This window comes from Pseudomonas sp. KCJK9058 (genome assembly GCF_046230975.1).
In the GTDB taxonomy this organism is placed as follows: Bacteria; Pseudomonadota; Gammaproteobacteria; order Pseudomonadales; family Pseudomonadaceae; genus Aquipseudomonas; species Aquipseudomonas alloputida.
In genome coordinates this window covers 57147-112183 of record NZ_JBJJLR010000002.1, presented here as the reverse complement: position 1 = coordinate 112183, position 55037 = coordinate 57147, and the positions used below count along the sequence as shown (strand labels likewise).

Genomic DNA, 55037 nt, shown 5'->3' with positions numbered 1-55037 from the left:
AGCGCTTCGCCCAGGCGGTGGATGAGTTCGTGATGGGCCAGCTGGGCCAGTCGGATATCAGCAACTCGGTGCTGGGCCGCCTGGTTCTGGCTGCGCGGTGCAAGGTGACCAGCGATGCAGCAGCTGCAGCCGACGAGATCCTGAGCGTGGCCAACCCTGAGTCGGCGCTGGAAGAGATCGCTCGCCAGCTGCTCACCCCTTTTGCCAAGGAAGGAGTAATGGCCCGGGCCGAGGGGGCGGAATGAGCCCTCACAGCATCGCGGTCAGCGCGATCGAAGCGGCCATTGAAACGATGCTTCTGCCGGGCTCTGGCCTGGTGGAGGACGCCAAGGCCGAAACCCTGGTGGTCGCCTACTTCTCCCTCCTCGCCATCGATGCCGAGGAGTTCAAACACTACTGCGAGCGCATCCGGCGTATTGCCGTTCGGCGCAAGGAGGCTGCATGACTACGCCATTGATCACCACGCTCATCGACGAGCAGATCGCCGAACTGCCCGAGGCTCAGGCCATGCCGGCTGACCGGGTGCTGATGCTGTTCAAGGGCCCGACGTTCGCGGCAGCGATGAATGAGGCGGCGCTGGCCAGCATCGAGAACACGCAGGCCTGGAAGTGCCGGGCCTGTATCTGCGGAGAATGGACGGTCGGCTACGAGGTTCGGGCGTGACCTCCTACCAGCGGGCCCGCCGCATCGCAGCTTGGCGCGGCTCCTTCTCCATGCTCTTCGCCTGCACCTTCTTCATGCTCGCCAGCGCACTGGCTGGCAGCATCACCCAATAACCAACTTGTCAGCGCCTACCGCATGGATGGCGCGGGAGATTCGCATGCCCGAACAGAAGCACACGCCAGGCCCCTGGTTGATTGGTTGCCGTCTAAGCACCCAAGAAACAAAGATCTGCACCATTGTTGGTGGTGATGCCGTGCACGGTAGTGCTAGCGCCGTTACGGACTGGAAGGCAGATGCGGTACTCATATCTGCCGCCCCTGAGCTGCTAGCTGACTTAATAGACGCGGCAGCCACTCTACGCAGCTATGAAGCCCTGCATCGAGCCAAGAACACCGACGACAGCCTGAAGAAGGCTGAGGTCAACGCCGAATTGGCGTCGCACTTCGAGCGCACCATCGCCAAAGCCACTTCCTGAATCACGTAGCCGAGCACGGCGGCCCTTCGGGATAACCGTAACCCATGCGGGAGCGTAAGCGGCGAGAGCGCGCAACCATCCACCGCAGCCAGGGCCTGGAGCGTACCTCCGTGCCTGGGTGACCTGGCATTTCCCTATTCCAACTGACGGCGCCAGCCTGGCGCGAGGTTTTCTAATGTCCACTACCAACATGAGCATCTGGGAGAAGGTCCAAACGACCGACACCCGCTTCACCAAGGACGCCAAGGTCGGCGGCCAGCAGATCACTAGCCTGAACGGCACCGCTATGATCATGAAGGCCACCGAGGTTTTCGGTCCGGCTGGCATCGGCTTTGGCTGGAACGTGGTTGAAGAGCGCTTCGACAAGGGCGCCGAGATGTTCAGCGGCGAAGGCGATAAGCGCATCAGCCTCGGCTTCGAACTGAACCACACGATCAAGATCAAGTTCTGGTTCGTTCTGGATGGCCAGCGCGGCGAGATCGAGCAGTACGGCTGCACGCAGTATCTCTACAAGTCGAAGTACGGCACCACCACCGACGGCGAGGCGCCGAAGAAGTCGCTGACCGATGCCATCAAGAAGGCCCTGTCCATGCTCGGCTTCAGCGCTGACGTGTTCCTGGGCATGTTCGACGATGTGAACTACGTGCAGCAGCTGCAGGCCGAGCAGGCGATTGAGCAGGCCGAAGACCGCCAGGCCGAGATTGAACGCCAGCAACAGGAGCGCCTGGACTTCATTAAGGAAACGATCGAGACCATGCAGAAGGCGGTAACGCCGCATGAACGCAAGAAAATCCACGACCATGCCGTGCGCAAGCTCATCGGCCGCAAGGACGAGAAAGGAGCCGCACGGATCTCGCTTGAACTGAAGAAACTCGAAGCAGGGAATCCGCAGGAGGCTGCAGCATGACTCAACTCTACGCACTCACCGGCCAGATGGCCGAACTGGCAGCCATGTGCGACACCGACGACGAAGGCCTCAAGCAGGCCATTCAGGACACCATGGCCGGCATCCAGGGTGAATTCGAGGTAAAGGCCGACAACATCGTCATGCTGCGTCGGAACATCGAGGGTGACATCGGTGCGATCGACGCTGAAATCGAGCGCCTGAGCGAGCTAAAGCGCATCAAGGCCAACAGCGTGACCGCGATCACCGACTACCTGCGGCGCAATATGGATGCAGCCAACATCAAGTCGATCAAGCGCCCGCTGTTCACCATCAGTCTGGTCGCCGGCAAGGAGCGGGTCATCGTCGACAACGAGCAGGCGGTGCCGGACGACCTGACATCAGTGCAGACCAAGATCGCGCCGGACAAGAACGCCATCGCCGCAAAGCTCAAGGCTGATCGCGAGCACAACGAAGCCGTCCGCAAGCGCATGGCCGCCGGCGAAGACTGCGAACACGAACTGATACCTGAGCCAGCCTGGGCGCATTTGGAGCGCGCCGAGAGTTCAATCCGCATCAAGTGAGGTCAGCATGAACCCATCAATCGACCTGGAGGCCGCCAAAGCGGCCTTCTTCGCGTCTGGCGGGCAGATCATTGTGCTTGAGGGGTTCCAGTACGTGCCCTTCCGGCAGCGCCATCACCCTGAGCCGACGCCAAAGCGGGTCAAGCCAGTCAAGCAGGAGCGCGGCGGCGAGCGTAAAAGCCGCGCCAATGCACGCACAGCTCAGGTAGAAGAGCTCGCCAAGACCATGACCTGTGGCGAGGTTGCAAAGCTCCTGGGCGAAACCAAGACCGCTCTCTGGGGCGTAGCGGCGCGGGGAGGATTCAGGTTCTTCAGCCCGCCGAAGCCGGCCACACCGGCGAAGGCAAAGGCCGAACCGAGCCAGGAGGATCGTGAACTCGCCGACAAGATCATTGCCCTGCGTGATGCCGGCAAGTCCCGGTGAGGCGTGACTTTGGAGCTGGGCATCGGTAACTGCAGGTTCGCGCGCATCATTGCCGAGTTCGACATTGACTTCCCGCTCCAGCGGAATCGGGGGTAGGCCATGATCGCCACCATGTCTCAGCCTGTGCCCGCCGTGAAGTACGCGGCGGCCATGGCCAGATCCACTGGTCAGCCTTGGGGCGTATACCGAGTAAACAAGCGTCTACTGGTGGTTATGCCGTCTGGCTCGACGAAGAAAACGCCCATTGAGGTGTGCCACCCATGAGACGCATCCAGAAGCTCACGCAGCAGCGTCGCCGCCAGCTGCACATACACATGCCGCCCAGCGGAATCATGGAGGTGCCGTATGGCGATGTCACCCAAGGAGCGCGACGAGAAGCGCCGCGCCAAAGCCGCCCGGTTGCAGGAAGAAGACCTGCGTTTGAAGGTTCGACCAGGGACTAAACAGGCCCTGCTGGAACTGATGGAGTGGGCCGGGATCGAGGAACAGGGCGAGGCGATGACTGTAATGATCCATCGCCTGCATGAGCTTACCCGCGATGAAGCGGTCAAACTTCTTACTCCTCCGCGCCACAAAATCGAACTAAGCGGAATCGTGGCGCGCAAGCTCGACCGGTTCCGCTTGAGTCGTGAGCTACGCGCACCAGGTCTGGAGCTTGGCGGTGACCCGGACGATACCGGCGTGTTACTGATCGCAGAACGGGCCAGAGTCGACATCAAACCTCAATCGGAAGAGGATCTGATTAAGGTTTTAGAACCTTAACGAGAAAGACCACGATCGAGAAGAGGACGAAGCCAACGATCAGTACGATCGCGCCGAGCTTCTCCAGAAACTCTTTGTCAGCTGCATCTTGATGCCGACTTCCTTCGCTCGTATGCCATCTTTCCAGCTATGACTCTTCTCGGGTTTTTGAGTTCGTCAGGCTTGCTTGAACGCCCCATCGCTTCTCCTAGATCCGGCCCCATGCCGGCGAGACGTAATACCCCATCCAAAACCAAATTGCCACCATGCAATCATCCTTTCGGCACGGCGGAGGCAGAGCTAGAGCTAGAGCTAGAGCTAGAGCTAGAGCTAGGCTGAACATGAACAACAGCATTGACACCACGACTATATGAAATCACTGAATGGACCCCAATAGTTAGCAAAACAAACAACATAACTACGCAAATCCAGATCGACCATTTCTTTGTACTTTTATAAGCTGGCTCACCGAGTTTAACCGTCTCCCACTCGGACTTCAGTATCCCCCTAGAGATAGCGGTCATTTCGTCAGCAGCAGAATGAATTTTTTCCTTTAACTGAAGCCTCTTATCCTTATCGTCAAGGGTGTTTAGCTCCGCCAACAGCGCCATACATGTATCGAACTTATTTTCAAATCTTACAAAAGTTGGCTCGTCCGGCTTAAAGTGGAGGCGAACGTAAGCGTAGCCTTGGTAGATTTGCTGATTTAGCTCTCGAACAGCCGCAATTCCTTCGCTCCACTTATCCTGGGCAATTTTTATTGCTTCTTTTTTTGTATCGATGGCTAACTGACTTTGTTCCTTTTCTGGCTTTTCTTTCTTCCAATCCACGAACGTGTCGAACATATGCAAATTCATCACCGACAAAGTTGCGCGCGCATTTATATTTCCTATCAAATCCGAAAGCGCTTTACGCACCGAGTCAGTCCACAACTGCCTGTATTCGGAAGTTTTGCTTTCCTTCTCATTAACAAGTTTCACAATACTAAGTGCGGCGGTTATGAATCCCGCAAGCGCCGTCAAAAAAGCAGTTAATAAAATCTTATCCATCATTGGTGCTCCGATAAGCGTCATCCTTAGAGGCTGCATATGAGACACCAAGACAAACCAAATTGCCACCATGCCGCATCCGGCCACGGAGGGCGGCGCATGCACGGAGCATTCACAATGCAGACTAAACGCGAAGGTAATCTCTCATTCGGCGACGCCCGCCTGGCCATCTGGGAAGAAGGCATCTCCGCTGCTCGCGACGCCGGTGGTGTACGCGGCGCAGATGCTTGGGAGAAACAGTTCAAGCGCGAGGTTTTCAAGCGCATCATCCAGACCCTCAATCGCCTGGGCTGGACTGTTGGCCCCAACCTCGATGCCGAGAAGAACTACAAATGCATCGCCCACGGTATGCGGTGGTGCAGCAAAGGCGACTTGAAGGCGGACCTTCAGGTTAGCGGCCGGTCGATCATCTTCGAGATGTTCCAGAACGTGAACGCCCCAGATCGACCTGACCATGGCGGACGGCATCAGTCGAACAAAGAGTTCCACATGCCATACGTCATGCGCCTGGAGATGGAGCGTACCCGCCGCAAGATTCGCGACTACCTGTGCGCCGTTTTCACCGACTACAAGTTCACTCCCGCCGAGCCACGCGGCATGGGCCCTGGAATCTGCACAGCCATGGAGAAGATTGAGCGCCACCATGCGTCGCATCGGAATCAAGGGCGCCTGGCTGATTTTGTCGTACCGCAGCACAACTACAAGTCGAAAGACGGCGATCTTCTGCAGCACGGGCAGAAGGTCTGGATTTGCGATCGCAAAGGCCGTGTGCTGCCTGGCACCGCCTACTACAACAGTGGCCAGATGTGGTGGGTGGTCACATCCCGCTACGGTTACACCAACGTTGCCAATTGGGAGATCTGGACCGTGAACCCTGGCGACCTGCGCCGCAAACGCAATGAATGGGTGCGCCGAAAACGGCTGGAAGCACTGATGTCGGCAGCAGCTGCACGGATGGACTTCAAGAAGGCTGAAACCTTGAAGAACATCCTGTTCCCGCCGCAGGAGTCGCTCTACATGATCTGGACCGATCGTCACGGCGGGGCCTACTTCGAGCCGAACTACAGCGGCTACACCAGCGACACTACCCAGGCTGGCAAGTACACCCGCGCCGAGCTGAAGCCTTACCTGGGCGATGCCGACGAGAAGGACCACCTGCGCGCCGTTCCAGTTCGAAAAGCCGCCTGACCCTCCGGCGCTGCCCGCCAGCGACTAATCTGCTCCGGCATTGGCCTATCTGATCTCAGTTCCGTTTATCGTCATCCGTTGGAGGGCTGTACATCCCTCTATCCTGGCTGAGTCGGTGAAAAGGCGACCGCTTCAGCCGAGGGATTGCGAAATGGTAAACAATCAACAGCGTTGCCCATCCAGCAAGGCAGAAAATCGAACGCTCGCTTGTGCTCAATGACAGGACGAAAGAGATTGCCACTATCGCAAACATGATGCTGACGAAGAAGAATCCAGTCGCCAGGGCATTGACGAGGAAATTAAGCCTGTGCCAACGATCTGGGATCAGTTCGAGGGGGCCTGTGGCGATCAGAGCAATTCCAAACGGCACGGAATAGCTGATCAACGACGCAGATGGCTTTCCCAACCAAAGAAACGCTATCCAAATAGCGAGCCCTATGAATGATGCCGTTCGGGTCTTCATCGCGGCAGCTCCTGATCTTGGCGATCTTCCTCGATCTCGCAACCCCATTACCACCATCCTTGTTTGGTGAGCGGCGAAGCATATCACTCGGCGCTGCCCGCCAGCGCCTTCCCCTATTCAACGATAACGCCTCCCCGGCGAGGGCGGCGCCTGCACGCAGGGTCCGCCGTAGAATTAGCTCATGCACTGAGGAAGGGATGTTTTTCGGCATAGTATGTTGGTTGAGGCTCGTCCTCATCCTGGTAACTTACAACAGAAAAAGATTGTCTTCCAAGGCGGCCGATCCGGCTCCTGTACTCAACTGATAAGACAAAGTCCTCCCATTCGTTCATCCCACTTCTCTGGAGAGTTACACAGTCGCCCGAAAACATCGTTCCTATTCGTTTACTTGGATATTCTCTGCCTCCGAGCTCAGCGACAACTCTAATATCTTCGCAATACTCCCCGAGGTTATGCAAGTTAAAAGCAAAGTAGAAATCCCCGTCATCATCCCAGCCGCTACCAGATGCCACCACCCTGAAAAGAGGCTCAAGAGAATTCTCGTGATTTCGGAGAGCAACCTCATTCGCCGAAGCCATTTTCGCCTGTTCGGTCACAGCATTATTTAACTCAGTCGCCTGAAGTCTGAGAGCTTCTGTACCCTGCCTCAACTCGTCGCCTTGTTGAAAATACCCAAACACTAGCCAAGCTAACGCCAACGGCCCGAAGGCACCAGCAAGATAATCACCTAGCTCATTAAGTCCCAAATCTTTCAAGTCATCGAATCGACACACGCAAATCAATGCGAATCCACCGATATAAATAACCGAAAATATTACAGCCAATTTTGTCCTTAAGCTCACCCCTATCCCTTCCCTACATTTTAAGGCCAGCATAGTAATGGCCAGGAGGCGCCATGCTCAATCGAATCGTTTGCCAGTTCAGTTGCGGAGCTGCTTCGGCTGTGGCCACCAAGCTAGCCCTGGCCGAGTACAGCAGCACGCATGACGTTCAAATCGTCAACGCCTTCCTTGCCAACGAGGAGTCCGACAACCGCCGGTTCGCCCAGGACTGCGAAGCCTGGTTCGGTCAACCGATCACCGTCCTGCGGGACGAGAAGTACGGGGCCGACGCTCATGAAGTGTTCCGCCGCGAGCGCTATATGAAAGGCCGGACCGGAGCCCCGTGCACGAAGATTCTAAAACGTCGCCTACTCGACACGTGGAAAAAGCCTGGTGATGTGATGGTGTTCGGCTACACCGCTGATGAGGCAGACCGCCTGGAGGACTTCCGGGAGCGCAACCCGGACCGGCCAGTGATCGCGCCGCTAATCGACCGAGGTCTGGGCAAGGATGACTGCAAGGCGATTCTGCTGCGCGCCGGCATCGAGCTGCCGCTGATGTACCGGATGGGCTACGACAACGCCAACTGCATTGGCTGCGTGAAGGGTGGCGAAGGCTACTTCCGAGCCATCCGCCAGGACTTCCCGGATCAGTTCGAAGCGCTCTGCGCCATTCAGGACGATCTGGGAGAAGGTTCGTACCTGTTCCGCAATCGCACTACCAACGTCCGCTTTTCCCTGCGCGATCTTGGCGATGGCCCCGTACGGCGTAACGAGAGGATTCCCTCTTGCTCATTCTTCTGCGAGTTGGCGGAGGCTGACCTCGCGGGTACCGGTACAGAATAGTGCTACCTGACCATGGTGCTATTGATCCGTTTCATGACTTCGTCCTCAATCGACGGTGCTCTATTCGATGGCAGTTCGCACAAAGACAGCGAAGGTCTTCGAGAGTTGTTTTGTGGTTATCACCCATTTCGGCAACATGAATTGCATGGTGATGAACCTCAATGCACGCCTCGCCAAGCTCTCCATAAATCTCAGCAGGATCGACGTGGCAATTCTCGCAAAACAACTTTCCGTGATTACGACGAAACTCTGCTTTTTTGGCATTGGAAAGACCAGTGGCCCGCTCTCTTCGAAGGTGATGCACCAGACCACGATAGCCCTCTGCCCACACCCGCTCTTCGCTATCGGGAGGTAGATCCTCTAGCTTAATATCGACCCCTTTCGGCACCACTCTATAACCAGCTCCCTCTAAGAGGTCGAAGCAAACGGTCCCAACACCCCCGATGAAGTGTTCTGGTCTGACGGTGAATCCCAGAGCGGCGGTTGCCGCGAGTCCAAACACCTGTTTAGGGGCGAGGCGAACCCCCTCGTCCACTAGAAGATCGTAATCGGTTGAAGGCCCAAAATTTTCAGCTGCCCCTCCCTCAAGTAGTACCTGTACGGCTTGCCAGATATGTTCCGAGGTAACCTTACGTAACTGATCAGTTGGCAACCTTCCTGCGATGGGACTTGGAGTGCCCAGTAAAGAGTTCGATAGCCGTTGCGTGGCTTCGACTTCAGGATTGGTGACGGATAGCAGACTCAAAATTTTTCTAGCAAGCATTGGGGAGACACTCGCTAGATACGACCCCTGGTTCGCATCTCCATTTTCTTGTACAGGCGAATACTTCCTCGGAAGAAATTCAATCAAACCGCTCATATGCGGTTTGAGCACAAGTGGGTGATCTAAAGCAAACCACTCGATCGGTACCATCCAGCCGAGATCGTCCCAGTACTCGGCAGCTTGACAATGGCTATCTGGGATCGGTTCTTCCCGGTGTTCTCCAGATGCAATACCAATCGCTTTAATCTCCTGCCTAGCAAAAGAAATCACAACATCTCCAGCCCTCACACGTGTAAGGCTGTCATAACCCAGATTGTATATATTTCTTTTCTTCGTTTTTGGGGACCAGATATACCCGCCGACGTGCTCATCTTTGTAAGTTTGCTTGTGATTCACCCACCAAAATCGGCGCGGCACCTCACCGTTGATCACATATCGCACAATGTCCCTGGACGTCGAGGAACGATTACTACTCTTACCGTCGGGAAGCAGGCAGCGGATTGACACTCCTAGCAATGCCTGCTCGACTAAATCCTCATGGCTATAAATCTTTAGATCGAACGCCTTCTCATTTCCTCCATCTGGATAGGCTCGATAGGAACGCTCACCAGTCGCAGCATCTAGTTGAAAAATTGGACGAATCGGTCGCCCTTCCCAATCTTCGAAATAGAAATCGGATGAGACAAGCATTGACTGACCTACAGCCATTGTTTTGGGATCAGACATCCTTGCAACTCCATGGACATGAATGGCACAAAGATATCATCCGACTTCGTTAGCGCGAAACCGAGTGCGCTTCTGACCAAACAACGCCGCGCCTTTTCCAGGCTGGAGTACATCCGTACTCTTTCACTGAAACCACTCTCCCCTCTATTCACTGCCGCGATATGGCGGCCAAGGAATCCCCGTGTCCGAAAAAATTGAGTTGGACCTCGATGCGATCGAAGCAGCGGCCAAAGCTGCCACACCGCAGGACTTTGACAGCGCCCAGGTCGCCAGCAGTGAAGACGGCTGGATCGAATGCCAGACCTGCGGCGGCGAAGGCTCGGTGGAGCTGACCGCCGACTACCTGAACTACGACGGCCAAGCGCTGGGCGTCCAGTTCTACGGGATCGGTGAGCCGCACGTTCACGCAGAGGCGCACTACCGCGCCGCCCGGCCTGCCGTGGTGCTGGCCATGGTGGAAGAGATCCGCAGCCTGCGCCAGCAGGTTGAGCAACAGATGAACACCAGCCGCACCATCACGCTGGCGGGGTGCGAATACACAGAAGATGACCTGGTCTGCACTGCGGTCCGGTGCGTCAGCGGAACCAGCAGGCAGAAGACCCCGCGCTGGGTGCTCATGATGGACGCCTTTGTCTGCGGCTCAGGCGTAGCCCAAGCGCTGTGCAGGCGTTACGGGCTGGACCCGGACGAGGTCCTGCGCAAATGACCCGCCTCGCCCTCTGCCTCCTGCTGCTGGCCACCGGCGCCAGCGCGGGGGATCTGCAAGCCAATGTTCGCTCCTTCGAAGACAAGCCGCGCGGCGTCGTCTGTTACGAACTGAACGGCCTGGCCATCAGCTGCGTGAAGGTCTGGATGCCGCAAGTTGCCGACCAGCAGCGCCAGCTCTCCCCGCACGAAACACAACCCGAACCTACACCCGCACTGGCGCCTGGGCGCTGGATTGATGAGAGGTATCAGCTGTGACGACGTTCATCATGGAATACCGCGTGATCGGCTACTCGCTGGCCCACGCTTTCTCGACCAACCCCAAGGCGGGCAAGCGGATTTTCAACGTCAGCTCGGATGACATCGGGTCAACGGACATCCTCGCTGTAATGGATGCCGCGCGCTCACCAGAGAACACGCCGGACGGATACAAGCTGTTTTCCGTAACAGATCGTGATGCGGCAAAGGTAATGCGACCATGACCGACCTGATCGAAGTGAAGACGGCCGACCTGGCCGGCGAGGCGCTGAGCTGGGCTGTCGGTAAAGCTGAAGGCCTCGACGTACTCATCGCCCCACCCATCTACGGTAACCCGTAGCGGGTGTTCGTCCGCTACACCGGCGAGGTCACCATCCGCGAGGTGCGCTACAACCCGTGGGAAGACTGGGCGGTGGGCGGACCGCTGATCCAGAAGCACAACGTCAGCCTGCACTGCCCGCAGGAAGAGTGGGATTACTGGGCAGCCTGGATAACCGATAACGGCAAGGACGTTGCTCAGGGTGCTGATCTGCCGTTGCCGGCAGCATGCCGCGCCATAGTCGCCCACAAGCTCGGCGATACCGTCCAAGTGCCGAAGGAGCTGATTTCGTGACGATCGATAAAGAAAAGCTGAAAGCCTTGGCCGATCGTGTTGTGACCGATCGGCGGTTTTGCGCTGATGATCACCACCGCGAGCTGGCGGCCGGAGTTACAGCCCTGCTGGCCGAGATCGAGGACCTGAAAGGCCTTCGCCCTGCAGGGCCGCCGCGGCCTCCCAATGGCGAAGGTCTTCCTCGCTACGGTCTCCGCTGGAACGGTCCGCAACAGCCTTTGGCCGTACCTATGGTAGATGGCTATTGGACGCCATGGCCTGCTCGAAGCCGGTGCACACCTGCTGTAACACCTCCCCCTACAACTCACGTCCGCCGACGGGTCGTCCAGAAGTGCGTCACGGCCAGCAATACACCTGGTATCGCCATGCCAAGGCCACTGTAGATGAAGCCAGGCTGGTCAGACAGCAGCCCGCCCATAACGAACCCGATGCCCGTGGGTATGAGCGTGACCGCTACATAGCCAAACGGCTTCCTGACTTCCTTTGCCATTTCAATGCTCCTTGTTTTGGGGGCACTATTTAAACATGCGTGCCCGCCGCTGTGCGCGGGCGAGGAACCTCTATGTCTGAACGCAAAACGATGTGCATCTACCATGGCAACTGCGCTGACGGCTTCGGCGGCGCCTGGGTCGTCCGCAAGGCCTTAGGCGAGCAGGTTGAGTTCGTTGCCGGCGTGCATGGTCAGGAGCCACCTGATGTCACCGACAAAGATGTGATCATCGTCGACTTCAGTTACAAGTACGAAGTCATGGCCAGGCTGAGCTGGAAGGCCAACAGCATCATCATCCTGGACCACCACAAATCGGCGGCCGAGGACCTTGGCAAGTTCCCGCCCTTCCACGCCGGCGTTCGGGTGGATGGTCGGCACCCCGACGGGTCGGTCGCACTGGGCTGGGAAAGCGCCCACATCTCCATGAATTCGCAGAACTCCCCCGCTATCGCCTGCTGCTTCGACATGAACCGCAGCGGCGCCATGCTCGCCTGGGACCACTTCTTCCCCGGGCAGGAGCCGCCAATGCTACTGCGCCATATCGAGGACCGGGACCTGTGGCTGTTCCAGCTGGATGGCACCCGCGAGATTCAGGCCAACCTCTTCAGCTACCCCTACGACTTCGAAGTCTGGGACACGCTCATGGCGACTGATGTGCAGTCCCTCCGCTCGGACGGCGCCGCGATTGAGCGAAAGCACCAGAAGGACGTTGCCGAGCTGGTGGCCGTGACCAAGCGCCGCCTGGTCATCGGCGGTCACGATGTGCCGGTGGCCAGCCTGCCATACACGCTCACCAGCGATGCGGGTCACCTCATGGCCCAGGGCGAACCTTTCGCCGCCTGCTACTGGGATACCCCTGATGGCCGCGTATTCAGCCTGCGCAGCACAGACGATGGCATGGATGTGTCGGAGATCGCCAAGCAATACGGCGGTGGTGGCCACCGCAACGCTTCCGGCTTCCGCGTGCCGTTCGGCCACGAACTGACCAAGTAACTCCCCTCTTCCACTCAAGGCCGGCGGCAATGGCTGTCGGTCGAGGATCACCTATGTCCGCAATAAACCGTTTCCACGAAGTAGCCAACGATGCCCTGGTGCAGATCAGCGACCATCTGGTGCCAGGAGCCAAGCTCACCTTAGTGATCTACGTACCAGGCGAACCTGAGCAAGACATCGTCCTGATGGGCCGCGGTGTCGCTACTGATGAGGTCGTGAATACCCTACGCCGGCGTGCTGCGCTGAGCCTTGATGGCGACAACGCCTACAAGTCCGGGGTATGCGATGTAGCCGTAGGGGCAATGGCGGCCGGGAAACAGAATAATAACCAGCCGCCCGAGGGGCACTGGGGCCAGCGGTTTTGGGATATCGGCCGGGCCGAGGGAGAGCTGCAGGAAGAACTGGTTCAGGCACTCCGCCTGGCTCGCAAAGAGCTGGACGCCTGCCAGCGGGTGATCCACTACGCCGGCGGCTTCGATCCAGCTTACGTCGATGATGCCCAGGCCGCGATCAAGATCACCGACGCAGTGTTGGCCAAGACCCCAGCCTGACCACCAACCTGCCGCCACCGGCGGCGTGGAGACCATACCATGGAAACCGAAAGTACCGGTGACGTCGACAAGGTCACAGAACAGAAAATGGCTGACCTGCTCGGCTGCACCAAGCGCGCCCTGGAAGGCCGGCGCCTCCGCGGAGCGATACCTGAAGGCGTCTGGATGAAGCACGGCGGACGCATCATCTACAGCAAAAAGAGGTATGACGAATGGCTGGAAAGCCAATGGATTTACCCCCTGGAATCGACGTCCACTATGGCTCGCTCCGGCTCAGGTTCATGTGGGAAGGTACTCGCCGAAGTGAGACCCTTCCCTACCCCCCGACACAAAAAGGCATCAAGGCTGCATCCCAGCTTCGCGATAAAGTAAACAGCCTGATCAAGCTCAACCTCCTCGACCACGACAAGTACGCGGAGTTGTTCCCCAGTTCCGCCGCGGTTGTGGGCGGCGTTCCAACATTCGGTGAGTACGCCCAGTTGTGGCTGGACAGTCGTGAGATCGCAGCTGGTACCAGGCTGAACTATAAGGGCACCCTGAACCTGTACTGGGTGCCCAACCTCGCCTTGGTGCGTATTGATCTGATTACGTCGACGCTCCTGAGGCGAATCGTCGCCTCCATCACCTGGACTTCACCGTCGGTCAAACGCAACGCAATGGTGAAGCTGTCGACCATCCTGCGCTCAGCGGTACTGGACGGGCTGATCACGAGGAACCCGGCTGAAGCCATACAGCTGCCAGCACGCTCGAGGAAAGAGGTCGATCCCTTTACCTTGGACGAGGCGAATCTGATCATTGCCGAGCTGTACAAGCACCCTCATTGGCCTAGCCAGATCTATGCGGCTTTCTTCGAGTTCATGTTTTTCACTGGCCTACGCCTGTCCGAAGGCCTGGCACTGAGATGGGATGCGGTAGATACGACCAAGAAGACAGCTCACGTGCGGCGAACGATCGCGCTCGGGGTAGTTGAGGAAAGGACGAAGACAGGGAGGGACAGGTTTGTGCTGCTCAACGACAGGGCCTTGCACGCCCTGGAGTTCGCCAAGCAGTACGCAGAGCGCCGCAGGCTGGGCAAAGGGCAATTCACCGAATCGCCGTTCGTCTTTCCGCCTGGGAAGAATGGGGAGCACGTCAAGCAGACGTCGGACCTGCACCATCAGTGGCGCCCGATCCTTAAAGGCTTGGGGATCAGATACCGCCCCCCGTATAACTGCCGCCACACCTATGCGACAATATGCTTAATGTCTGGTCTCAACCCCGCATTTATCGCCCAACAGCTCGGGCATAGCGTGCAGATGCTCTTATCGACTTATGCGCGCTGGATTAACTCGTCCAACGACTGGCAGGAGCTGGAAAAGCTCCAAATTGGTCCGAAATTGGTCCGTAGCTGCGAAGAAGCCACGTAAGTTATTGATAGGTAAGCTCCTTGATCTCCACCGCTAACATCACCATGCAGTTCGGCTCCAAGCCGCTGTTCGAAAACGTTTCCGTCAAATTCAACAACGGCAACCGCTACGGCCTGATCGGCGCCAACGGTTGCGGCAAGTCGACCTTCATGAAAATCCTCGGCGGTGACCTGGAGCCGTCCGCAGGCCAGGTCATGCTTGAGCCGAACACCCGCCTGGGCAAACTGCGCCAGGACCAGTTCGCCTACGAGGAATTCACCGTGATCGACACGGTGATCATGGGCCACGGCCAGCTGTGGAAAGTCAAAGCCGAGCGTGACCGTATCTACTCGCTGCCGGAAATGACCGAAGAAGACGGCATGGCCGTCGCCGAGCTGGAAACCGAATTCGCCGAAATGGACGGCTACACCGCTGAGTCGCGCGCCGGTGAACTGCTGCTGGGCCTGGGTATTCCGCTGGACCAGCACTTCGGCCCGATGAGCGAAGTGGCACCGGGCTGGAAGCTGCGTGTCCTCCTGGCCCAGGCGCTGTTCTCGGACCCGGACGTGCTGCTGCTCGACGAACCGACCAACCACCTGGACATCAACACCATCCGCTGGCTGGAAACGATCCTCACGGCGCGTAACAGCACCATGATCATCATTTCCCACGACCGGCACTTCCTCAACAGCGTCTGCACCCACATGGCTGACCTGGATTACGGTGAGCTGCGCCTGTTCCCGGGCAACTATGACGAGTACATGACCGCAGCCACCCAGTCGCGTGAGCAGCTGCTGTCGGACAACGCCAAGAAGAAAGCCCAGATCGCCGAGCTGCAGACCTTTGTCAGCCGCTTCTCGGCCAACGCCTCCAAAGCCAAGCAGGCTACTTCTCGTGCCAAGCAGATCGACAAGATCCAGCTGGCCGAGGTCAAACCGTCCAGCCGCGTCAGCCCGTTCATTCGCTTCGAACAGACGAAAAAACTGCACCGCCAGGCCGTGGTCGTCGAAAAAATGGCCAAAGCCTTCGACGACAAGGTGCTGTTCAAGAACTTCGACATCACCGTCGAAGCGGGCGAGCGCGTTGCGATCATCGGCCCCAACGGTATTGGCAAGACCACCCTGCTGCGCACCCTGGTCGGCGAGATGACCCCGGATGCCGGCTCGGTAAAGTGGACCGACAGCGCCGAAGTGGGCTACTACGCCCAGGACCACGCCCACGACTTCGAAGACGACATGAGCCTGTTCGACTGGATGGGCCAGTGGACCTCTGGCGAGCAGGTGATCCGCGGCACCCTGGGGCGCATGCTGTTCTCCAACGACGAAATCCTCAAGTCGGTGAAGGTGATTTCCGGTGGTGAACAAGGTCGCATGCTGTTCGGCAAGCTGATCCTGCAGAAACCGAACGTGCTGGTGATGGACGAGCCGACCAACCACCTGGACATGGAATCGATCGAAGCGCTGAACCTGGCGCTGGAAAACTACCCGGGCACCCTGCTGTTCGTCAGCCACGACCGCGAGTTCGTGTCGTCGCTGGCCACGCGCATCATCGAGCTGTCGGCCGATGGTGTGGTGGACTTCAGCGGTACTTACGATGACTACCTGCGTAGCCAGGGTGTGCTGGTCTGATTGAAGGCCAAGGCCTGGCTACCTTGTGTGGCTGGGCCTCTTCGCGGGCTTGCCCGCGAAGCCCCCCTCCCACCGACTGACACTGCCCGACGAATAATTCGTTAGCCTGCTTTCTTTTCCTTTGCGCAACGGCCATGATGGGACCACGCCCAACCGCCCGCCCGCGAAAGAGCCCATGACCGCGCAACAACCTGCCCCCGCCAGTCACACGCTGCACATCACCCTGCAGATCCTGTCGATCGTTTTCTATACCTTCATTGCCTTCCTCTGCATCGGCCTGCCGATTGCGGTGCTGCCCAGCTATGTGCACGACCAGCTCGGCTTTGGCGCAGTGATCGCCGGTGTAACCATTGGCCTGCAGTACCTGGCCACGCTGCTGAGCCGCCCGTTTGCAGGCAAGGTGGCGGACACCTTGGGAGGGAAACAGGCCATCCGCTTTGGCTTGCTGGGGATTGCCGGTTGCGGGGTGTTGACGTTGCTGTCAGCCTGGACCCTCACCTTACCGCTGCTGGGCCTGGCACTGCTGCTCGGTGGACGTTTGCTGCTGGGCATCGCCCAAGGGCTGATCGGTGTGGCCACTTTGAGCTGGGGCATCAGCCAGGTCGGCCCCGAACACACTGCCAGGGTGATCTCGTGGAACGGCATCGCCTCCTATGGCGCGATTGCCATCGGTGCGCCGATCGGCGTGCTGGCCGTGGACGGGCTGGACTTCAGCGTACTGGGGCCGGCTTTGCTGGTGCTGGCAACCCTTGCCCTGCTGGTGCTTCGCAAGCGCCCCGACGTGGTCGTGGTGCGCGGCGAGCGCCTGCCCTTCTGGTCGGCGTTCGGCCGGGTTGCCCCGTGTGGCCTGGGTTTGACCCTGGCCTCGATCGGCTACGGCACCTTGACCACCTTCGTCACCCTGTACTACCTCGAGCGCGGCTGGGCCGGTGCGGCCTGGTGCCTGAGTGCGTTTGGTGTGTGCTTCATCATTTCGCGGCTGCTGTTCGTCAACGCGGTCAACCGCTTTGGTGGCTACAACGTGGCGGTCGCCTGCATGGCCACCGAAGTGCTGGGCCTGGGCCTTCTGTGGCTGGCGCCCTCGCCGCCCTGGGCGCTGGTTGGTGCCGGGCTGACCGGTTTCGGGCTGTCGCTGGTGTACCCGGCATTGGGCGTGGAGGCGATCAAGCACGTCCCCAGCAGCAGCCGCGGCGCAGGGCTGGGTGCCTATGCTGTGTTCTTCGACATGGCCTTGGCCATTGCCGGCCCGGTGATGGGCGCCGTGGCGGTACACCTGGGGTATGCCTCGATCTTCTGCGTGGCGGCCCTGCTCGCCTTGGCCGGCGTCGGCCTAACGTTGTGGCTGGCGCGGCGCGCCCGCCGTAGCTGAACGCTCAGCCGGCGCTGGCGCGCCCAGCGCCTGGCTGAAGAACGCTGCCGTTTCTCGCTGCAGCGAATGATGGATATGCCGGCGGTCGACGCCGTCGGCGTCCTTGCACAGCGCCGGCATTCGCGCGTACTGCTCGGCATCGCAGTGGGCCATGAACACGAAATGCCCGGCACCGGCCAACAGGCGGTAGTCCGGTGTGACCGGCAGTTTGCGGGCCAGGGCCTCAGCATTACGGTCTACGGCCACAAGCTGATCGCTGTCGCCACTGTAGATCAGTGCGGGAACCTGCACCCCGGTCAGCGCATGGCGCCCGAACAACAGGCTCAGCGGCGCCATCAACATGACCGCCCCCACTCGCGGGTCGGTCTCGGGCGCCAGTTCGCTACGGTCGGCAATCAGGATGCCGTGGGTCTTGCAGGCGTCTGTGTCATGCGGGCGCTCCAGGCAGTACTGACGCAGACGGTCCAGGTCGGGGCGTGCGCCAGACAGGATCAACGCAGTTTCTCCGCCGGCCGAGTAGCCAATCACGCCCACCTTGCCTTCATTCAGATAAGGCCCGACCACTGCATCATCACGCGCTGCGGTGATCGCCGCGCTGACTTGCAGCGGCCGCCCATAAAGATTGCTCAGGGTGCCAAGGCGACTGTGGTCGCGCACGTTGTCCCCCGGGTGCACCACCGCCACCACCACGAACCCTTGCCGCGCCAGCGACGTGGCCAGGTAATGCAAGGCCAATGGGCTGCCCGTATTGCCGTGAGACAGCACCAGCAACGGGAATCGCCCCATGGCGACGGGCGCCTCTTCGGCCACGTCTACGGGATACCCGTCTATACGGCTGATACGGGTTTTGCCAACGGCCGGGTAGAACGCCAGCGCTTGCATCGGGCGGCTATCGACCGGGTCGGTCAAGGTCATAAGGTGCAGGCCGGCAACCCACGGCGCGGCCTCGGCGCGGGCCAACAGGCCGCCGAGCAGGACCAGCGCCAACACGCAGCGTGCAAGGGTCATCGGCCAGCGGTTCCTTGCAGGACGAAGGGATAACCCAGCATAAAACCGGCCGGCGTTGTGCCGGATGAAAACTGGATGAAACCGCCGTCATGCAAGCTGCGCCTGCACCCTGTGCATTTGCGCATTGCGTCGAACCCATGGCATAGATGCAGGTCAACGTTTTCACGTGACCGTTTTCGCGCCTTTGAAGGAGATTCATGCATGAGCAAGCCTGCCTACGTGCCACCCAAAGTCTGGCGCAACGACGCAGCCTCCGGCGGCCAGTTCGCCAGCATCAACCGCCCGGTCGCCGGCCCGACTCACGACAAGGACCTGCCGCTGGGCAAACACCCGCTGCAGCTGTATTCCCTGGCTACGCCCAACGGCGTCAAGGTCACCATTGCCCTTGAAGAGCTGCTTGCCCTGGGCCACGCCGGTGCCGAATACGATGCCTGGCTGATCCGCATCGGCGAGGGTGATCAGTTTTCCAGTGGCTTCGTCCAGGTCAACCCCAACTCGAAGATCCCTGCCCTGCTCGACCGCAGCGTGGAGCCGCCGGTGCGGGTGTTCGAATCAGGTTCGATCCTGTTGTACCTGGCAGAAAAGTTTGGAGCATTGCTGCCAAAATCGCCGGCTGCGCGCACCGAATGCCTGAACTGGTTGTTCTGGCAGATGGGTGCGGCGCCTTACCTGGGCGGTGGTTTTGGCCACTTCTACGTGTATGCACCGGAAAAGTTCGAGTACGCCATCAACCGCTTCACCATGGAGGCCAAGCGTCAGCTGGACGTACTTGATCGTCGCTTGGCCGAAAGCCGTTATCTGGGGGGCGAGGCATACAGTATTGCTGATATTGCCGTGTGGCCGTGGTATGGCCAGCTGGTACGCGGCAACCTGTATGACGCGGCGCAGTTCCTGGCGGTTGACGAGTACCCGAACGTACAGCGCTGGGCCGAGGACATCGCCCAGCGCCCTGCTGTGCAGCGCGGTACACGCGTGAACCGTACCTGGGGAGATGAACACAGCCAGGTGCCGGAGCGCCATAGCGCCGCCGACCTGGCAGGTTGACGCAAACCGTGTGGAGCAACTGTCTTGCTCAATTTCCATAAGCTGGCGCGATCCGTGTGGGAGCGGCCTTGTGTCGCGAAAGGGCCGCGAAGCGGCCCCAGCATTATTTGCATCGACGCTGAAATCCCGGGGCTGCTGTGCAGCCCTTTCGCGACACAAGGCCGCTCCCACAGGGACTGCGCCAGGCTTTAGATGTGGACGACGACTTTCAGGACTTCCAGCGCCGGTTCGACCTTGATGCCCAGCACTGCCCCCAGGTCCATTACCCGTGCCAGTTCCTGCTGCCCTACCATGACCATCTGCAGTTCATACCTGTGGGAAACAACGGCGACCCCGGGGTTGTGGGTGGGTTTGCGGTGATGATGTTTCTCGATATCGCGCAGGGCTGAGGCTGAGCACCAGCCTGTGGGCGGCCCTTGGGTGACTGAAAGGCCGCCCCCACAATGGGCCGGGTAATGCCTGTGAATGCCCCCGACAATGCCCCCCTGCATAAAACCATTTGCCCCTGCGCAAACCTGCGTCCGCCAAGCCCTTCTTGTACACTCCTCGCATTAGCCCCCACCTGCACATTTTTTTGGTGAACGCATGATCGAGGTAACCGAGGTTTCCATTGCCGAGCTGCGCGACGCGCTCGAGTCGGGCCGCACGACAGCGGTCGAGCTGGTCAAGGCCTACCTGGCGCGCATCGACGCCTACGATGGCGCCGACACGGCCACAGCCCTTAACGCCGTAGTGGTACGCAACCCGGAGGCGCTCAAAGAGGCCGAGGCCTCCGATGCCCGTCGTGCCAAGGGCCAGGTGCTTAGCCCGCTGGACGGCATCCCCTACACCGCCAAGGACAGCTACCTGGTCAAAGGCTTGACTGCCGCCTCCGGCAGCCCTGCCTTCAAGGACCTGGTCGCCCAGCGCGATGCCTTCACCATCGAGCGCCTGCGCGCCGCCGGTGCCGTGTGCCTGGGCAAGACCAACATGCCGCCCATGGCTAACGGTGGCATGCAGCGCGGCGTCTATGGCCGCGCCGAAAGCCCGTACAACGCCAACTACCTGACCGCGCCCTTCGCCTCGGGCTCGTCCAACGGTGCCGGTACCGCCACCGCCGCCAGCTTCAGCGCCTTTGGCCTGGCCGAAGAAACCTGGTCCAGCGGCCGTGGCCCGGCGTCCAACAACGGCCTGTGCGCCTACACCCCGTCGCGCGGGGTGATTTCGGTGCGTGGCAACTGGCCGCTGACGCCGACCATGGACGTGGTGGTGCCCTACGCCCGCACCATGGCCGACCTGCTGGAAATCCTCGACGTGGTGGTCGCCGATGACGCCGACAAGCGCGGCGACCTGTGGCGCCTGCAGCCGTGGGTGCCAATCCCCGCTGCCTCGACGGTACGTCCGGCGTCGTACCTTGAACTGGCGGTAGATGCCAGCGCGCTCAAGGGCAAGCGCTTTGGCGTACCACGCATGTATATAAATGCCGATCCCGAAGCGGGCACCGCCGAGAAGCCAGGCATCGGCGGGCCGACCGGCCAACGCATCAACACCCGCGCCACGGTGATCGACCTGTGGCAACAAGCACGCCAGGCCCTGGAAGCGGCGGGTGCCGAAGTGCTGGAAGTGGACTTCCCGTTGGTGTCCAACTGCGAAGGCGACCGCCCAGGCGCGCCGACCGTGTACAACCGTGGCATCGTCAGCAAGGCATTCCTGCATGACGAACTGTGGGAACTGTCGGGCTGGGCCTTTGACGACTTCCTGCGCGCCAACGATGACCCCAAGCTTAACCGCCTGGCCGATGTCGACGGGCTGAAGATCTTCCCCCACGACCCGGGCACCTTGCCCAACCGTGAAGATGACCTGGCTGCCGGCATGGACGAGTACGTCAACATGGCCAAACGTGGCCTGAAGACCTGGGACCAGATCGAGACCCTGCCCGACGGCCTGCGCGGGCTGGAGCAGACCCGCAAGCTGGACCTGGAAGACTGGATGGACAAGCTGGGCCTGGACGCGGTGCTGTTCCCCACCGTAGCCGACGTTGGCCCGGCCGATGCCGATATCAACCCGGTATCGGCGGACATCGCCTGGAGCAACGGTGTCTGGGTAGCCAACGGCAACCTGGCAATCCGTCACCTGGGCGTGCCGACCGTGACCGTGCCGATGGGCGTGATGGCCGATATCGGTATGCCGGTGGGGCTGACCTTTGCCGGGAAGGCTTATAGCGACAACGCGCTGCTGAGTTTTGCTGCCGCGTTCGAGGCCACCGGCTCGCGCCGGATGATTCCGCCGCGCACGCCGGCGCTTGGCTGAGTCTTACAGGGCCCCTAAAAGCAGATCGCGAATTTCAACCATATGTGTAAAAATACACAAACAGTTGATTTTGCGATCTGCCATGCCTATCACCCACAGCGAAGAACGCCAACTCACCCTCACCGTGCTCAAGGCCGCCATCCAGGCCCTGGGCAGCGTTGCCGCGCGCAACATGGAAATACTCCTGCACGACCTTGACCACCCCGAACACTCGGTGGTGGCGATCGTCAACGGTCATCTTTCCGGCCGCAGCGTGGGCAGCCCGATCCTCGCCGCACCGGAGCAGGACCAGGGTTTCAAGGCACTGATGCAGGCCTCGGCCGACCAGCACGGCTGTGAGCCGGTGGTGCTGCCCGATTACCCCACTACGCTCAAAGGCCGCACGCTACGGAGTGCCACGGCAATCTTCCGTGACAGCAGCGGCCACCCCTTCGCCAGCCTGTGCGTCAACACCGACGTCACCGGCCTGGATGCTGCCATGAGCTTTCTCCAGCAGTTGCAGCCGCTGGGGGCCATACCGGCGGTCAACGAACCGGCCGACATGGAGCTGCTGATGAGCGAGATCATCCAGGCTGCCCTGCAGCGCAGCGGCCAGGGGCGGATGAACAAACAGGCCAAGGTCGAGGCCGTGCGCGTCATGCAGGAGCGCGGCCTGTTCATCGTCAAGGGCGGCGTGGAGAAGGCTGCCAGCGCCCTCGGCGTGACGCGCTACACCATTTACAACTACCTCGAGCAACTACGCGGAGCCAGCCAATGACCTTGCACATTCATACCCCCCTGATCGAGTCGCGCCCGCTGTCGTTGGCGGCCGGTCGTAATATCTGGCTCAAGCTCGACGCCCTGCAACCCTGCGGTTCGTTCAAACTGCGCGGTGTAGGCTACGCCTGCGAGGTACACCACGCGCGTGGCGCCCGGCACTTTGTGTCCTCGTCAGGTGGCAATGCCGGTTTGGCAGTCGCCTACGCTGGACGCAAGCTGGGGGTGCCGGTGACCGTGGTGGTACCCGAAACCACCACCGAACGGGCCAAGCAGCTGCTGCACCTGGAAGACGCCAAGGTGGTGGTGCACGGCAGTTCCTGGCAAGAGGCCAACGCCCTGGCACAGACACTGATAGGCCCGAACGATGCTTTCATCCACCCATTCGACGACCCACTGCTGTGGGCCGGGCATGCCAGCCTGGTGGATGAGGTGGCCGAAGCCGGCCTGAAGCCGGACGCGGTGGTGTTGTCAGTCGGCGGGGGCGGCTTGCTCAGTGGCGTGGTAGAGGGGCTCAAGCGCAATGGCTGGGGCGATGTGCCGGTGCTGGCAGTAGAAACCGAGGGCGCGGCGTCGCTGCATGCGGCCATGCAGGCTGGGCATTCGGTGGAGCTGGAGCGCATCGCCTCGGTGGCCACGTCGCTGGGGGCCAAGCGTGTGGCTGATCAGGCGCTGAGGTGCGTGCAGCAGCATCCGGTGCACAGCCATCTGGTCAGCGATCGCGCAGCGCTGGAGGCCTGTGAGCGGTTCTTGCTGGACCACCGTGTACTGGTCGAGCCCGCGTGCGGGGCGGCGTTGGCAGTGGCCTATGATGCCAAGGCACTGGGCGCCTTGCGCAATGTACTGGTGGTGGTCTGTGGCGGCGCTACCGCAACACTGGAGCAGATCCAGGCCTGGCTGCAGCAGGCAGACTAAAGCTGCCATCTGTCGGGGGTGATTACGACAGTCACATGCACCTGATCTACTAGGCTCGCCGCAACCGAAAAAGCCCTCGCAATAGCGTCAACCCTGACGAAATGCGTATCCCGCCCTTTCGGTCTGCGGCAAGTGAAGGCACAATGCGTGTCCTTTTTTTGGCCGGCCTGGCCGGGGGCCTTTAAATGATCAAGACGCCGTATTACCTCATCGATAAAACCAAGCTGCTCAGCAACATGGAGAAGATCGCCTACGTGCGCGAACACTCCGGTGCCAAGGCGCTGCTCGCCCTCAAATGCTTCGCCACCTGGTCGGTGTTCGACCTGATGCAGCAGTACATGGACGGTACCACCTCGTCCTCCCTGTTCGAGCTCAAGCTCGGCCGCCAGAAGTTCGCCGGCGAAACCCATGCTTATAGCGTGGCCTGGGCCGACGACGAGGTCGAGGAGATGCTTGAGAACTGCGACAAGATCATCTTCAACTCGATCGGCCAGCTGCAACGCTTTGCCGAACAGTCCGAAGGCAAGGTGCGTGGTCTGCGCGTCAACCCGCAGGTCAGCAGCTCCGACTACCTGCTGGCCGACCCGGCCCGCCCGTTCAGCCGCCTGGGCGAATGGGACCCGGCCAAGATCGAGCAGGTGATCGAACAGATCTCCGGTTTCATGTTCCACAACAACTGCGAGAACGGTGACTTCGGCCTGTTCGACAAGATGCTCACGCACATCGAAGAGCGATTCGGCCACCTGCTGCACAAGGTCGAGTGGGTCAGCCTGGGTGGCGGCATTCACTTCACCGGTGAAGACTATGCAGTAGACGCCTTCTGCGCGCGCTTGAAGGCGTTCTCGGAAAAATACGGCGTGCAGGTTTACCTGGAGCCGGGCGAAGCCGCCATCACCAACAGCGCCTCGCTGGAAGTGACCGTGCTCGATACCCTGTACAACGGCAAGCACCTGGCCGTGGTCGACAGCTCGATCGAAGCGCACCTGCTCGACCTGCTGATCTACCGCCTCAACGCCAAGATGGCCCCCAATGACGGCGAGCATACCTACATGGTCTGCGGCAAGTCATGCCTGGCCGGTGACATCTTCGGCGAGTACCAATTCGACCGTCCGCTGGCCATTGGCGATCGCCTGTCGTTCATCGACACGGCGGGTTACACCATGGTCAAGAAAAACTGGTTCAACGGGCTGAAGATGCCTTCCATCGTGGTCAAGCAGCTCGACGGCAGCGTCGAAGTCGTCCGCGAGTTCGGTTTCGAAGACTACGTTTCCAGCCTGTCGTAAGACCGGCTTTCAAGTAAGGAGCAAAGGGTAAATTGAAGAAGAACGTTCTTATCATTGGTGCAGGAGGTGTCGCCAAGGTGGTGGCCCACAAGTGCGCGCAGCATAACGACGAACTGGGTCGTATCGCCATCGCGTCACGGAACATCTCCAAATGCCAGGCCATCATCGACAGCGTCAAGGCCAAGGGTAGCCTCAAGGTACCCGCCGACATCCAGGCCTTCTCGCTCAATGCCCTCGATGTCGAGGCAACCAAGGCGCTGATCCGCGAAACCGAATCGCAGATCGTGATCAATGTGGGTTCCGCCTTCCTCAACATGTCGGTGCTGCGTGCATGCATCGATACGGGTGTCGCCTATCTGGACACCGCCATCCACGAAGAGCCGGGCAAGATCTGCGAGACCCCACCGTGGTACGGCAACTACGAGTGGAAACACCTCGAAGAGTGCCAGGCAAAGAACATTACCGCCATTCTCGGCGTCGGTTTCGACCCGGGTGTGGTGAACAGCTACGCCAAGCTGGCGCAGCAACAGTATTTCGACAGCATTGATTCGATCGATATTCTCGACGTCAATGCCGGTTCACATGGCAAGTACTTTGCCACCAACTTCGACCCGGAAATCAACTTCCGCGAGTTCACCGGACAAGTGTGGAGCTGGCAGAACAGCCAGTGGACCAGCAACACCATGTTCGAGGTCAAGCGTACCGACGACCTGCCAGTGGTAGGCTCGCAAAACCTGTACCTGACCGGCCACGATGAAGTTCACTCGATTTCGAAGAACCTCAACGTCCCGAACGTGCGCTTCTGGATGAGCTTCGGCGAGCACTACATCAACGTGTTCACGGTACTGAAAAACCTGGGCCTGCTCAGCGAGCAACCGGTGAAAACCGCCGAAGGCCTGGAAGTGGTACCGCTGAAAGTAGTCAAGGCTGTACTGCCAGACCCGGCCTCGCTGGCCCCTGGCTACACCGGCAAGACCTGCATCGGCGACCTGGTCAAAGGCACCAAGGATGGCCAGCCGCGCGAAGTGTTCATCTACAACGTGGCCGACCACGAAGAAGCCTACGCCGAGACCGACAGCCAGGGCATTTCCTACACCGCCGGCGTACCGCCAGTGGCTGCCGCCCTGCTGGTAGCCCGTGGCGAGTGGGATGCCAAGCGCATGGTCAACGTCGAGGAGCTGCCAGCCGAGCCGTTCCTCAAGGCGCTGGACGTGATGGGCCTGCCGACCCGCGTCAAAGATGAAAAAGGCGATCGTCCTTGGGACGCTGAAGCCTAAGCAACAAACAGAAGGGGCGCCACATGGCGCCCCTTCTGCTTTCCAGGCCCAGCCACTTCGCGGGCAGCTCAGGCGCTCCACAGGCCTGAAACAAGCACGTAACCTGTGTGGGCGAGCCCGCGAAGAGGCCGCTGCAGGATCACGCTCTACTTGCGGGCCTCCAGAATCAGGTTGAACGGCGTCTGCGTCGCCCGCCGGAACCTGCTGAACCCTGCCTCCTCGAAGACCGCCCGCAATCGCGCCTCCCCGGCCTGCGCACCCAACCCCAGCCCCACTTCCTGCGACAACGAATTGGGCGTGCAGATAAACGTCGACGCCGCATAGAACAAGCGCCCGACCGGTGTCAGGTTACCCTCCAGCGAGTCCTCGGCATAAGGCTCCACCAGCATGACCGTGCCATCCGCTTTCAAAGCATGGTAGGCATGCCTGGCTGCCCCGACCGGGTCACCCATGTCGTGCAGGCAATCGAAGAAGCACACCAGGTCATGGTCATGCCCCGGGTACTCCTTGGCGCTGGCCTGCTGGAAGCTCACCCGCGACTCCAACCCCGCTTCACGCGCACGCGCGTTGGCGGTGACGATCGAAGGCTGATGATAGTCGTACCCCACGAAGGTCGACGCCGGAAACGCCTGCGCCATCACCAGCGTCGAGGCACCATGACCGCACCCCACATCCGCCACCTTGGCGCCCGCCTGCAGCTTGGCCACCACACCCTCCAGTGCCGGCAGCCAATCCGCTACCAGGAAGGTGCGATACCCCGGCCGGAAAAACCGCTCGGTACCGCTGAACATGCACGGGTGGTGATCGCCCCAGGCCAACCCGCCATCGCCACGCATGGCAGCTACCAGCTTGTCCTTGTCATGGAACAGCGCCGCCACCACGGACGCGCCGCCGGCCATGTAGGCCGGAGAATCCTCCAGCGCCAGGGCCATGGCCTGTTCTTCAGGCAGCACAAAACGGCCCTTGTCATGGACCATGTAGCCCGATGCCGCCTGGGCATTCAACCATTCTCGCACCAGCCGCGGGTGGCAGCCGGTCTTTTCCGCCAGTTGCTCAGGGGTGACCGCCTGGCTGTCGGCCATGGCCCGGTACAGCCCCAGTTCATCGCCGAGAATGACATTGGCCAGCGTCGCCGCCGCGCCCATGTCGCCCACCAGCTTGCCCATAAAATCGTGAAGCCTTGCCTCGTCCATGACCTGCCCTCCTCTGCAAGAAGGCCATCGCCAACGAGGGACATCCGCTCCGGGAAGGCGGTGGTCGGTTCAAGGGTTTTCGTTCGCGGTACAACGCGCTAACGCGAGCTGTCATTAAGTTTAGATGCTCTGCCTGGGCGAAGTGGAATAAAGGCCTCATGGCCCACGAAAACATCCGTCAGGTAACAATTCCTAAACAAGGATGTGACATTTTTTTTCAGCTTTCCTATCAAGGAGCTGTCAAATGAAGGTCACGGTTTTCGGAACCGGCTATGTCGGCCTGACCCAGGCGGTGTGCCTGGCCCAGGTGGGCCATTCGGTGTTGTGCATGGATGTCGATGCCGATCGGGTGGCCAGCCTGAGTGAAGGCCATTGCCCGATCTTCGAGCCCGGCCTTGCGCCGCTGCTGGAGAAGAACCTCGCCTGCGGTCGGCTGCGCTTCACCACGGATGCCGCAGTCGCTGCCAACTATGCCAGGTTGCAGTTCATTGCCGTCGGTACTCCGCCGCAAGCCGATGGTAGCGCCGACCTGAAACACGTTTTCGCCGTGGTCGACAGCATCCTCGAACACGCTGACGGGCCCAAAGTAATCGTCAACAAGTCCACCGTGCCGGTGGGTACGGTACACCGCATCAAGGCACGCATCGCCCAGGCCGTGGCCGATACCAGCCGCTTCCAGGTGATCAGCAACCCGGAGTTTCTCAAGGAAGGCTCAGCGGTGGATGACTGCATGCGCCCCGAGCGCATCATCATCGGCGGCGCAGATGCGGCCGAAGTGGAGTTGCTACGCGAGCTTTACCTGCCGTTCAGCCGCAACCGCGAGAAGCTTATGGTCATGGATGCGCGCAGCGCCGAGCTGACCAAGTACGCGGCCAACTGCATGCTGGCAACCAAGATTTCCTTCATCAACGAAATCGCCAACCTGGCCGAGCACCTGGGGGCCGACATCGAAATGGTGCGCCGTGGCATCGGCTCGGACCCGCGCATCGGTTATGACTTCATCTACGCCGGCTGCGGTTTTGGCGGCTCGTGCTTCCCCAAAGACCTGCAAGCCCTGCGCCACAGTGCCGAGTCGGAAGGCTTCGAGACACAGTTGCTGCGCGCAGTAGAGTCGGTCAACGAGCAGCAGAAGGGCCGGCTGTTCAGCAAGATCCAGCGCCACTACCCCGGCGGCCTGCGGGGCAAGGTGTTTGCCCTGTGGGGGTTGTCGTTCAAGCCCAATACCAATGATATCCGCGAAGCCTCCAGCCGGGTCCTGCTGGAAGCACTGTGGGCCGCGGGCGCGCGGGTGCAGGCTCACGACCCTCAGGCCATGGAAGAAATCCGGCGCCACTACGGCCCGCGTGCCGACTTGCAACTGGTGCCCTGCAAGGACGATGCATTAAAGGGCGCAGATGCCTTGGTGATCGTCACCGAGTGGCAGGACTACCGCGTACTCAATCTGGACAAGGTGCCGCAGCAGTTGACCGACCGGGTGGTGTTCGACGGGCGCAACCTGTTCGAGCCTGAGCACATGGCCGCCGCCGGCCTGACTTATTACGGGATCGGCCGTGGCCAGGTGCAGCCAGTATGCCCGTACTGATTACCGGTGTGGCAGGTTTCATTGGCTACCACGTGGCGCGGCGCCTGTGCGAGGCCGGCATCGAAGTGGTCGGTATCGACAACCTTAATGCCTACTACAGCGTCGAACTCAAGCGGGCGCGCCTGCAGGCGTTGTTCGGTTTTTCCAGCTTCCACTTCTATACCCTCGACATCGCCAACCCTGCCGATTTGCAACCGCTGTTCGCCAGGCAGGCGTTCAGCGAGGTGATCCACCTGGCGGCCCAGGCCGGCGTGCGCTATTCACTGGACAACCCGGGTGCCTACGGCCAGGCCAACCTGGTTGGTTTCCTCAATGTTCTCGAGGCCTGCAGAGCGCAGCCACCCCGCCACTTGATCTACGCCTCCAGCAGCTCCGTGTACGGGGCCAATGCCAAGCTGCCGTTCAGCATCGACGACCCGGTCGACCAGCCCGTGTCGCTCTATGCCGCCAGCAAGCGCGCCAATGAACTGATGGCGCACAGCTACGCCCACCTGTACCGCCTGCCGACCACCGGCCTGCGCTTTTTCACGGTCTACGGCCCCTGGGGCCGCCCTGACATGGCGCTGTTCAAATTCACCCGCGCCATGCTCGAGGGCCGGCCAATAGCGCTTTACAACAACGGCCTGATGGGCCGCGACTTCACCTACATCGACGACATCGTCGAAAGCATCGTGCGCCTGCGCCTGAAACCGCCCCGGCCAGCCGAGGGGAAACCACCCTGCCAACTGTTCAATATTGGCCGCGGTCAGCCGGTAAGGCTGCTGCATTTTGTCGAATGCCTGGAGGACGCCTTGGGTATCAAGGCCCAACGCGACTACCTGCCGCTGCAAGCGGGGGACGTGCTGGAAACCTGGGCCGACGTCAGCTCACTGGCACGCTGGATCGACTTCTCCCCAGGCACATCGCTGGAACATGGCGTCAACGCCTTCATTGGCTGGTACCGGGATTTCTACCGGGTTTGATCCACGCAATCACAACACGATCACAGGTAGCCTCATGAGCGATCCACTTGACCTCTCGGTACTGATCCCCGCCAAGAACGAGGTCGACAACCTGCCATCACTGCTGATGGAGATACGCACTGCACTCACGGCCGAACACTACGAAGTGCTGGTGGTCGACGACGGCAGCAGCGACGGCACCCTGAGCGTACTGCAACACCTGAAAAGCCAGGGCTACAGGCAATTGCGCATCCTACGTCACGACCGTTCGCTGGGCCAGAGCACCTCGCTGTGGCATGCCGCCCAGGCGGCCCGCGGCCACTGGCTGGCGACCTTGGATGGCGATGGCCAGAACGACCCGGCAGACATCCCCGGCATGCTAGCCCTGGTGCGCGCCAACCAGAACCTGGCCGGCGGCGTCAAGCTGGTGGCCGGGCACCGGGTCAACCGACGTGACAGCGCCAGCAAGCGCTGGGCCTCGCGCGTAGCCAACGGCCTGCGCAGCCGCCTGCTCAAGGATGCCACGCCCGACACCGGCTGCGGGCTGAAGCTGATCGAGCGGGCAGCCTTCCTGCACCTGCCCTACTTCGACCACATGCACCGCTACATTCCGGCACTGATCCTGCGCCACAACGGCCGCATGCTGGTGCACCCGGTCAACCACCGGCCACGCCACGCCGGTGTCTCCAAGTATGGCAACCTGGACCGCGCCCTGGTCGGCATCCTCGACTTGTTCGGGGTGTGGTGGCTAATCCGCCGCACCCGCCTGCACAGCCGCCCGCAGGAGCTTGAAGGATGACCCGCGAAACCCTCTGGTTGATCATCGGCTTCGCGGGTCAGGCCGTTTTCACCGGGCGCTTCGTGCTGCAGTGGCTGTACAGCGAACTCAAGCGCCGCAGCGTGATCCCGGTAGGCTTCTGGTACCTGAGCATGCTCGGCAGCACGCTACTGCTGACTTACGCCATCTACCGCCAGGACCCGGTCTTCATTATCGGCCAAAGCTTCGGCTTTCTGGTCTACCTGCGCAACCTGCAACTGATTGCCCGCCACCAGCAACTGAAGGAATAGCCCTTTGCCTAAGTTCAAGACAATCGGGGCCGAACGCCTGGCCCTGATCGCCCTCGCCGTGTTGCTGGTGGGCGCGGGAATCGGCTGGCGTCAGCCGATGAATGTCGATGAAGAACGCTTTCTCGGCGTGGCCCTGGAAATGCTGCAGAGCGGCAACTGGTTCATCCCACACCGTGCAGCAGAGATCTATGGCGACAAGCCACCGTTGTTCATGTGGACCGTGGCGCTGTTCAGCTACCTGACCGGCGCGCCCAACGTTGCCCTGTACCTGCCCGGGCTGCTGTCGGCGGCGACCATCACCTGGGTGCTGCATGACCTCGGGCGGCGCCTGTGGAACCGGCGCACCGGCGTGATCGCGGCCTTGTTGTTCCTGGCCACCTACCAGACCTACAGCATCCTGCGCACCGGGCAGATCGACAGTTTCCTGTGCCTTTGGGTTGCGCTGGGCCTCTACGGCATGCTGCGCCACCTGCTACTGGGGCCCGCCTGGGGCTGGTTCTACCTGGCTTGCGCATCCATGGGCCTGGGCATTATCAGCAAGGGGGTGGGTTTTGTTCCGGCGCTGATATTGCTGCCTTATGCCTGGGCGGTGCGCCATCGCTGGCGCGGCGTAGTCGCCATGCCCGGCCAGGGATGGCGCTGGAGCCTGGGGCTACTGTGGTTACTCGCCGGTTGCGCCGTGTGGCTGCTGCCGCTGCTGGTGTCGATCGCCCATGGCGGCGGCGCGGCAGAGCTGGCCTACCTGAAGGAAATCCTGCTGCGCCAGACCGCCAGCCGCTACGCCAATGCCTGGGACCATCGCGAGCCGTTCTGGTACTTCTTCGTCAAGGTCATCCCCAAGTACTGGCTACCTCTGATCCTGGCCCTGCCCTGGCTGATACCGGCCTGGCGCCGGCAACTGCAAAAGCACGATGGCCGCTTCCTGCTGCTGCTAGGCTGGGTGGCATTGGTGCTGCTGTTCTTCAGCCTGAGCAGCGGCAAGCGCAAGCTGTATATTTTCCCGGCGCTGCCAGGCCTGATTCTGGCCATGGCGCCGCTGGTGCCGTGGCTGCTCAAGCGCTGGTGGCAGCGTCGGCCGGGCTGGCACAAGGCATTCACCACAGCAGCCCTGGTATGGTTCGCCCTGTGGTTCGCGCGTGGTTTCGTCGAACCCGTGAAGGAGGGCCGCAACCCGCATGAGACGCTGATGAGCGACGCCGCACAGGCCACTGCCGGTGCCGAACTGGTGCTGGTCAACTGGCGCGAGGGGCATTGGCTGTTTGCCCGGCAACCCATCGTGCACTTCGGTTTCACCAGCCAATCCAAAGTGGATGCAGCGGTCTACTGGCTGCGCCAGCACCCCACCGCCTTCGCCCTGGTTCCAGCCACCGAACTGGGCCAGTGCTTCAACGTCGACAAGGCACGCAAGCTGGGTGAAACCTCGCGGGCCGAATGGTATGTCGTCGGTGCAGATGCCGACAACGGTCAGTGCCAGGCCAGTGCCCCCAACGACGTCTACCACTTCGCCTGGGCCGATACCTGGCGCAACCCGCTGGTCGTTGAGGAACACGCAGGGAAATGACCCACCAGACCCTGCCGGTCCGGTGGGCGCTTAGGAGAATGCCCGCCGAACTGCAGCGCCTGCCCGATCAGGTACTGCTCCAGGTCAAACTCGCGCTCCCCTATCCATATCGCTTGCAATCCATCAAATCTCAAAATACTGTATGAATATTCAGTATAGCGAGACCGCGCCATGCAACTCATCGCCAAACTCGGCATCCTGGCCGATGCCGCCAAGTACGACGCATCTTGCGCCAGCAGCGGCGCGCCCAAGCGTAACTCGCGCGGCGCTGATGGCCTGGGTGCTACCAATGGCATGGGTATCTGTCACAGCTACACCCCCGACGGCCGCTGCGTATCACTGCTCAAGGTGCTGCTGACCAACTTCTGCCTGTATGACTGCCAGTACTGCGTCAACCGCCGCTCCAGCAACGTGCCACGCGCGCGCTTCAGCCCCGAGGAAGTGGTACGCCTGACCCTGGACTTCTACCGGCGCAACTGCATCAGCGGCCTGTTCCTCAGCTCCGGCATCATCCGCTCGGCGGACTACACCATGGAGCAGCTGATCCGTGTGGCCCGGCTGTTGCGCGAAGAGCACAGCTTCCGCGGCTACATCCACCTCAAGGCCATCCCCGATGCCGACCCGCTGCTGATCGAAGAGGCCGGGCACCTGGCCGACCGCCTCAGCGTCAACATCGAACTGCCCACCGACGCCAGCCTCAAGCGCCTGGCGCCGGAAAAGCAAGGGCGCACCATTCGCCAGGCCATGGGCGTGATTCATCAGGGCCAGCAGGCCGTGGCCAACGAGCCCAGGGCGCCGCGCTTTACCCCGGCCGGGCAGAGCACCCAAGTCATCGTCGGCGCCGACAGCACCGACGACAGTACCTTGCTGCGCAATGCCGAGTCGCTGTACCAGGGCTACGGCCTCAAGCGCGTGTACTACTCCGCCTTCAGCCCGATCCCCGACAGCCCCGGCAGCGTGCCCCTCGCCGCACCACCGCTGCTGCGCGAACACCGCCTGTATCAGGCCGACTTTCTGCTGCGTGGCTATGGCTACAAGGCTGGCGAGCTGCTGGGCCACAGCGGCAACCTGGCACTGGACATCGACCCCAAGCTGGCCTGGGCGCTGGCCAACCGCGAAGTCTTCCCGCTGGACGTGAACCGCGCGGAACCTGCGCTATTGGCGCGTATCCCCGGCATCGGCCTGCGCAGCGTACAGCGCCTGGTCGCCCTGCGGCGGGAGCGGCGCATCCGTTATGACGACCTGATCCAGCTGCGCTGCGTGCTGGACAAGGCACGGCCGTTCATCGTCACCAGCGACTACCGCCCCGCCCAGGCCGAGCTGCGCAGCGGCTTGCTGCGCGCGCGCTTGAGTGAGCCGCCAGTGCCCGTGCAGATGGGGTTATGGGGGTGATCGCACTCGACTGCGACGACCTGTTCGCCACCTGGCGCGACCAGGCCCGGGTGTTGTTGAGCCATGGCATCGACCCGTCGGAAGTCACCTGGTCGCAAGGCCCGATGGCGGACCTGCTGGCCGTGCCGGCAGCGCCGCCTGAAGGGCCTGGCCCTTTCCGGGCCAAAGTCCCGGCCGCACTGCTGAGCCAGTTGGAGCAGGCCTCTCGCTACCGTGGCGAACAGCGCTGGAACCTGCTGTATGAGGTGCTGTGGCGCGTCGCCCATGGCGACCGCACGGCAATGCTGGCCGGTGACCGGCTGGGCAGTGAGCTGCAACGGCGCATCAAGCAGGTAACCCGCGAGGCACATCACTTGCACGCGTTTGTACGCTTCGTGCCGCTGCCTGATGAACTGGCTGAGCACTTGCAACTGGAGCTGGTGGCCTATCACGAGCCGGCACACGACATTCTGCACAGTGCCAGCGCGCATTTTGCCGACCGCCTGGGGCGTTTGCGCTGGTTGATTGCCACGCCACAGGATGGCATTCGCTTCGACGGCCAGTCGTTCGACTACCAGCGACAGTGCCCCGAGCCCTGGCGCCAGTGGGCCCGCAACGCCGAAGACCCCGGCGCCGAACTCTGGCGCACCTACTACCGCCACACCTTCAACCCGGCCCGCCTCAACCCGGACGCCTTGCGCCTGCACATGCCTGGGCGGTTCTGGCGGCATTTGCCGGAAGGCATGCTGATACCGCAACTTGAAGGCCTGGCGCGCCAAGGCAAACAGCGGGACGGCCAAGCCCTTGAGGTGGCCTCGCAAACCGGCAAGACCATCAGCAAACCTGCGCGCTCGGCGTAGCCGCGGAGCCCGTTGCGGCCCCGTCGGGCACAAGGCCGCTGCTACAGCGAAAACATCATGCTCAACTGAAGAGCCTGGCCAGGCAGGCCAGCTTCTTCTTGTACGAACGCCGCGCCTCCAGTGCCTGCTCCAGGCTCACCGGCAGGAACCGCGCCTGCTGGTTGGGCTGCATCTGCCCGATCAGGTCGAGGTCGGCACTGATCACCGTGCCGATCATGGCGTAGCCGCCCCCCGACACTGCATCGCGATGCAGGATGATCGGTTCCAACCCTGCCGGCACCTGGATCGATCCGATCGGGTAGCAGCTGTCGACGATATTGGACGGGTCCGACCCCGCACCGAACGGCTGCTCGCGCGGTTGGAAACTCAAGGCGCTGCCGCCTTTGTAGCGATAACCGATGCGGTCCGCTTCGGAGCCAACGGTCCAGGCGTCGGTGAAGAAACGTTGCGCTGCAGCTTCGGTCAGGCGGTGGAAGTACAGCCCAGGCACCACCCGCAACACCACCTCGCCCCCCAAGGCCTGACGCAGGGCCATGGGCAAGCTTGCACCGGCACGGGTCTTGCCGCTGGGCACGCCGACCGGCAGCAGGTCGCCCGCCATCAGTTTGCGCCCATGAAAGCCACCCAACGCGCCCAGCGCGTAGGTGGACCGGCTACCCAGTACCTCGGGCACATCGATGCCTCCGGCCACTGCCAGGTAGGCCCGGGCGCCCGCTGTTGGAAAGCCGAAACGCAACACTTGCCCGGCCCGCACGGCAAACGCCGTGTCCGGGCGCTGCTCGCGGCCATCGAGCAACGCTGGCATCTGCGCGCCGCACACAGCGACCAGTGCGTCCTGCCGGAACTCCAGCTCCGGCCCCACCAGCGCGCACTCCAGGCCCGCAGCGCCGGCCGGGTTGCCCACCAGGTGGTTGGCTGCGCTCAAGGCGTACTGGTCGAGTGCGCCGGACGGTGGAATGCCCAGGTGGTAGTAACCTTCGCGGCCCAGGTCCTGTACAGAAGTGGCCAAGCCCGGTTTGAGTACCTTGATCATGCCAGCACCTCCTGCAACGATTTGGGGTAGCCGACCGGGTCGGCGAGGAAGGCGTCCAGGGAAAACGTCACCGGGCGAATGCGCAGGTCGAAGCAGCCATCCTCCACCTCCGCCACCGCCCGGTCGTAGGTGCGGCGGTCGATAGGCTTGAACTGCACGATGTCACCCGGGCGGAAGAACACCATGTGCTCTTTCAGGTAATTCAAGGTCTGCTGCGGGTCGTAGATCGGTGCCGGGGTGACGCCGAACATCTGGTAGCCCCCGGCCCCACGCACCGAGTAGATGCAACCAAAGCAGCCGCCATGGCCCAGGGTGAGCTTGGGCGTGTCGGTACGGGGGCGCAGGTACTTGGGCACCTGCAGCTGCCGCTGGCGCTCGACCATCTGGAACATGAACGGCAGGCCGGCAACAAAGCCGACCATCGACACGAACCATGGCGCGCCACTGTGGGCGGCGATGAAGGCCTCGACATCGGCCAGGCCGTTGATGCGCGCGGCGTACTCCAGGTCAGTGCTGGTGGGGTCCTGGTGGCGATCCCGAAAGCGCATCAGGGTTTCATGGGTCCAGGGGTCGTTGTACAGCACCGGGATCTCGATGATCCGCGTCTGCAACGAACGCTCGGCCACCGCCTGCGCTTCGGCGCCGCGCACGGCTTCGAGCAGTGCCTCGGGGGCGATACGGTCCGGGTCGAAGCGGACCTGGAACGACGCGTTGGCCAGGCACACATCAAGCACGCCATCCAGGGCCATGCGCTCCACCGCACGGGTGACGGCCATACCCTTGAAAAAGGCCTCCAGCGACATGCTTTCGCTGACTTCGGCAAACAGGTGCTCGTCGGCGCCGAAGCTGTAACGGATCGGGGTTGTAGCAAGCGGTTCGGCCATGACAGTTCCTTTTCTTGGAATCTTTATAGAAAGGCAGGCGAAAACAAAATGCACGGGCTCCGGCGTGTCTGTTTGCCGGATGCCTGACGGGTTCAGCGCGGTGCACGCACCACGATGCCGGCCGCATCCAGTGCCTTGCGCGTGGCCTCGACCAGGTCCAGCGCGCCCGGGGTGTCACTGTGCAGGCAAATGGAATCGAATTCGATCGCCAGGTCCTGGCCTTCGACCGTGCGCACCACGCCTTGGCGGCAAGCACGCAGCACCCGCTCGGCGACGGCTTGGGGCTCGTAGCCACGCACATTGCGGGTAAACACGATCGACCCGCTCAGGTCGTACTCGCGGTCGGCATAGAACTCGCGAATCACCGGCTGCCCCATTTCCTGGGCAATGCGGCAGATCACCGAACCCGGCATGCAGTACAGCAGCAACTCGGGCTCGATCACCCGCAGGTTCTGCACCAGCAAGCGCGCCGCTTCTTCGTCACGCGCCAAGTGCATGTACAGCGCCCCATGCGGCTTGATGTGCTGCAGGCGCACGCCCTGGGCACGAGCGATTTCACGCAGCGCGCCCAATTGATAGAGCATGTCGTCCACCAGTTCCTGCGCCGAGGCATTGATGTGCCGGCGGCCAAAGCCGACCAGGTCGCGGAAACCCGGGTGTGCTCCCACCGCAACCCCAAGGGCCTTGGCGCGCTCGACGGTGCGGCGCATGGTGCCGGGGTCGCCGGCGTGGAAACCGGTGGCGATGTTGGCGCTGCTGATGTAGCCCATCAGTTCGTGATCGACGCCGTCGCCAATCGTCCACGGGCCAAAGCCCTCACCCATGTCCGAGTTGAAATCCACTGCTTGCATGACCGCGTCTCCTGGCACTTGTGACTGCATGCAAGCCACGTTAGATTCTCTACACCCCCTTGGGAAGATCTATAAACAGATGGGGTACCTTCTGAAAATCAGATACCCCGGGAGCCTACCTTGTCACTCACCTTGCGCCAGGTCCGCTACTTCGTAGCCACCGCTGAAATCGGCCAGATCTCCCAAGCGGCGATCCACCTGAACATCTCCCAGTCGGCAGTGACCACGGCCATCAAGGAGCTGGAAGCGATGCTCGGCGTGCTGTTGTTCCAGCGCTCGGCCCAAGGCATGAGCCTGACCGAAGCCGGCCGGCACTTCTTGAACCGGGCCTACGTCATCCTGCGCAGTGTCGACGATGCGTTGAACAGCCCGCTTCCGGACGTGCGCGCCAGTGGCCTGTTGCGCCTGGCGGCGAGTTACACGGTGATCGGCTACTTCCTGCCGCACCACTTGCAGCGCCTGGAGCACTGGCATCCGGACGTGACCCTGGAGCTGTACGAGCAGGAGCGCAGCGCCATCGAGCAAGGCCTGCTAGAGGGGCGTTTCGACATGGCGGTGGTGCTCACCGCCAACCTCACCCACCCCGACATCGTCTCGGAAACCCTGTTCAACTCCGAGCGCCGGCTGTGGCTGCCCGGGCATCACCCACTGTGCGAGCGCTCGGCCGTGAGCCTGGCCGATGTGGCCTGTGAGCCGTTCATTCTGTTGACCGTGGATGAGGCCGAGCAAAGTGCCATGCGCTACTGGGAGCAGGCCGGGCAACGGCCAAGCGTAAGGGTGCGGACCAGCTCGGTGGAGGCCGTGCGCAGCATGGTCGCCAATGGCAGCGGTGTGGCGATCCTGTCGGATCTGGTGCACCGACCCTGGTCGCTGGAAGGCAAGCGTATCGAGACGGTGAGCATCAGCGACCCGGTCACACCGATGAGCGTGGGGTTGGCCTGGCACCGGGAACGGGCATTCAGCCCGGCGATGCAGGCGGTGCGCAATTACTTCCATGATGCGTTTCTGGCGCCGCAGCAGTTGTCGGCCCGGCGCTGAGCCTGCCTTTGCAAGCCCGCGAAGAAACCAACACCCATCTCGGGCCGAACGTTCAGGCCGCAGCGCCGTCATAACCTGAGCCGGTGCCGACACGCAAAGAGGACGCGAAATGACCCAGCCCGACCCGTCGTACGTCAAATGGCTCGAAGACCGCGCCATGCTCAAGGCCTCCCAGGCGCGCGCCAGCCTGTACTCAGGCCAGTCGCGCCTGTGGCAACAACCGTACGCCGAGGCCCAGCCACGCCGCGCCACCGAAATCGCCTCGGTGTGGCTGACCGTCTACCCCGACGCCATCATCGCGCCCGAGGGCTGCTCGGTACTCGGTGCCCTGGCCCACGAAGCGTTGTGGAAGCGCCTGTCGGAGATCGGCGTACAGGGCCTGCACACGGGCCCGATCAAACTGTCCGGTGGCATCCGCGGCCGCGAACTCACCCCCAGTGTGGACGGCAACTTCGACCGCATCAGCTTCGACATCGACCCGCTGTACGGCAGCGAGCAGGAACTGATCCAGATGAGCCGCATGGCCGCTGCGCACAATGCCGTGACCATCGATGACCTGATCCCCTCGCACACCGGCAAGGGCGCCGACTTCCGCCTGGCCGAGATCGCCCATGGCCCCTACCCGGGGCTGTACCACATGGTCGAGATCCGCGAAGAAGACTGGACGCTGCTGCCCGAGGTGCCCGCCGGGCGCGATGCGGTCAATTTACTGCCAGCTCAGTGTGACGAGCTGAAGGCGCGCCATTACATCGTTGGCCAGCTGCAGCGGGTAATCTTCTTCGAGCCGGGCGTGAAGGAAACCGACTGGAGCGCCACGCCGCCGATCACAGGCGTCGACGGCAAGACCCGCCGCTGGGTGTACCTGCATTACTTCAAGGAAGGCCAGCCCTCGCTGAACTGGCTGGACCCTACCTTCGCCGCCCAACAAATGATCATTGGTGACGCACTGCACGCGCTGGACTGCCTGGGTGCACGCGGCCTGCGCCTGGACGCCAACGGCTTTCTCGGCGTGGAAACCCGCGCCAGCGGCACTGCCTGGTCGGAAAGCCACCCGCTGTCGCTCGTCGGCAACCAGCTGATCGGTGGCATGATCCGCAAGGCCGGCGGTTTCAGCTTCCAGGAGCTGAACCTGACCCTCGATGACATTGCGCAGATGTCCAGGGGCGGTGCCGACCTGTCCTACGATTTCATTACCCGGCCGGCCTACCAGCATGCACTGCTGACGGGCGACACCGAGTTCCTGCGCCTGATGCTCAAGGAGATGCACACCTTCGGCATTGATCCGGCCTCGCTGATCCATGCCCTGCAAAACCATGACGAGCTGACCGTGGAGCTGGTGCACTTCTGGACACTGCACGCGCACGACATGTACCTGTACAAGGGCCAGACCCTGCCTGGCAGCATCCTGCGCGAACATATCCGCGAAGAGATCTACGAACGGCTGTCGGGAGAACATGCGCCGTACAACCTGCGCTTCGTGACCAACGGCATTGCCTGCACCACCGCCAGCCTGATCGCCGCTGCACTGGGTATCCGCGACCTTGAACAGATTGGCGCAACGGATATCGAATTGATCAAGAAGGTGCACCTGCTGCTGGTCATGTACAACGCCATGCAGCCGGGGGTAGTCGCCTTGTCCGGTTGGGACCTGGTCGGTGCCCTGCCCTTGCCCGCCGAAGCGGTGGCCGAACGCATGCTCGACGGCGATACCCGCTGGATTCACCGAGGCGGCTATGACCTGGCCGGGCTTGACCCACAGGCGGCGGCTTCGGTGCGTGGCATGCCGCGTGCCCGGTCGCTTTACGGCAGCCTCGACAGCCAGCTGGACGAGGGTGATTCATTTGCCTGCCAGGTGAAGAAACTGCTGGCTGTGCGCCAGGCCTACGGCATCGCCACCAGCCGTCAGGTGCTGGTACCTGAGGTACGCAGCCCAGGGCTGCTGGTGATGGTGCATGAGTTGCCAGCCGGGCGTGGTATCCAGATCACTGCGCTGAACTTCGGCCAGGAGGCAATTGCCGAGGAACTGCTGTTGACCGGCTTCACACCTGGGCCGGTGGTCGACATGATCAACGAGACGGTCGAAGGCGATTTGACCGAGGACGGGCGCCTGATGGTAAACCTGGACCCCTACGAGGCGCTGTGCCTGCGGATCGTCAACAGCAGCGGGCATGTTTGAATCTGGCGAGGCCCTGCCCTCGGCAAACCGGTTTCGCCCGCAAGCACGCCGCCTGCCCCGCGCAGGCGCCAGACTCGCAAGCCGGCTTGCCAGCCAAGAAGCCGGTCTTGCATTTACGGCGCTACGGGCATAGCGTTCGGAAGTTTTCTTTTCCGTGCCCAGGAGCAACTCCATGTACACCGGCATCGTCCAGGCCGTCCGCCCTCTGCTTGATGTGACCACCTACCCGGGCCACAACCAATTCACCATCGACCTCACCCCGGAACTGCTCGACGAACTGAAAATCGGTGCCAGCGTCAGTGTCGAAGGTACCTGCCTGTCCGTGACCGAAATCGACGGCAGCCAGGTCAGGTTCGACGCCATGACCGCTACCCTCGAACGCACCAATCTGAGCAGCTTCAAACCTGGCCGGAGCGTGAACATCGAACGCTCAGCGAAGATGAACGCCGAAGTCGGCGGCCACCTGATGGCCGGCCACATCGCCACCACCGCCGAGATCGTCGAGCTGTCGATCAAGGAAACCGGCGCCTTCATCAAGTTCCGCATGCCGCCGCGATGGGGCAAGTACGTGTTCCCGCGCGGTTTCATCGGGGTCAATGGCTGCAGCCTGACGGTCGCTGACGTGGAGGATAACGTGATCACCATCAACCTGATCCCGGAAACCCTGCGTCAGACTACCTTCGCCAGCTACCACACAGGTGAACTGCTCAACATCGAGGTCGACCACCAGACCATGGTGCTGGTCGATGTGGTAGAGCGCACCATCAAAGGTACCCTGGCCCGCGAAAACCTGTTGCCCTGAGGCCTGCACATGCTCCCTAACGCCCTCCCCGCGCGCACAGCCAGGCGTTTGCGCCTGCAGGTAATGCGCGGTCGCGTCGGCCTTGGCCTGGTCGCCGCCCTGTCGGTGCTGGCCGGCATGACCGATGCCATCGGCTTGCTGGCACTGGGCGATTTCGTGTCGTTCATGAGTGGTAACACCACACGCCTGGCGGTGGCCATCAGTGAAGCTGACCTGGCCCTTGTGCTACGCCTCAGTGGCGCCGTACTGGGCTTCGTTGCGGGCAATGCGCTGGGTGTGCTCCTGGCTCGCGGATTGCGCCGTCGAGCCTGGCCGGTGCTGTTGGTGGTTGCCGCACTGCTGGCTTTCGCCGCAGCGTGGCCGTTGCCGGCCACCTTCCCTGCGCTGTTGGCGGCCACGCTGGCCATGGGCATGATCAATGCGGTCGTGGAACAGGTGAATGGCCTGCCCATTGGCCTGACTTACGTAACGGGCGCCCTGTCGCGTTTCGGCCGCGGCCTGGGGCGTTGGCTGCTGGGCGAGCGGCGCAATGGCTGGCGGGTCCAGTTGATACCTTGGGCCGGGATGTTGCTGGGCGCCGCGCTCGGCGCCTGGTTGCAACAACACCTGGGCCTGCAGGCGCTGGCCGGCAGTTGTGCGCTGGCCTGCGTGCTGGCATTGGTATCGCGGTTCATACCGCGTTCCTGGCAGCGTGGCTACATGCCGCGCTGATCATTCGATACGCGGGTGCTGCTGTGCCAGTTTTTCGCGCTTGGCTTCCAACTCGGCGATCTGCGCATCGATGTCCTCGATCTTCTGCTCGATGTTGTCGTGGTGCTCCTGCAGCAGTTCACGCGCCTCTTCGATGTCTGACGCCGCAGGGGCGGCGCCGCGCAGGGGCTTGTTGGCGGTTTCCTTCATGGTCAGGCCGGTGACCAGGCCGACAGCAGCGATCACCATCAGGTAATAGGCCGGCATGTACAGGTCGTTTGTGGTCTCCACCAGCCACGCAGCGAGGGTTGGAGTAAGGCCGGCGATCAGCACCGAGATATTGAAGGCGCTGGCCAGGGCGCTGTAACGGATGTGCGTGGGGAACATGGCCGGCAGCGTCGAGGCCATGACGCCGATGAAGAAGTTCAGCAACACGGCAATGATCAGCAGGCCGGCGAAAATAAGCCCAAGCACCCCACTGTTGATCAGCATGAATGCCGGAATGGCCAAGGCCAGCAGGCCGACACTGCCGACGATGATGAACGGCCGTCGGCCAAACTTGTCGCTGAGCAGACCGATGATCGGCTGCACGAACAGCATGCCGACCATGATCGCGATGATGATCAGCACGCCATGGTCTTCGCTGTAGTGCAGGTTGTGCGACAGGTAGCTGGGCATGTAGGTAAGCAGCATGTAGTAGGTGACGTTGGTGGCGATTACCACGCCGATGCAGGTCACCAGGCTGCGCCAGTGCTGGGTGGCCACCTCCTTGAACGACACCTTGGGCCCGGAGGCCAGGCCTTCACGATCGCCCTGTTCCAGCTTGTCGACGTGCTGCTGGAATGCAGGTGTTTCTTCCAGCGCATGGCGCAGGTAGAGGCCGATGATGCCCAGCGGCAGGGCCAGGAAGAACGGCAGGCGCCAACCCCATTCGAGGAATTGTTCTTCACCCAGCACCGTGGAAATGAGCACCACCACCCCTGCGCCCAATACAAAGCCGGCAATCGAACCGAAATCCAGCCAGCTGCCGAGAAAGCCGCGCTTGCGGTCAGGCGCGTACTCGGCAACGAAGATCGAGGCACCGGTGTATTCACCACCCACCGAAAAGCCCTGGGCCATCTTGGCCAGCAGCAACAGGATCGGCGCCCAGATACCAATGCTTGCATAGGACGGTATCAGGCCGATGGCGAAGGTGCTCAGGGACATGATCACGATGGTCGCGGCGAGGATTTTCTGCCGCCCGAACCTGTCGCCCAAGGCGCCGAAGAACAACCCGCCAAGGGGCCGGATCAGGAACGGCACCGAGAAGGTGGCCAAGGCCGCGATCATTTGCACGCTGGGGTCGGCGTTGGGGAAAAACACCTTGCCCAAGGCATAAGCGACGAAGCCATATACCCCAAAGTCGAACCACTCCATGGCGTTGCCCAGCGCGGCGGCCGTGATCGCCTTCTTCATCTTGGCGTCGTCGACGATGGTGATGTCCTTCAGGCCGATTGGCTGGACGCTTTTCTTGCGAGGTTTCATACCCGTATCCCTGTCGATGAATGCTCTAAGGGATCAGATACAACGGGACACTAAATAATTCAGCGCTTACTGTTTTTTTGTGTGTTTGCGGCACCCCCCAACGGCGCCCAAAGAAAAGCCGCTGCAATGGCAGCGGCTTTCATGCCCAAGGCCTGGCTTCAGATACCGTCGCGCGCCAGGTCCATGGCAAAGTAGGTCAGGATCAGGTCGGCACCGGCACGCTTGATTGCGCCAATGCTTTCGCGCACCACCCGGCCTTCGTCGATGGCACCGGCCAGGCCACCGAACTTGATCATCGCATACTCGCCACTCACCTGGTACGCCGCCAGTGGCAGGCGCGAAGCGGCGCGGATGTCGGCGATCACATCAAGGTAGGCACCGGCCGGCTTGACCATCAGCACGTCCGCGCCTTCCTGCTCGTCGAGCAGCGACTCGCGCACCGCTTCGCGGCGGTTCATCGGGTTCATCTGGTAGCTTTTGCGGTCACCCTTCAGTGCAGTGCCACCGGCCTCACGGAACGGGCCATACAACGACGAGGCGAACTTGGTCGAGTAGGCCATGATCGCGGTGTCGTGGAAACCGGCACCGTCCAGCGCGCTGCGGATAGCTTGCACCTGGCCGTCCATCGCCGCCGAGGGGGCAATGAAGTCGGTACCGGCAGCAGCGGCGATGACGGCCTGCTTGCCCAGGTTGGCCAGGGTGGCGTCGTTGTCCACGCCATGGTCATGCAGCACGCCGCAGTGGCCGTGGCTGGTGTACTCGCAGAAGCAGGTGTCGGACATCACCACCATTTCCGGCACGGTGTCCTTGCAGATACGCGACATGCGCGCAACCAGGCCGTTTTCGTTCCAGGTGTCGCTGCCATCGGCATCCAGGTGGTGCGATACGCCAAAGGTCATCACCGACTTGATACCGGCGCGGGCATAGCGCTCGATTTCCTGGGCCAACAGTTTCTCGGGGATACGATTGACACCGGGCATGCTGGTGATCGGCACGAAATCATCGATGCCCTCTTCGACGAAGATCGGCAGGATCAGGTCTTCAAGGCGGAACTCGGTTTCCTGGAAGATCGTGCGCAGGGACTCGTTCTGGCGCAGGCGGCGGGGACGAACGGACGGGAATTGGTTGGACATGACAGCTCCAGGGAATTTGAACGGCGTATACCTTATGCCTGTCGCGCGCCAGTGAAAAGGCTAAATGACGAGATTGTGTCTTGCGTCAATGGCAACGGCCGGGGTTTGCCTGTGTTGGCCTCTTCGCGGGCAAAACCGCGCCCACAAATCCCGTAGGTGCGGGTTTACCCGAGAGGAGGCCGGTACAGGAATAAATTACTGCAGCCAGGGCGGCGTCACTTCCTCTGCCTTGGCCGGCCCATGCTCAGCCTCGGCGCGTGCTGCACGGCGGCGAGCGTCGTCCATCCGGGCGGCGTCGATCTCGCGCATCACCCCGGTTACGTCAGCTTCATGTTCGTCATCCTCGAACACCCCGGTCAACGGGCTGTCGGGCAGCAACTCGCCGGCCTCGTACAACGCCCACATCTCCTGCGCATAGCGGGTGCTTTTCAGCTCCGGGGCAAAGCGCCCGAAATAATGGGCCATGTTGTCCACATCGCGCTGCAGCATGCTGAAGGCATGGTTGTTGGCGGCTGCATCCACTGCCTGCGGCAGGTCGATGATCACCGGCCCGTCCGGGCCGAGCAGCACGTTGAACTCGGACAGGTCGCCATGCACCATTCCGGCGCACAGCATCAGCACGATCTGGCGAATGACGAAGGCGTGGAACGCGCGGGCATCCTCCGCTTCGAGGTGAACGTCGTTCAGGCGCGGGGCCGCATCACCATCGGCATCGGTGACCAGCTCCATCAGGAGCACGCCGTCCTGGAAGTCGTAAGGCTTGGGCACCCTCACACCTGCGGCGGCCAAACGGAACAGCGCTGCCACTTCGGCGTTCTGCCAGGCATCTTCGGCTTCTTTGCGGCCGTACTTGCTGCCCTTGGCCATGGCCCGGGCCTGACGGCTGTTGCGTACCTTGCGGCCCTCCTGGTATTCGGCGGCCTGGCGGAAACTGCGCTTGTTGGCTTCTTTATAGACCTTGGCGCAACGTACCTCGCTGCCACAGCGCACCACGTACACAGCGGCTTCCTTGCCACTCATCAACGGCCGTAGTACTTCGTCGACAAGGCCGTCTTCGATCAACGGTTCGATTCTTTTAGGTGTCTTCATCAGGCTGCGTTCAGGGTCCTGGCTTTGTTGGCGGACATCCTCTCACAGCCTGATGCGACTTGCTCGTCTGTCTTCAGACCGGACGAATCAGGCGCCCTGCCCTACGCCAGCCACCGCCCCGCCGCGTGCCCGGCGCCGGGTCACCAGCACCCCCGAGCACACCACCAACACCGCCAGCACCATCGTCGAGACCACTTCCAGGCGATGATCCGGACGGAACAGCATCAATACCAGTACGCCGCTGATGAACAGGATCACGCCCCAGGTCAGCCACGGGAACAGCCACATGCGGTAACCCAGTGTCTTGCCCTGTGCCGTGAGGCGCTGGCGCAGGCGCAGCTGGGAAATGGCGATGACCAGATACACCAGCAAGGCAATGGCACCGGAGCTGGCCATGAGGAAGCCAAACACCTGAGCCGGCACCAGGTAGTTGGCGATCACCGCCAGGAAGGCAGCCCCCGTCGACAACAAGACTGCCACCACGGGTGTACCACTGCGGCTGGTTATCTGGGCACAGGCCGGGGCATCACCACGGCGGCTAAGCGAATAGACCATGCGCGAGGCGGTGTACAGCGAAGAGTTGAGGCAGCTGGTCACCGACGTCAGCACCACGAAGTCGATGATGGCCTTGGCATTTGGCACGCCGAGGGTGTCCAGCACCGTGACATAAGAGCCTTCGGTCGCCAGGCGTGGATCGGTCCACGGTACCAATGCGATGACGATGAAGATCGACAGGATGTAGAACAGCGTTATCCGCCAGATCACCGAATTGGTGGCCTTGGAAATATGCTTGCCCGCCTCGTCGGATTCAGCCGCAGCGATGGTCACCACCTCGGCCCCGAGGAACGAGAACATGGTAATCAGCATTGCGCTCAGCACCGCACCAAAGCCGTTGGGCATGAAGCCTCCCGTATCCCAAAGGCGCGAGACGCCGCTGACGCCAGACCCCGGCAACAGGCCGAAAATGGCGCAAACACCCAGGGCGATGAAGCTGACGATGGCCACCACCTTGACCAGTGCCAACCAGAACTCGAACTCACCGTAATTCTTCACGCTGAACAGGTTGGTGGCCGTCAGCAGCAACGTGATCACCAACGACAACACCCAGATCTCCATCTGCGGGACCCAGGAGTTGATGATGGTAGCGGCGATATTGGCCTCGATCGGAATGATCAGCACCCAGAACCACCAGTACAGCCAACCGATGGTGTAACCGGCCCATTTGCCGATGGCGAGGTCAGCGTAGGTTGAGAACGAGCCGGTGTCCGGTGAGGCAACCGCCATTTCGGCCAGCATGCGCATCACCAGCACCACCAGGCCGCCCGCCAGGATATAGGCCAGGATGGTGGCAGGCCCCGCTTCGGCGATGGCGCGGCCAGAGCCGACAAACAGCCCGGCGCCGATCACGCCGGCAATGGACAGCATGGTGACATGCCGTGATTTCAATCCATGACTCAAATTGTTCTTGTGGGTTTGCATGGCGCTACCTTGTTGTTTTTGTCATGCCCACGCGGGGGCCGCCGGCTGCACGTCACCGACGCAGGCGCGAAAAAGCCCGCCCTGCCCTGAATGGTGAGCAGGGCAGTACGGGTTGAGTAAAACGAAACCGCAGGAGGTGTTACCGGGGTGTCAGCTGGCAGCCCTCTGGTTGGCCGACAGGTCGGCCTTGGGGAAGCTGCCGCCCTGCAGGCCGACCTGCTCGCACACCTTCTCGACGATGTAGGCGCCGATCGGGATGGCCGAGGTAGCCGCTGGCGACGGTGCGTTGCACACGTTGACACTGCGTGCGGTGTTGACGAACAGGAAATCGTCGATCAGCTTGCCGTCGCGCGACACCGCCTGGGCACGCACGCCGGCCGGGTAAGGCGTGAGGTCGGCTTTGGTAATGCTCGGGCAGTACTTCTGCACCTGCTTGAGGTACCCGCCCTTGAACAGCGAGTTCTTCATCTCGATCAGGCCCGGGCGGAAGTTCTTCGCCAGCACCTTGAGGATGCCGGGCGTGGTCAGGGTCTGGAACAGGTCGCTGGGGCTGACATCGGTCTTGCGGTAGCCCTCGCGCTTCATCGCCAGCACGGCGTTGGGGCCTACGGTGACGGTTCCGTCGATCATGCGGGTCAGGTGCACCCCCAGGAAGGGCATCGACGGGTCGGGAATCGGGTAGATCAGGTGGTTGACGATCTGATTGTGCTGCTTGGGCAGCAGGTAGTATTCGCCACGGAACGGGCAGATCACGAATTCGGTACGCAGACCGAGCATGCTCACCACGCGGTCGGCCATCAGCCCCGAGCAGGTCACCAGGAAACGGCTGCGCAATTCAGCGCGCTGGGTGCGCACGATCACTTCATTTGCCTGTTCCTGCAGGCCAACCACTTCTGCGCCATAGCGGATTTCGCCGCCGGCACGCTGGAACTCTGCGCCCATCGCAGCGGTGACCTGGGCGTAGTTGACGATGCCGCTGGACGGCACGAAGATGCCCCCCATACCGACGATGTTGGGCTCACGCTCGCGCAACTCGTCAGCCGACAGCCAGTAGCGTTCCAGGCCATTGGCCGCCGTGCGCTCCCACAGCGCCTTCATGCGCTGCATTTCCAGATCGTTGGTGGCGACCAGCAGCTTGCCGCATTCATCGAAATGAATGCCGTGCCGGGTGCAGAAGGCTTTGGTCGCCTTGTTGCCTTCCAGGCAGAAGCGCGCCTTGAGGCTGCCGGGGGTGTAATACACGCCGGCGTGGATCACGCCACTGTTATGGCCGGTCTGATGGCGGGCCGGGCCGGACTCTTTCTCCAGCAGGAGAATCTTCGCGTCCGGGTAGACCTTGATCAGGTGCATGGCCGTGGACATGCCCACAATCCCGCCGCCAATAATGATGAAATCGTACACAGCCTTACCTCACACGCAGGCATTGCCTGGCAGGCTCACCAAGGCCCGCACGGGGCCTGGTGGCATTGTTTTGTGCAAAAACGCGTGGGCGAGCGCCCGCCCCGCGCCCTGTCATTATTGCCCGCGCTGGTACAGCGGCTTGGGGAAGGCGACGTAACCACGCTGGCGCATCAGTTCGCGGCGCAGGCCCTCGTGCGGGGTGAAGCGATCGCGGCCATGCAGCCAGAACAGGTTGTTGATCAGCAGGAAACTGCCTACGCCTACCGGTACCGAGACCTTCTTGCCGCTGCCTTCCAGCGACTCGGACAAGGCGTTCAGCCAGATACCTTCCTCGTAGTTTTCCGGCTGCACGAACTGGTCAATGTAGCGCATGGTTGGCCGGCCTTCGGTATCGGTGTCGAATACCGAATGGAACACATCTTCGGCAACCTTTTTGCTCGGCGGTGCGGTCCAGCGCATTTCGCGACGTGCCATCGGGTGACGGAAGAACGCCTCGCACTGCTCCCAGTCGTCCAGGTGCAGCAGCAGCGAGTTGCCGCCTTCCATGTTCTTTTCGTCGATCTTCAGCATCAGCACATAGTCGGTGATCTGGTTCACGAACGTACCGTCGTTGTGCAGCTCCATCACACGGTGCGGCTGGCGCAGGTAGCTGTCGGAGTTGTCGCTGTTGACCACCACAAAGCGCGCATAGAACTGGCCACTCATGGCGTCATAGTTGGAACGGCCGATCAGGTGTGCACAGGCGGTGGTGAACTTGACCATGTCTTCGGCCTGGCTCACGTCGTCCAGGCCGATCGGGGTAATCAGCATGCCACCTGTGGCGCGGTCGAGGATGGTGTTGAGCAGCACCGGGCGCAGCGTGCCCTGGCATAGCTCGTCAAGGATTTCGCCTACGCGAAAACGCAGGAACGACTTGTACTCCAATGCCTGCACCGGCCATTGGGCAACGGCCTGCACGAACGCTTCGACGGTTTCCCGGGCAAAGGTCAGTTCAAGCAGGCGCGGCGACTGTTTCGAGGGGGCGATGGTGTAGCCCTGCGGTTCGAGCGGCAGTGGCATGACAAGTTCGTCGATCTGCGTAAAGGCGTTCATGGCAGTGTCCTGGCTAAAAAAGTAGGTGGCGCCGTCCGGTCATGACCTGGATCAGTGCGGGCAAGGTAAAAATATCGCCACTAACTAAAAATGTCTACATTTTTATGTTTCGACGACACTAACAGCGTTTGTCCATTGTTTTTCGTCGGCAGAGGGTTTCGGTATGATCGGCAAAACGTTTTGAGGAACAGGATCTTGGAAGCGCTCGCCCCCCGACAAAACTCAGCATTCAGCGGGTATGAGAGGCTCAAGAAGGACATCATCCGCGGGGTGTTCAAGCCCGGTGAAAAGCTATTGATGAGCGCCCTCAAGGAACGCTACGACCTGGGTGTGGGCCCGCTGCGCGAAGCACTGTCGCAACTGGTGGCCGAGCACCTGGTCAACGCGATCAGCCAGAAAGGCTACCGGGTAGCGCCCATGTCGCTGGATGAGATGAACGACATCTACGACGCCCGCGCCAACCTGGAAGCGATGATCATTGCCCTGGCCATCGAGCGCGGTGACGATGCCTGGGAGGCGTCGGTGCTGGCCCACTCGCATACCTTGGCCAAGGTGGTGGAAGTGAAAACCCGCGAGCAGCGGCTGGATGTGTGGGACGAGCGGCACAAGGCGTTCCATACTGCCATTGCCTCGGGCTGCGGCTCCAAGCACCTGCTGCAGGCACGCACCTACCTGTTCGACCAGGCCGAGCGCTACCGCCACCTGTGGCTGACGCAGACGGTGTTTTCCGAACAGGCGCTGGCGCTCAAGCGCCAGGAGCATGCGGCACTGGTCGAGGTGATCCTCGCCCGGGATGCCAAAACTGCCAGCGCCATGATGCGCTCGCACCTGATGACACCGGTACCGATCATTGCGCAGATCATGCATGCCGAAGGCATCGGTGCCCGCTAGATGAATTTTTCTTAAATCGCCGGTTGTCTATTCTTTGGCACAATCAGATCTCCATTAGATGCCCAGGAACCAGCATGCCTCGCGTACTGACCATCGAAGACGACGCCGTCACCGGCCAGGAAATCGTCGCCGAACTTACCAGCCACGGCCTGGAAGTGGATTGGGCCGACAATGGCCGTGAAGGCCTGGCCAAAGCCATTGCGGGCGGCTACGACCTGATCACCCTGGACCGCATGCTGCCCGAGGTGGACGGCCTGACCATCGTCACCACCCTGCGCAACCTCAAGATCGCTACGCCGATCCTGATGATCAGCGCCCTCTCCGACGTCGATGAGCGGGTGCGCGGCCTGCGTGCAGGCGGGGACGACTACCTGACCAAGCCGTTCGCCTCCGACGAAATGGCTGCGCGAGTCGAGGTACTGCTGCGCCGTAACAGCGTCCCCATGACCCAGACCCGCTTGCAGGTTGCCGATCTGCAGCTGGACCTGATCAGCCACGAAGCGCGCCGCGGTGACAATACCCTCAACCTGTTGCCCACCGAATACAAGCTGCTGGAGTACCTGATGCGCCACAGCGGCCAGGTGATCACGCGGATGATGATTTTCGAGGAGGTCTGGGGCTATCACTTCGACCCGGGCACCAACCTGATCGACGTGCACATTGGCCGCCTGCGCAAAAAGATCGACTCACCCGGCCAGTCGCCGCTGATCCGTACGGTACGGGGCTCCGGCTATGCCATTGCTGAACCCGTCTAAAGGCTGGAGCTCTTCAACCAGCCGCCTGCTGGCGCTGTACAGCTTTCTGTTCGTGGCCTGGAGCAGCATCCTCATGGGGGTGCTGTACTTCGAGGTATCCAGCTACCTGAACAAACTCACCCGTCACTCCATGCTGCAACGCCAGCACCTGTTCGCCCACATGAGCGGCAAGCAACTGGACGACGCCCTGATTGCCAGCCAGGCCTTCGAGGAGCGCAGCTTTGACGCCTACGGCCTGTTCGACAGCCAGCTCAACCCGATGGGCGGCACCGTGCGGGCCTTGCCCCCAGAGCTCAGACTGGACGGCAAGATCCATGAATTGGAACGCTGCCTGGATGCCGACGACCCACGCATGCCCCGCGACAGCTGCGACGCGGTGGCAATCAAGGTACAGGATGGCCGGTGGCTGGTGCTGGTGCGTGACAATGGCTCGTTGTTCGTGGTTACCCGGATCATCCTGCACGCCCTGCTCTGGGGCATCTCGCTGACCCTGATCCCGGGTTTTGCCGGTTGGTACCTGCTACGGCGCAGGCCGCTCAAGCGTATACGGGCGATCCAGGCCCAGGCCGAACTGATCGTCGCCGGCGACCTGACCCACCGCCTGCCACTGTCGGCCCGCCGCGACGAACTGGACATGCTTGCGGCGATCGTCAATGCCATGCTCGACCGTATCGAACGGCTGATGCATGAGGTCAAGGGTGTATGCGACAACATTGCCCATGACCTGCGCACACCGCTGACCCGTCTGCGCGCCCAGCTGTACCGTATTCGCCAGCAAAGCGACGTGGATTCTGCGCAAGCCGAAGCGCTGGACCAGGCCATCGGCGAAACCGACACCTTGATGGCGCGCTTTCGCGGGTTGTTACGCATCAGCGAGCTGGAAGACCGCCAGCGCCGCGCCGGCTTCGTCCAGCTTGACCCGCATGAACTGCTGGTAGAACTGCACGATTTTTACCTGCCATTGGCCGAAGATGGCGGCATTCATCTGCAATTGCACCAACCTGCGCAGCTACCGGCACTGCACGGCGATCGCGAGCTGCTGTTCGAGGCGTTGGCGAATCTGGTGGGCAACGCGATCAAGTTTACGCCCGAGGGTGGTCGGGTGCGCATAAGCGCCATGCTGGATGACAACGGCGTGCACATGGCGATCGAGGATAGCGGGCCAGGTATTCCCGAAGAAGAGCGGACGGCCGTACTGAAACGGTTCTATCGCAGCGATGAAGGCCACCGCCATGCCGGCTTCGGGCTGGGGTTGTCGATCGTGGCGGCAATCGTCGACCTGCATGGGTTCGGGCTGGAGATTGGCGAAAGCGAATTGGGTGGGGCTAGGCTGGTATTGCACTGCCCGCTTGCGGGGCTAGGCAAATAAAAGCTGGGGCCGCTTTGCGGCCCTTCGCGGGCACGCCCGCTCCCACAGGATTGGCGCGACATTTCAAGTGTGCGCTATCCCTGTGGGCCAGGCTGGTATTGCACTGCCCGCTTGCGGGTCTAGGCAAATAAAAGCTGGGACCGCTTTGCGGCCCTTCGCGGGCACGCCCGCTCCCACAGGATTGGCGCGACATTTCAAGTGTGCGCTATCCCTGTGGGCCAGGCTGGTATTGCACTGCCCGCTTGCGGGTCTAGGTAAACAAAAGCTGGGGCCGCTTTGCGGCCCTTCGCGGGCACGCCCGCTCCCACAGGATTGGCGCGACATTTCAAGTGTGCGCTATCCCTGTGGGCCAGGCTGGTATTGCACTGCCCGCTTGCGGGTCTAGGTAAACAAAAGCTGGGGCCGCTTTGCGGCCCTTCGCGGGCACGCCCGCTCCCACAGGTTGGCGCGACATTTCAAGTGTGCGCTATCCCTGTGGGAGCGGGCGTGCCCGCGAAGGGCTGCAGCGCAGCCCCAGTTGCTTTAGTCAGCCAGGCGCCAGGTCGTCGTGCCCTTGCTGTCTTCCAGCACTACACCCATGGCGGTTAGCTGATCGCGAATGCGGTCGGACTCAGCCCAGTTCTTGTCCGCACGCGCCTGCAGGCGCGCCTGGATCAAGCCCTCGACTTCAGCCGCATCGACCTTGCCTTCGGCACCGGCACGCAGGAAGTCATCGGCCTCCAGCTGCAGCACACCCAGCACATCCCCCAGCTCGCGCAGTCGACCGGCCAGGCCAGCAGCAGCCTCCACGTCGCTGTCGCGCAGGCGGTTGATCTCGCGCACCAGGTCGAACAGAACGGCACAGGCTTCGGGGGTGCCGAAGTCGTCGTTCATCGCCACGCTGAAGCGCTCGACAAACGCTTCGCCACCCTTGGCCGCCACCCGTGGCAGGCCGCGCAGGGCGTGGTAGAAGCGCTCCAGCGCGCCCTTGGCGTCACGCAGGCTGTCTTCCGAGTAGTTGATCGCGCTGCGGTAGTGGCTGGCCACCAGCAGGTAGCGCACCACCTCCGGGTGGTACTTCTCGAGCACGTCGCGGATGGTGAAGAAGTTGTTCAACGACTTGGACATCTTCTCGCCGTTGATACGGATCATGCCGCAATGCATCCAGGCGTTGGCGTACTGCTTGCCGGTGGCCGCCTCGCTCTGGGCAATCTCGTTCTCGTGGTGCGGGAACTCAAGGTCGCTGCCGCCGCCGTGAATGTCGAAGCTCTCGCCCAGGCAGCAGGTGGACATGACCGAGCACTCGATGTGCCAGCCCGGGCGACCCGGGCCCCATGGCGATTCCCAGCTTGGCTCGCCCGGCTTGACGCCCTTCCACAGGACGAAGTCGAGCGGGTCCTGCTTGGCTTCGTCGACCTCGATGCGTGCACCGATACGCAGGTCTTCGATCTTCTTGCGCGACAGCTTGCCGTAGCCGACGAACTTGCCGACCCGGTAGTACACATCGCCATTGCCTGGCGCGTAAGCGTACCCTTTGTCAATCAGGGTCTGGATCATCGCGTGCATGCCAGCGATATGGTCGGTGGCACGCGGCTCCTGGTCCGGCGGCAGAATGTTCAGGCGGCGCTCGTCTTCGTGCATCGCGTCGATCATGCGGGCGGTCAGGGCGTCGAAACTTTCGCCGTTCTCGTTCGCCCGGTTGATGATCTTGTCATCGATGTCGGTGATGTTGCGCACGTAGGTCAGCTCATAGCCACTCTTGCGCAGCCAACGGGTGACCAGGTCGAACGCCACCATGCTGCGGCCATGGCCCAGGTGGCAGTAGTCGTACACGGTCATGCCGCACACGTACATGCGCACCTTGTTGCCATCCAGCGGCTTGAAGACTTCCTTGGTTTTGCTCAGGGTGTTGTAGATGGTAAGCACGGCGGTTCCTCAGCTGCCCCAGGAGTCACGCAGGGTGACAGTGCGGTTGAACACCGGGCGGCCCGGCTGGCTGTCTTTCAGGTCGGCGCAGAAGTAGCCTTCGCGCTCGAACTGGAAGCGGTCCTCGGGCTGCGCCTGGGCCAGCGACGGCTCGGCACGG

Annotated in this window: 57 protein-coding genes and 1 pseudogene (2 of these 58 cut by a window edge); 40 read left to right on the top strand and 18 right to left on the bottom strand. The window is 61.7% G+C overall.

Annotation, left to right across the window (positions count from 1 at the left end):
• The 8 genes from ACK59Z_RS02335 to ACK59Z_RS02300 all read left to right on the top strand — a co-directional run.
• A protein-coding gene (locus ACK59Z_RS02335; protein ID WP_409292259.1) for a hypothetical protein crosses the window boundary here: on the top strand, positions 1-245 show its 3' portion. It extends 172 nt beyond the left edge of the window; the window shows 245 of its 417 coding nt (coding positions 173-417); its start codon lies beyond the left edge, outside the window; its stop codon occupies positions 243-245.
• Positions 242-445: a hypothetical protein gene (locus tag ACK59Z_RS02330; protein ID WP_409292257.1), complete on the top strand. Its 204-nt coding sequence runs from the start codon at positions 242-244 to the stop codon at positions 443-445. Before ACK59Z_RS02335 ends, ACK59Z_RS02330 begins: the two co-directional genes overlap by 4 nt.
• Positions 442-663 (top strand): hypothetical protein, encoded by a 222-nt coding sequence (locus ACK59Z_RS02325; protein ID WP_409292255.1) that lies wholly within the window; start codon positions 442-444, stop codon positions 661-663. Before ACK59Z_RS02330 ends, ACK59Z_RS02325 begins: the two co-directional genes overlap by 4 nt.
• A gap of 157 nt (positions 664-820) precedes the next feature.
• Positions 821-1138, top strand: a complete 318-nt coding sequence (locus ACK59Z_RS02320; RefSeq protein WP_409292253.1) for a hypothetical protein — start codon at positions 821-823, stop codon at positions 1136-1138.
• A gap of 175 nt (positions 1139-1313) precedes the next feature.
• Complete coding sequence (locus ACK59Z_RS02315; protein ID WP_012053029.1) at positions 1314-2045, top strand: hypothetical protein; 732 nt, start codon at positions 1314-1316, stop codon at positions 2043-2045.
• Positions 2042-2605, top strand: coding sequence for a siphovirus Gp157 family protein (locus ACK59Z_RS02310; protein WP_409292251.1), 564 nt, complete (start codon positions 2042-2044; stop codon positions 2603-2605). The genes ACK59Z_RS02315 and ACK59Z_RS02310 overlap by 4 nt, the downstream gene beginning before the upstream one ends.
• Positions 2606-2612: 7 nt before the next feature.
• Positions 2613-3029, top strand: a complete 417-nt coding sequence (locus ACK59Z_RS02305) for a hypothetical protein (RefSeq protein ID WP_409292249.1) — start codon at positions 2613-2615, stop codon at positions 3027-3029.
• Positions 3030-3374: 345 nt separating this feature from the next.
• A complete protein-coding gene (locus ACK59Z_RS02300; RefSeq protein WP_409292247.1) occupies positions 3375-3791 on the top strand; it encodes a hypothetical protein in 417 nt (138 codons plus the stop codon).
• Positions 3792-4042: 251 nt separating this feature from the next.
• Here ACK59Z_RS02300 and ACK59Z_RS02295 read toward each other — a convergent pair whose 3' ends face one another.
• A complete protein-coding gene (locus ACK59Z_RS02295; protein ID WP_409292245.1) occupies positions 4043-4822 on the bottom strand; it encodes a hypothetical protein in 780 nt (259 codons plus the stop codon).
• Positions 4823-4936: 114 nt separating this feature from the next.
• Between ACK59Z_RS02295 and ACK59Z_RS02290 the strand changes: the two genes are divergently transcribed.
• Positions 4937-6007: a hypothetical protein gene (locus ACK59Z_RS02290; RefSeq protein WP_409292243.1), complete on the top strand. Its 1071-nt coding sequence runs from the start codon at positions 4937-4939 to the stop codon at positions 6005-6007.
• Positions 6008-6062: 55 nt separating this feature from the next.
• Here the strand turns inward: ACK59Z_RS02290 and ACK59Z_RS02285 are convergent, their stop codons facing one another.
• On the bottom strand, positions 6063-6470 hold the full coding sequence (locus ACK59Z_RS02285; RefSeq protein WP_409292241.1) for a hypothetical protein: 408 nt from the start codon (positions 6468-6470) through the stop codon (positions 6063-6065).
• A gap of 179 nt (positions 6471-6649) precedes the next feature.
• The gene (locus tag ACK59Z_RS02280) at positions 6650-7345 is read right to left on the bottom strand and encodes a hypothetical protein (RefSeq protein WP_409292239.1); all 696 of its coding nucleotides are present in this window, start codon (positions 7343-7345) and stop codon (positions 6650-6652) included.
• Positions 7346-7365: 20 nt separating this feature from the next.
• Between ACK59Z_RS02280 and ACK59Z_RS02275 the strand changes: the two genes are divergently transcribed.
• Positions 7366-8136, top strand: a complete 771-nt coding sequence (locus ACK59Z_RS02275) for a hypothetical protein (protein ID WP_409292237.1) — start codon at positions 7366-7368, stop codon at positions 8134-8136.
• Positions 8137-8167: 31 nt separating this feature from the next.
• On the opposite strand, the gene ACK59Z_RS02270 is transcribed toward ACK59Z_RS02275, so the two are convergent.
• A complete protein-coding gene (locus ACK59Z_RS02270; RefSeq protein WP_409292235.1) occupies positions 8168-9625 on the bottom strand; it encodes a hypothetical protein in 1458 nt (485 codons plus the stop codon).
• A gap of 181 nt (positions 9626-9806) precedes the next feature.
• Here ACK59Z_RS02270 and ACK59Z_RS02265 point away from each other — a divergent pair, with 181 nt between their 5' ends.
• The 4 genes and pseudogenes from ACK59Z_RS02265 to ACK59Z_RS02250 all read left to right on the top strand — a co-directional run bounded on the left by ACK59Z_RS02265 (position 9807) and on the right by ACK59Z_RS02250 (position 11201).
• On the top strand, positions 9807-10331 hold the full coding sequence (locus ACK59Z_RS02265) for a hypothetical protein (protein WP_409292233.1): 525 nt from the start codon (positions 9807-9809) through the stop codon (positions 10329-10331).
• Positions 10328-10588, top strand: coding sequence for a hypothetical protein (locus ACK59Z_RS02260; protein ID WP_409292231.1), 261 nt, complete (start codon positions 10328-10330; stop codon positions 10586-10588). Before ACK59Z_RS02265 ends, ACK59Z_RS02260 begins: the two co-directional genes overlap by 4 nt.
• Positions 10585-10812, top strand: coding sequence for a hypothetical protein (locus tag ACK59Z_RS02255; RefSeq protein ID WP_409292229.1), 228 nt, complete (start codon positions 10585-10587; stop codon positions 10810-10812). Before ACK59Z_RS02260 ends, ACK59Z_RS02255 begins: the two co-directional genes overlap by 4 nt.
• Positions 10809-11201, top strand: a pseudogene (locus tag ACK59Z_RS02250) (DUF2591 domain-containing protein). The gene ACK59Z_RS02255 and the pseudogene ACK59Z_RS02250 overlap by 4 nt, the downstream one beginning before the upstream one ends.
• Before the next feature lie 304 nt (positions 11202-11505).
• Here the strand turns inward: ACK59Z_RS02250 and ACK59Z_RS02245 are convergent.
• Positions 11506-11691: a hypothetical protein gene (locus ACK59Z_RS02245; protein ID WP_409292227.1), complete on the bottom strand. Its 186-nt coding sequence runs from the start codon at positions 11689-11691 to the stop codon at positions 11506-11508.
• Between the two features lie 72 nt (positions 11692-11763).
• On the opposite strand from ACK59Z_RS02245, the gene ACK59Z_RS02240 reads away from it, so the two are divergent.
• From ACK59Z_RS02240 to ACK59Z_RS02220, 5 genes are all read left to right on the top strand, one after another.
• The gene (locus ACK59Z_RS02240) at positions 11764-12684 is read left to right on the top strand and encodes a phosphohydrolase (protein WP_409292225.1); all 921 of its coding nucleotides are present in this window, start codon (positions 11764-11766) and stop codon (positions 12682-12684) included.
• A 53-nt stretch (positions 12685-12737) separates the two neighbouring features.
• The gene (locus ACK59Z_RS02235) at positions 12738-13235 is read left to right on the top strand and encodes a hypothetical protein (protein ID WP_064490682.1); all 498 of its coding nucleotides are present in this window, start codon (positions 12738-12740) and stop codon (positions 13233-13235) included.
• Between the two features lie 212 nt (positions 13236-13447).
• Positions 13448-14641, top strand: a complete 1194-nt coding sequence (locus ACK59Z_RS02230; RefSeq protein ID WP_409292223.1) for a tyrosine-type recombinase/integrase — start codon at positions 13448-13450, stop codon at positions 14639-14641.
• Between the two features lie 20 nt (positions 14642-14661).
• A complete protein-coding gene (locus tag ACK59Z_RS02225; protein WP_003248141.1) occupies positions 14662-16248 on the top strand; it encodes an ABC-F family ATPase in 1587 nt (528 codons plus the stop codon).
• A gap of 175 nt (positions 16249-16423) precedes the next feature.
• On the top strand, positions 16424-17617 hold the full coding sequence (locus ACK59Z_RS02220; protein ID WP_409292221.1) for an MFS transporter: 1194 nt from the start codon (positions 16424-16426) through the stop codon (positions 17615-17617).
• Here the strand turns inward: ACK59Z_RS02220 and ACK59Z_RS02215 are convergent.
• The gene (locus ACK59Z_RS02215) at positions 17579-18625 is read right to left on the bottom strand and encodes a dienelactone hydrolase (RefSeq protein ID WP_108191034.1); all 1047 of its coding nucleotides are present in this window, start codon (positions 18623-18625) and stop codon (positions 17579-17581) included. The genes ACK59Z_RS02220 and ACK59Z_RS02215 overlap by 39 nt on opposite strands.
• A 201-nt stretch (positions 18626-18826) precedes the next feature.
• Here ACK59Z_RS02215 and yghU point away from each other — a divergent pair, with 201 nt between their 5' ends.
• From yghU to ACK59Z_RS02185, 6 genes are all read left to right on the top strand, one after another.
• Positions 18827-19669: a glutathione-dependent disulfide-bond oxidoreductase gene (yghU, locus tag ACK59Z_RS02210; RefSeq protein ID WP_003248134.1), complete on the top strand. Its 843-nt coding sequence runs from the start codon at positions 18827-18829 to the stop codon at positions 19667-19669.
• Between the two features lie 585 nt (positions 19670-20254).
• Positions 20255-21958: an amidase gene (locus tag ACK59Z_RS02205; RefSeq protein ID WP_108191033.1), complete on the top strand. Its 1704-nt coding sequence runs from the start codon at positions 20255-20257 to the stop codon at positions 21956-21958.
• A gap of 82 nt (positions 21959-22040) precedes the next feature.
• Positions 22041-22715, top strand: coding sequence for a transcriptional regulator (locus ACK59Z_RS02200; protein WP_108191032.1), 675 nt, complete (start codon positions 22041-22043; stop codon positions 22713-22715).
• The gene (locus ACK59Z_RS02195) at positions 22712-23629 is read left to right on the top strand and encodes a pyridoxal-phosphate dependent enzyme (RefSeq protein WP_108191031.1); all 918 of its coding nucleotides are present in this window, start codon (positions 22712-22714) and stop codon (positions 23627-23629) included. The genes ACK59Z_RS02200 and ACK59Z_RS02195 overlap by 4 nt, the downstream gene beginning before the upstream one ends.
• Positions 23630-23814: 185 nt before the next feature.
• A complete protein-coding gene (gene nspC, locus ACK59Z_RS02190; RefSeq protein WP_003248125.1) occupies positions 23815-24912 on the top strand; it encodes a carboxynorspermidine decarboxylase in 1098 nt (365 codons plus the stop codon).
• Positions 24913-24944: 32 nt separating this feature from the next.
• The gene (locus ACK59Z_RS02185; protein WP_003248123.1) at positions 24945-26189 is read left to right on the top strand and encodes a saccharopine dehydrogenase family protein; all 1245 of its coding nucleotides are present in this window, start codon (positions 24945-24947) and stop codon (positions 26187-26189) included.
• Between the two features lie 146 nt (positions 26190-26335).
• Here ACK59Z_RS02185 and ACK59Z_RS02180 read toward each other — a convergent pair whose 3' ends face one another.
• Positions 26336-27382 carry a class I SAM-dependent methyltransferase gene (locus ACK59Z_RS02180; protein WP_003248119.1) on the bottom strand — a complete coding sequence of 349 codons (1047 nt, stop codon included), beginning with the start codon at positions 27380-27382 and terminating at the stop codon, positions 26336-26338.
• A gap of 244 nt (positions 27383-27626) precedes the next feature.
• Here ACK59Z_RS02180 and ACK59Z_RS02175 point away from each other — a divergent pair, with 244 nt between their 5' ends.
• Genes ACK59Z_RS02175 through ACK59Z_RS02140 form a run of 8 tightly spaced genes read left to right on the top strand, consistent with a single transcriptional unit; the run spans position 27627 to position 34765 of the window.
• Positions 27627-28964: a UDP-glucose/GDP-mannose dehydrogenase family protein gene (locus ACK59Z_RS02175; RefSeq protein WP_070096699.1), complete on the top strand. Its 1338-nt coding sequence runs from the start codon at positions 27627-27629 to the stop codon at positions 28962-28964.
• Positions 28952-29926, top strand: coding sequence for an NAD-dependent epimerase/dehydratase family protein (locus ACK59Z_RS02170; protein WP_108191030.1), 975 nt, complete (start codon positions 28952-28954; stop codon positions 29924-29926). Before ACK59Z_RS02175 ends, ACK59Z_RS02170 begins: the two co-directional genes overlap by 13 nt.
• Before the next feature lie 34 nt (positions 29927-29960).
• Entirely contained in the window at positions 29961-30704 is a 744-nt protein-coding gene (locus tag ACK59Z_RS02165; RefSeq protein WP_003248113.1) for a glycosyltransferase family 2 protein, read from the top strand.
• A complete protein-coding gene (locus ACK59Z_RS02160) occupies positions 30701-30973 on the top strand; it encodes a lipid-A-disaccharide synthase N-terminal domain-containing protein (protein WP_409292217.1) in 273 nt (90 codons plus the stop codon). The genes ACK59Z_RS02165 and ACK59Z_RS02160 overlap by 4 nt, the downstream gene beginning before the upstream one ends.
• Before the next feature lie 4 nt (positions 30974-30977).
• Complete coding sequence (locus ACK59Z_RS02155; protein ID WP_409292215.1) at positions 30978-32534, top strand: ArnT family glycosyltransferase; 1557 nt, start codon at positions 30978-30980, stop codon at positions 32532-32534.
• Positions 32531-32680 (top strand): hypothetical protein, encoded by a 150-nt coding sequence (locus ACK59Z_RS02150; protein WP_181318764.1) that lies wholly within the window; start codon positions 32531-32533, stop codon positions 32678-32680. The genes ACK59Z_RS02155 and ACK59Z_RS02150 overlap by 4 nt, the downstream gene beginning before the upstream one ends.
• A 25-nt stretch (positions 32681-32705) precedes the next feature.
• A complete protein-coding gene (locus ACK59Z_RS02145) occupies positions 32706-33926 on the top strand; it encodes a putative DNA modification/repair radical SAM protein (protein WP_108191028.1) in 1221 nt (406 codons plus the stop codon).
• Positions 33917-34765 (top strand): TIGR03915 family putative DNA repair protein, encoded by an 849-nt coding sequence (locus ACK59Z_RS02140; protein WP_014861078.1) that lies wholly within the window; start codon positions 33917-33919, stop codon positions 34763-34765. The genes ACK59Z_RS02145 and ACK59Z_RS02140 overlap by 10 nt, the downstream gene beginning before the upstream one ends.
• A 61-nt stretch (positions 34766-34826) precedes the next feature.
• On the opposite strand, the gene ACK59Z_RS02135 is transcribed toward ACK59Z_RS02140, so the two are convergent.
• The 3 genes from ACK59Z_RS02135 to ACK59Z_RS02125 all read right to left on the bottom strand — a co-directional run bounded on the left by ACK59Z_RS02135 (position 34827) and on the right by ACK59Z_RS02125 (position 37533).
• Positions 34827-35798: a biotin-dependent carboxyltransferase family protein gene (locus ACK59Z_RS02135; protein ID WP_003248102.1), complete on the bottom strand. Its 972-nt coding sequence runs from the start codon at positions 35796-35798 to the stop codon at positions 34827-34829.
• Positions 35795-36682, bottom strand: coding sequence for an allophanate hydrolase subunit 1 (locus ACK59Z_RS02130; RefSeq protein ID WP_003248100.1), 888 nt, complete (start codon positions 36680-36682; stop codon positions 35795-35797). Before ACK59Z_RS02130 ends, ACK59Z_RS02135 begins: the two co-directional genes overlap by 4 nt.
• A gap of 92 nt (positions 36683-36774) precedes the next feature.
• On the bottom strand, positions 36775-37533 hold the full coding sequence (locus tag ACK59Z_RS02125) for a 5-oxoprolinase subunit PxpA (protein WP_004576703.1): 759 nt from the start codon (positions 37531-37533) through the stop codon (positions 36775-36777).
• 120 nt (positions 37534-37653) lie between these two features.
• Here ACK59Z_RS02125 and ACK59Z_RS02120 point away from each other — a divergent pair, with 120 nt between their 5' ends.
• From ACK59Z_RS02120 to ACK59Z_RS02105, 4 genes are all read left to right on the top strand, one after another.
• Positions 37654-38571, top strand: coding sequence for a LysR family transcriptional regulator (locus ACK59Z_RS02120; protein WP_108191027.1), 918 nt, complete (start codon positions 37654-37656; stop codon positions 38569-38571).
• A gap of 109 nt (positions 38572-38680) precedes the next feature.
• Entirely contained in the window at positions 38681-40747 is a 2067-nt protein-coding gene (treS, locus tag ACK59Z_RS02115) for a maltose alpha-D-glucosyltransferase (RefSeq protein ID WP_409292211.1), read from the top strand.
• Between the two features lie 172 nt (positions 40748-40919).
• Positions 40920-41549: a riboflavin synthase gene (locus ACK59Z_RS02110; RefSeq protein WP_003248093.1), complete on the top strand. Its 630-nt coding sequence runs from the start codon at positions 40920-40922 to the stop codon at positions 41547-41549.
• A 9-nt stretch (positions 41550-41558) separates the two neighbouring features.
• Positions 41559-42260 (top strand): YoaK family protein, encoded by a 702-nt coding sequence (locus ACK59Z_RS02105; RefSeq protein WP_003248091.1) that lies wholly within the window; start codon positions 41559-41561, stop codon positions 42258-42260.
• Here the strand turns inward: ACK59Z_RS02105 and proP are convergent, their stop codons facing one another.
• The 6 genes from proP to glaH all read right to left on the bottom strand — a co-directional run bounded on the left by proP (position 42261) and on the right by glaH (position 49957).
• On the bottom strand, positions 42261-43763 hold the full coding sequence (gene proP / locus ACK59Z_RS02100) for a glycine betaine/L-proline transporter ProP (protein ID WP_004576707.1): 1503 nt from the start codon (positions 43761-43763) through the stop codon (positions 42261-42263). It lies immediately after the preceding gene.
• A 158-nt stretch (positions 43764-43921) separates the two neighbouring features.
• Positions 43922-44896, bottom strand: coding sequence for a porphobilinogen synthase (hemB, locus tag ACK59Z_RS02095; protein WP_409292209.1), 975 nt, complete (start codon positions 44894-44896; stop codon positions 43922-43924).
• Positions 44897-45091: 195 nt separating this feature from the next.
• The gene (locus tag ACK59Z_RS02090; RefSeq protein WP_003248085.1) at positions 45092-45985 is read right to left on the bottom strand and encodes a PA4780 family RIO1-like protein kinase; all 894 of its coding nucleotides are present in this window, start codon (positions 45983-45985) and stop codon (positions 45092-45094) included.
• Between the two features lie 87 nt (positions 45986-46072).
• The gene (gabP, locus tag ACK59Z_RS02085; protein WP_012052530.1) at positions 46073-47464 is read right to left on the bottom strand and encodes a GABA permease; all 1392 of its coding nucleotides are present in this window, start codon (positions 47462-47464) and stop codon (positions 46073-46075) included.
• A gap of 150 nt (positions 47465-47614) precedes the next feature.
• Entirely contained in the window at positions 47615-48865 is a 1251-nt protein-coding gene (gene lhgO, locus ACK59Z_RS02080) for an L-2-hydroxyglutarate oxidase (RefSeq protein ID WP_108191024.1), read from the bottom strand.
• Between the two features lie 114 nt (positions 48866-48979).
• Entirely contained in the window at positions 48980-49957 is a 978-nt protein-coding gene (gene glaH / locus ACK59Z_RS02075; protein WP_003248080.1) for a glutarate dioxygenase GlaH, read from the bottom strand.
• Positions 49958-50152: 195 nt separating this feature from the next.
• On the opposite strand from glaH, the gene csiR reads away from it, so the two are divergent.
• The 3 genes from csiR (at position 50153) to ACK59Z_RS02060 (ending at position 52972) form a co-directional block, all read left to right on the top strand.
• Positions 50153-50848: a DNA-binding transcriptional regulator CsiR gene (gene csiR / locus ACK59Z_RS02070; RefSeq protein WP_003248079.1), complete on the top strand. Its 696-nt coding sequence runs from the start codon at positions 50153-50155 to the stop codon at positions 50846-50848.
• A gap of 74 nt (positions 50849-50922) precedes the next feature.
• On the top strand, positions 50923-51603 hold the full coding sequence (locus ACK59Z_RS02065) for a response regulator transcription factor (protein ID WP_003248078.1): 681 nt from the start codon (positions 50923-50925) through the stop codon (positions 51601-51603).
• Positions 51581-52972 (top strand): HAMP domain-containing sensor histidine kinase, encoded by a 1392-nt coding sequence (locus ACK59Z_RS02060; protein ID WP_108191023.1) that lies wholly within the window; start codon positions 51581-51583, stop codon positions 52970-52972. The genes ACK59Z_RS02065 and ACK59Z_RS02060 overlap by 23 nt, the downstream gene beginning before the upstream one ends.
• A 522-nt stretch (positions 52973-53494) precedes the next feature.
• Here the strand turns inward: ACK59Z_RS02060 and cysS are convergent.
• Both cysS and ACK59Z_RS02050 read right to left on the bottom strand, forming a co-directional pair.
• Positions 53495-54877 carry a cysteine--tRNA ligase gene (cysS, locus tag ACK59Z_RS02055; protein ID WP_014591235.1) on the bottom strand — a complete coding sequence of 461 codons (1383 nt, stop codon included), beginning with the start codon at positions 54875-54877 and terminating at the stop codon, positions 53495-53497.
• Between the two features lie 9 nt (positions 54878-54886).
• On the bottom strand, positions 54887-55037 hold the 3' end of the coding sequence (locus ACK59Z_RS02050; RefSeq protein WP_108191020.1) for a glutamine--tRNA ligase/YqeY domain fusion protein. 1553 nt of this gene lie beyond the right edge of the window; the window shows 151 of its 1704 coding nt (coding positions 1554-1704); its start codon lies off the right edge, out of view; the stop codon is at positions 54887-54889.

Coding starts and splice junctions, on each gene's coding strand:
- ACK59Z_RS02330 (WP_409292257.1), top strand. CDS start 242: ATGAGCCCTCACAGCATCGCGGTCAGCGCGATCGAAGCGGCCATTGAA.
- ACK59Z_RS02325 (WP_409292255.1), top strand. CDS start 442: ATGACTACGCCATTGATCACCACGCTCATCGACGAGCAGATCGCCGAA.
- ACK59Z_RS02320 (WP_409292253.1), top strand. CDS start 821: ATGCCCGAACAGAAGCACACGCCAGGCCCCTGGTTGATTGGTTGCCGT.
- ACK59Z_RS02315 (WP_012053029.1), top strand. CDS start 1,314: ATGTCCACTACCAACATGAGCATCTGGGAGAAGGTCCAAACGACCGAC.
- ACK59Z_RS02310 (WP_409292251.1), top strand. CDS start 2,042: ATGACTCAACTCTACGCACTCACCGGCCAGATGGCCGAACTGGCAGCC.
- ACK59Z_RS02305 (WP_409292249.1), top strand. CDS start 2,613: ATGAACCCATCAATCGACCTGGAGGCCGCCAAAGCGGCCTTCTTCGCG.
- ACK59Z_RS02300 (WP_409292247.1), top strand. CDS start 3,375: ATGGCGATGTCACCCAAGGAGCGCGACGAGAAGCGCCGCGCCAAAGCC.
- ACK59Z_RS02295 (WP_409292245.1), bottom strand. CDS start 4,822: ATGATGGATAAGATTTTATTAACTGCTTTTTTGACGGCGCTTGCGGGA.
- ACK59Z_RS02290 (WP_409292243.1), top strand. CDS start 4,937: ATGCAGACTAAACGCGAAGGTAATCTCTCATTCGGCGACGCCCGCCTG.
- ACK59Z_RS02285 (WP_409292241.1), bottom strand. CDS start 6,470: ATGAAGACCCGAACGGCATCATTCATAGGGCTCGCTATTTGGATAGCG.
- ACK59Z_RS02280 (WP_409292239.1), bottom strand. CDS start 7,345: ATGCTGGCCTTAAAATGTAGGGAAGGGATAGGGGTGAGCTTAAGGACA.
- ACK59Z_RS02275 (WP_409292237.1), top strand. CDS start 7,366: ATGCTCAATCGAATCGTTTGCCAGTTCAGTTGCGGAGCTGCTTCGGCT.
- ACK59Z_RS02270 (WP_409292235.1), bottom strand. CDS start 9,625: ATGTCTGATCCCAAAACAATGGCTGTAGGTCAGTCAATGCTTGTCTCA.
- ACK59Z_RS02260 (WP_409292231.1), top strand. CDS start 10,328: ATGACCCGCCTCGCCCTCTGCCTCCTGCTGCTGGCCACCGGCGCCAGC.
- ACK59Z_RS02245 (WP_409292227.1), bottom strand. CDS start 11,691: ATGGCAAAGGAAGTCAGGAAGCCGTTTGGCTATGTAGCGGTCACGCTC.
- ACK59Z_RS02240 (WP_409292225.1), top strand. CDS start 11,764: ATGTCTGAACGCAAAACGATGTGCATCTACCATGGCAACTGCGCTGAC.
- ACK59Z_RS02235 (WP_064490682.1), top strand. CDS start 12,738: ATGTCCGCAATAAACCGTTTCCACGAAGTAGCCAACGATGCCCTGGTG.
- ACK59Z_RS02230 (WP_409292223.1), top strand. CDS start 13,448: ATGGCTGGAAAGCCAATGGATTTACCCCCTGGAATCGACGTCCACTAT.
- ACK59Z_RS02220 (WP_409292221.1), top strand. CDS start 16,424: ATGACCGCGCAACAACCTGCCCCCGCCAGTCACACGCTGCACATCACC.
- ACK59Z_RS02215 (WP_108191034.1), bottom strand. CDS start 18,625: ATGACCCTTGCACGCTGCGTGTTGGCGCTGGTCCTGCTCGGCGGCCTG.
- yghU (WP_003248134.1), top strand. CDS start 18,827: ATGAGCAAGCCTGCCTACGTGCCACCCAAAGTCTGGCGCAACGACGCA.
- ACK59Z_RS02205 (WP_108191033.1), top strand. CDS start 20,255: ATGATCGAGGTAACCGAGGTTTCCATTGCCGAGCTGCGCGACGCGCTC.
- ACK59Z_RS02200 (WP_108191032.1), top strand. CDS start 22,041: ATGCCTATCACCCACAGCGAAGAACGCCAACTCACCCTCACCGTGCTC.
- ACK59Z_RS02195 (WP_108191031.1), top strand. CDS start 22,712: ATGACCTTGCACATTCATACCCCCCTGATCGAGTCGCGCCCGCTGTCG.
- nspC (WP_003248125.1), top strand. CDS start 23,815: ATGATCAAGACGCCGTATTACCTCATCGATAAAACCAAGCTGCTCAGC.
- ACK59Z_RS02180 (WP_003248119.1), bottom strand. CDS start 27,382: ATGGACGAGGCAAGGCTTCACGATTTTATGGGCAAGCTGGTGGGCGAC.
- ACK59Z_RS02175 (WP_070096699.1), top strand. CDS start 27,627: ATGAAGGTCACGGTTTTCGGAACCGGCTATGTCGGCCTGACCCAGGCG.
- ACK59Z_RS02170 (WP_108191030.1), top strand. CDS start 28,952: ATGCCCGTACTGATTACCGGTGTGGCAGGTTTCATTGGCTACCACGTG.
- ACK59Z_RS02165 (WP_003248113.1), top strand. CDS start 29,961: ATGAGCGATCCACTTGACCTCTCGGTACTGATCCCCGCCAAGAACGAG.
- ACK59Z_RS02160 (WP_409292217.1), top strand. CDS start 30,701: ATGACCCGCGAAACCCTCTGGTTGATCATCGGCTTCGCGGGTCAGGCC.
- ACK59Z_RS02150 (WP_181318764.1), top strand. CDS start 32,531: ATGACCCACCAGACCCTGCCGGTCCGGTGGGCGCTTAGGAGAATGCCC.
- ACK59Z_RS02145 (WP_108191028.1), top strand. CDS start 32,706: ATGCAACTCATCGCCAAACTCGGCATCCTGGCCGATGCCGCCAAGTAC.
- ACK59Z_RS02140 (WP_014861078.1), top strand. CDS start 33,917: ATGGGGGTGATCGCACTCGACTGCGACGACCTGTTCGCCACCTGGCGC.
- ACK59Z_RS02135 (WP_003248102.1), bottom strand. CDS start 35,798: ATGATCAAGGTACTCAAACCGGGCTTGGCCACTTCTGTACAGGACCTG.
- ACK59Z_RS02130 (WP_003248100.1), bottom strand. CDS start 36,682: ATGGCCGAACCGCTTGCTACAACCCCGATCCGTTACAGCTTCGGCGCC.
- ACK59Z_RS02125 (WP_004576703.1), bottom strand. CDS start 37,533: ATGCAAGCAGTGGATTTCAACTCGGACATGGGTGAGGGCTTTGGCCCG.
- treS (WP_409292211.1), top strand. CDS start 38,681: ATGACCCAGCCCGACCCGTCGTACGTCAAATGGCTCGAAGACCGCGCC.
- ACK59Z_RS02110 (WP_003248093.1), top strand. CDS start 40,920: ATGTACACCGGCATCGTCCAGGCCGTCCGCCCTCTGCTTGATGTGACC.
- ACK59Z_RS02105 (WP_003248091.1), top strand. CDS start 41,559: ATGCTCCCTAACGCCCTCCCCGCGCGCACAGCCAGGCGTTTGCGCCTG.
- proP (WP_004576707.1), bottom strand. CDS start 43,763: ATGAAACCTCGCAAGAAAAGCGTCCAGCCAATCGGCCTGAAGGACATC.
- hemB (WP_409292209.1), bottom strand. CDS start 44,896: ATGTCCAACCAATTCCCGTCCGTTCGTCCCCGCCGCCTGCGCCAGAAC.
- ACK59Z_RS02090 (WP_003248085.1), bottom strand. CDS start 45,985: ATGAAGACACCTAAAAGAATCGAACCGTTGATCGAAGACGGCCTTGTC.
- gabP (WP_012052530.1), bottom strand. CDS start 47,464: ATGCAAACCCACAAGAACAATTTGAGTCATGGATTGAAATCACGGCAT.
- glaH (WP_003248080.1), bottom strand. CDS start 49,957: ATGAACGCCTTTACGCAGATCGACGAACTTGTCATGCCACTGCCGCTC.
- ACK59Z_RS02065 (WP_003248078.1), top strand. CDS start 50,923: ATGCCTCGCGTACTGACCATCGAAGACGACGCCGTCACCGGCCAGGAA.
- ACK59Z_RS02060 (WP_108191023.1), top strand. CDS start 51,581: ATGCCATTGCTGAACCCGTCTAAAGGCTGGAGCTCTTCAACCAGCCGC.